The sequence below is a fragment of the Pseudoalteromonas fenneropenaei genome (assembly GCF_042643375.1).
Taxonomy (GTDB): Bacteria; Pseudomonadota; Gammaproteobacteria; order Enterobacterales; family Alteromonadaceae; genus Pseudoalteromonas; species Pseudoalteromonas fenneropenaei.
Map to the genome: position 1 here is coordinate 1 of NZ_JBHRSD010000011.1, position 57671 is coordinate 57671.

The 57671-nt window shown below is 45.2% G+C and carries 55 protein-coding genes (1 of these 55 running past the window's edge); 17 read left to right on the forward strand and 38 right to left on the reverse strand.

Translation table 11 applies throughout. The features are described 5' to 3' along the window. Positions 1 to 144: 144 nt before the first annotated feature. Positions 145 to 453 carry a hypothetical protein gene (locus ACFOEE_RS05845; RefSeq protein ID WP_377121880.1) on the reverse strand — a complete coding sequence of 103 codons (309 nt, stop codon included), beginning with the start codon at positions 451 to 453 and terminating at the stop codon, positions 145 to 147. Further along, positions 446 to 667 carry a hypothetical protein gene (locus tag ACFOEE_RS05850; RefSeq protein ID WP_377121882.1) on the reverse strand — a complete coding sequence of 74 codons (222 nt, stop codon included), beginning with the start codon at positions 665 to 667 and terminating at the stop codon, positions 446 to 448. Before ACFOEE_RS05850 ends, ACFOEE_RS05845 begins: the two co-directional genes overlap by 8 nt. A gap of 139 nt (positions 668 to 806) precedes the next feature. Between ACFOEE_RS05850 and tsaA the strand changes: the two genes are divergently transcribed. From tsaA to ACFOEE_RS05875, 5 genes are all read left to right on the forward strand, one after another. Beyond that, the gene (gene tsaA, locus ACFOEE_RS05855; protein ID WP_377121884.1) at positions 807 to 1514 is read left to right on the forward strand and encodes a tRNA (N6-threonylcarbamoyladenosine(37)-N6)-methyltransferase TrmO; all 708 of its coding nucleotides are present in this window, start codon (positions 807 to 809) and stop codon (positions 1512 to 1514) included. 236 nt (positions 1515 to 1750) lie between these two features. Then, positions 1751 to 3952, forward strand: coding sequence for a M4 family metallopeptidase (locus ACFOEE_RS05860; protein WP_377121886.1), 2202 nt, complete (start codon positions 1751 to 1753; stop codon positions 3950 to 3952). A 52-nt stretch (positions 3953 to 4004) separates the two neighbouring features. Continuing rightward, complete coding sequence (locus ACFOEE_RS05865) at positions 4005 to 5846, forward strand: M28 family metallopeptidase (protein WP_377122918.1); 1842 nt, start codon at positions 4005 to 4007, stop codon at positions 5844 to 5846. Positions 5847 to 6096: 250 nt separating this feature from the next. Next, positions 6097 to 7821, forward strand: a complete 1725-nt coding sequence (locus tag ACFOEE_RS05870) for a proline--tRNA ligase (protein WP_377122919.1) — start codon at positions 6097 to 6099, stop codon at positions 7819 to 7821. Between the two features lie 112 nt (positions 7822 to 7933). Beyond that, positions 7934 to 8737, forward strand: coding sequence for a UDP-2,3-diacylglucosamine diphosphatase (locus ACFOEE_RS05875; protein ID WP_377121888.1), 804 nt, complete (start codon positions 7934 to 7936; stop codon positions 8735 to 8737). A gap of 47 nt (positions 8738 to 8784) precedes the next feature. Here the strand turns inward: ACFOEE_RS05875 and ACFOEE_RS05880 are convergent, their stop codons facing one another. From ACFOEE_RS05880 to ACFOEE_RS05925, 10 genes are all read right to left on the reverse strand, one after another. Beyond that, positions 8785 to 10044, reverse strand: coding sequence for a sensor histidine kinase (locus tag ACFOEE_RS05880; RefSeq protein ID WP_377121890.1), 1260 nt, complete (start codon positions 10042 to 10044; stop codon positions 8785 to 8787). 28 nt (positions 10045 to 10072) lie between these two features. Further along, a complete protein-coding gene (locus tag ACFOEE_RS05885) occupies positions 10073 to 10771 on the reverse strand; it encodes a response regulator transcription factor (protein ID WP_377121892.1) in 699 nt (232 codons plus the stop codon). Then, positions 10772 to 11017, reverse strand: coding sequence for a hypothetical protein (locus ACFOEE_RS05890; protein WP_377121894.1), 246 nt, complete (start codon positions 11015 to 11017; stop codon positions 10772 to 10774). 39 nt (positions 11018 to 11056) lie between these two features. After that, the gene (locus ACFOEE_RS05895) at positions 11057 to 12208 is read right to left on the reverse strand and encodes a DJ-1/PfpI family protein (RefSeq protein ID WP_377121896.1); all 1152 of its coding nucleotides are present in this window, start codon (positions 12206 to 12208) and stop codon (positions 11057 to 11059) included. A 148-nt stretch (positions 12209 to 12356) separates the two neighbouring features. Continuing rightward, complete coding sequence (locus tag ACFOEE_RS05900; protein WP_377121898.1) at positions 12357 to 12722, reverse strand: VOC family protein; 366 nt, start codon at positions 12720 to 12722, stop codon at positions 12357 to 12359. A gap of 12 nt (positions 12723 to 12734) precedes the next feature. Continuing rightward, positions 12735 to 12896 carry a YqaE/Pmp3 family membrane protein gene (locus ACFOEE_RS05905; protein WP_377121900.1) on the reverse strand — a complete coding sequence of 54 codons (162 nt, stop codon included), beginning with the start codon at positions 12894 to 12896 and terminating at the stop codon, positions 12735 to 12737. Between the two features lie 86 nt (positions 12897 to 12982). Then, positions 12983 to 13414, reverse strand: a complete 432-nt coding sequence (locus ACFOEE_RS05910; RefSeq protein ID WP_377121902.1) for a lysozyme inhibitor LprI family protein — start codon at positions 13412 to 13414, stop codon at positions 12983 to 12985. Between the two features lie 54 nt (positions 13415 to 13468). Continuing rightward, positions 13469 to 14677: an ABC transporter permease gene (locus ACFOEE_RS05915; RefSeq protein ID WP_377121904.1), complete on the reverse strand. Its 1209-nt coding sequence runs from the start codon at positions 14675 to 14677 to the stop codon at positions 13469 to 13471. After that, a complete protein-coding gene (locus ACFOEE_RS05920; protein WP_377121906.1) occupies positions 14670 to 15467 on the reverse strand; it encodes an ABC transporter ATP-binding protein in 798 nt (265 codons plus the stop codon). The genes ACFOEE_RS05915 and ACFOEE_RS05920 overlap by 8 nt, the downstream gene beginning before the upstream one ends. 12 nt (positions 15468 to 15479) lie before the next feature. Then, a complete protein-coding gene (locus tag ACFOEE_RS05925; RefSeq protein WP_377121908.1) occupies positions 15480 to 16301 on the reverse strand; it encodes a DUF3025 domain-containing protein in 822 nt (273 codons plus the stop codon). A 182-nt stretch (positions 16302 to 16483) separates the two neighbouring features. On the opposite strand from ACFOEE_RS05925, the gene ACFOEE_RS05930 reads away from it, so the two are divergent. Then, positions 16484 to 18115 carry a M28 family metallopeptidase gene (locus ACFOEE_RS05930; RefSeq protein ID WP_377121910.1) on the forward strand — a complete coding sequence of 544 codons (1632 nt, stop codon included), beginning with the start codon at positions 16484 to 16486 and terminating at the stop codon, positions 18113 to 18115. 69 nt (positions 18116 to 18184) lie between these two features. Next, on the forward strand, positions 18185 to 19357 hold the full coding sequence (locus tag ACFOEE_RS05935) for a putative manganese transporter (RefSeq protein ID WP_377121912.1): 1173 nt from the start codon (positions 18185 to 18187) through the stop codon (positions 19355 to 19357). 543 nt (positions 19358 to 19900) lie between these two features. Here the strand turns inward: ACFOEE_RS05935 and ACFOEE_RS05940 are convergent. The 3 genes from ACFOEE_RS05940 to ACFOEE_RS05950 are packed head-to-tail and all read right to left on the reverse strand — an operon-like array spanning position 19901 to position 21407. Further along, positions 19901 to 20431 carry a DUF3833 domain-containing protein gene (locus ACFOEE_RS05940; protein ID WP_377121914.1) on the reverse strand — a complete coding sequence of 177 codons (531 nt, stop codon included), beginning with the start codon at positions 20429 to 20431 and terminating at the stop codon, positions 19901 to 19903. After that, complete coding sequence (locus tag ACFOEE_RS05945; protein ID WP_377121917.1) at positions 20428 to 20913, reverse strand: chalcone isomerase family protein; 486 nt, start codon at positions 20911 to 20913, stop codon at positions 20428 to 20430. Before ACFOEE_RS05945 ends, ACFOEE_RS05940 begins: the two co-directional genes overlap by 4 nt. Then, entirely contained in the window at positions 20913 to 21407 is a 495-nt protein-coding gene (locus tag ACFOEE_RS05950) for a DUF2878 domain-containing protein (protein WP_377121919.1), read from the reverse strand. Before ACFOEE_RS05950 ends, ACFOEE_RS05945 begins: the two co-directional genes overlap by 1 nt. A gap of 423 nt (positions 21408 to 21830) precedes the next feature. Between ACFOEE_RS05950 and ACFOEE_RS05955 the strand changes: the two genes are divergently transcribed. Next, a complete protein-coding gene (locus tag ACFOEE_RS05955) occupies positions 21831 to 23369 on the forward strand; it encodes a basic secretory protein-like protein (RefSeq protein ID WP_377121921.1) in 1539 nt (512 codons plus the stop codon). Positions 23370 to 23843: 474 nt separating this feature from the next. Here ACFOEE_RS05955 and ACFOEE_RS05960 read toward each other — a convergent pair whose 3' ends face one another. From ACFOEE_RS05960 to seqA, 7 genes are all read right to left on the reverse strand, one after another. Continuing rightward, entirely contained in the window at positions 23844 to 24389 is a 546-nt protein-coding gene (locus tag ACFOEE_RS05960; protein WP_377121924.1) for a GNAT family N-acetyltransferase, read from the reverse strand. Between the two features lie 423 nt (positions 24390 to 24812). Then, entirely contained in the window at positions 24813 to 26378 is a 1566-nt protein-coding gene (locus tag ACFOEE_RS05965) for a dihydrolipoyllysine-residue acetyltransferase (protein ID WP_377121927.1), read from the reverse strand. Positions 26379 to 26387: 9 nt separating this feature from the next. Beyond that, positions 26388 to 27365 (reverse strand): alpha-ketoacid dehydrogenase subunit beta, encoded by a 978-nt coding sequence (locus ACFOEE_RS05970; RefSeq protein WP_377121930.1) that lies wholly within the window; start codon positions 27363 to 27365, stop codon positions 26388 to 26390. Continuing rightward, a complete protein-coding gene (locus ACFOEE_RS05975) occupies positions 27365 to 28582 on the reverse strand; it encodes a thiamine pyrophosphate-dependent dehydrogenase E1 component subunit alpha (RefSeq protein WP_377121933.1) in 1218 nt (405 codons plus the stop codon). Before ACFOEE_RS05975 ends, ACFOEE_RS05970 begins: the two co-directional genes overlap by 1 nt. A gap of 365 nt (positions 28583 to 28947) precedes the next feature. After that, the gene (astE, locus tag ACFOEE_RS05980; protein ID WP_377121936.1) at positions 28948 to 29985 is read right to left on the reverse strand and encodes a succinylglutamate desuccinylase; all 1038 of its coding nucleotides are present in this window, start codon (positions 29983 to 29985) and stop codon (positions 28948 to 28950) included. 65 nt (positions 29986 to 30050) lie between these two features. Next, complete coding sequence (gene pgm, locus ACFOEE_RS05985; RefSeq protein WP_377121939.1) at positions 30051 to 31691, reverse strand: phosphoglucomutase (alpha-D-glucose-1,6-bisphosphate-dependent); 1641 nt, start codon at positions 31689 to 31691, stop codon at positions 30051 to 30053. Positions 31692 to 31711: 20 nt separating this feature from the next. Then, the gene (gene seqA, locus ACFOEE_RS05990) at positions 31712 to 32263 is read right to left on the reverse strand and encodes a replication initiation negative regulator SeqA (RefSeq protein WP_377121942.1); all 552 of its coding nucleotides are present in this window, start codon (positions 32261 to 32263) and stop codon (positions 31712 to 31714) included. Between the two features lie 129 nt (positions 32264 to 32392). On the opposite strand from seqA, the gene ACFOEE_RS05995 reads away from it, so the two are divergent. From ACFOEE_RS05995 to fur, 5 genes are all read left to right on the forward strand, one after another. Further along, a complete protein-coding gene (locus ACFOEE_RS05995; RefSeq protein WP_377122921.1) occupies positions 32393 to 33196 on the forward strand; it encodes an alpha/beta fold hydrolase in 804 nt (267 codons plus the stop codon). Between the two features lie 85 nt (positions 33197 to 33281). Beyond that, the gene (locus ACFOEE_RS06000; protein WP_377121945.1) at positions 33282 to 33503 is read left to right on the forward strand and encodes a DUF2788 domain-containing protein; all 222 of its coding nucleotides are present in this window, start codon (positions 33282 to 33284) and stop codon (positions 33501 to 33503) included. Between the two features lie 2 nt (positions 33504 to 33505). Beyond that, positions 33506 to 33784: a LexA regulated protein gene (gene ybfE / locus ACFOEE_RS06005; protein WP_377121948.1), complete on the forward strand. Its 279-nt coding sequence runs from the start codon at positions 33506 to 33508 to the stop codon at positions 33782 to 33784. A 15-nt stretch (positions 33785 to 33799) separates the two neighbouring features. Next, positions 33800 to 34327, forward strand: coding sequence for a flavodoxin FldA (gene fldA, locus ACFOEE_RS06010; protein WP_377121951.1), 528 nt, complete (start codon positions 33800 to 33802; stop codon positions 34325 to 34327). Positions 34328 to 34428: 101 nt separating this feature from the next. Further along, a complete protein-coding gene (gene fur, locus ACFOEE_RS06015; protein WP_377121954.1) occupies positions 34429 to 34875 on the forward strand; it encodes a ferric iron uptake transcriptional regulator in 447 nt (148 codons plus the stop codon). Positions 34876 to 35009: 134 nt separating this feature from the next. Here the strand turns inward: fur and glnS are convergent, their stop codons facing one another. Beyond that, positions 35010 to 36674, reverse strand: coding sequence for a glutamine--tRNA ligase (gene glnS, locus ACFOEE_RS06020; RefSeq protein WP_377121957.1), 1665 nt, complete (start codon positions 36672 to 36674; stop codon positions 35010 to 35012). A 240-nt stretch (positions 36675 to 36914) separates the two neighbouring features. Here glnS and ACFOEE_RS06025 point away from each other — a divergent pair, with 240 nt between their 5' ends. Continuing rightward, the gene (locus tag ACFOEE_RS06025) at positions 36915 to 37985 is read left to right on the forward strand and encodes a DUF3083 family protein (RefSeq protein WP_377121960.1); all 1071 of its coding nucleotides are present in this window, start codon (positions 36915 to 36917) and stop codon (positions 37983 to 37985) included. 40 nt (positions 37986 to 38025) lie between these two features. Here ACFOEE_RS06025 and ACFOEE_RS06030 read toward each other — a convergent pair whose 3' ends face one another. From ACFOEE_RS06030 to sdhC, 9 genes are all read right to left on the reverse strand, one after another. Continuing rightward, on the reverse strand, positions 38026 to 39846 hold the full coding sequence (locus ACFOEE_RS06030; RefSeq protein WP_377121963.1) for a GGDEF domain-containing protein: 1821 nt from the start codon (positions 39844 to 39846) through the stop codon (positions 38026 to 38028). A gap of 92 nt (positions 39847 to 39938) precedes the next feature. Beyond that, the gene (gene sucD, locus ACFOEE_RS06035; RefSeq protein ID WP_377121966.1) at positions 39939 to 40811 is read right to left on the reverse strand and encodes a succinate--CoA ligase subunit alpha; all 873 of its coding nucleotides are present in this window, start codon (positions 40809 to 40811) and stop codon (positions 39939 to 39941) included. Beyond that, a complete protein-coding gene (sucC, locus tag ACFOEE_RS06040; protein WP_377121969.1) occupies positions 40811 to 41977 on the reverse strand; it encodes an ADP-forming succinate--CoA ligase subunit beta in 1167 nt (388 codons plus the stop codon). Before sucC ends, sucD begins: the two co-directional genes overlap by 1 nt. A 176-nt stretch (positions 41978 to 42153) precedes the next feature. Then, entirely contained in the window at positions 42154 to 43641 is a 1488-nt protein-coding gene (gene odhB / locus ACFOEE_RS06045) for a 2-oxoglutarate dehydrogenase complex dihydrolipoyllysine-residue succinyltransferase (RefSeq protein WP_377121972.1), read from the reverse strand. 10 nt (positions 43642 to 43651) lie between these two features. Continuing rightward, positions 43652 to 46465 carry a 2-oxoglutarate dehydrogenase E1 component gene (locus ACFOEE_RS06050; protein ID WP_377121975.1) on the reverse strand — a complete coding sequence of 938 codons (2814 nt, stop codon included), beginning with the start codon at positions 46463 to 46465 and terminating at the stop codon, positions 43652 to 43654. Between the two features lie 87 nt (positions 46466 to 46552). Further along, the gene (locus tag ACFOEE_RS06055) at positions 46553 to 47269 is read right to left on the reverse strand and encodes a succinate dehydrogenase iron-sulfur subunit (protein WP_377121978.1); all 717 of its coding nucleotides are present in this window, start codon (positions 47267 to 47269) and stop codon (positions 46553 to 46555) included. 10 nt (positions 47270 to 47279) lie between these two features. Then, the gene (gene sdhA / locus ACFOEE_RS06060) at positions 47280 to 49052 is read right to left on the reverse strand and encodes a succinate dehydrogenase flavoprotein subunit (protein WP_377121981.1); all 1773 of its coding nucleotides are present in this window, start codon (positions 49050 to 49052) and stop codon (positions 47280 to 47282) included. Further along, positions 49053 to 49400 (reverse strand): succinate dehydrogenase, hydrophobic membrane anchor protein, encoded by a 348-nt coding sequence (sdhD, locus tag ACFOEE_RS06065; protein ID WP_377121984.1) that lies wholly within the window; start codon positions 49398 to 49400, stop codon positions 49053 to 49055. Beyond that, a complete protein-coding gene (sdhC, locus tag ACFOEE_RS06070; RefSeq protein WP_377121987.1) occupies positions 49391 to 49768 on the reverse strand; it encodes a succinate dehydrogenase, cytochrome b556 subunit in 378 nt (125 codons plus the stop codon). The genes sdhD and sdhC overlap by 10 nt, the downstream gene beginning before the upstream one ends. 397 nt (positions 49769 to 50165) lie before the next feature. Here sdhC and ACFOEE_RS06075 point away from each other — a divergent pair, with 397 nt between their 5' ends. From ACFOEE_RS06075 to ACFOEE_RS06085, 3 genes are all read left to right on the forward strand, one after another. Continuing rightward, a complete protein-coding gene (locus ACFOEE_RS06075; protein WP_377121990.1) occupies positions 50166 to 51452 on the forward strand; it encodes a citrate synthase in 1287 nt (428 codons plus the stop codon). Positions 51453 to 51542: 90 nt separating this feature from the next. Then, a complete protein-coding gene (locus ACFOEE_RS06080) occupies positions 51543 to 52760 on the forward strand; it encodes an aminotransferase class V-fold PLP-dependent enzyme (RefSeq protein ID WP_377121993.1) in 1218 nt (405 codons plus the stop codon). Between the two features lie 18 nt (positions 52761 to 52778). Beyond that, positions 52779 to 53186: a SufE family protein gene (locus tag ACFOEE_RS06085; protein ID WP_377121996.1), complete on the forward strand. Its 408-nt coding sequence runs from the start codon at positions 52779 to 52781 to the stop codon at positions 53184 to 53186. Between the two features lie 27 nt (positions 53187 to 53213). Here the strand turns inward: ACFOEE_RS06085 and tcdA are convergent, their stop codons facing one another. The 6 genes in view from tcdA to msbA are tightly spaced (at most 1 nt apart) and all read right to left on the reverse strand, a layout consistent with a single transcriptional unit that may run on beyond the window. After that, the gene (tcdA, locus tag ACFOEE_RS06090; protein WP_377121999.1) at positions 53214 to 54008 is read right to left on the reverse strand and encodes a tRNA cyclic N6-threonylcarbamoyladenosine(37) synthase TcdA; all 795 of its coding nucleotides are present in this window, start codon (positions 54006 to 54008) and stop codon (positions 53214 to 53216) included. 1 nt (position 54009) lies between these two features. Then, positions 54010 to 54669: a TIGR01621 family pseudouridine synthase gene (locus tag ACFOEE_RS06095; RefSeq protein WP_377122002.1), complete on the reverse strand. Its 660-nt coding sequence runs from the start codon at positions 54667 to 54669 to the stop codon at positions 54010 to 54012. After that, positions 54662 to 55423, reverse strand: coding sequence for a 3-deoxy-manno-octulosonate cytidylyltransferase (kdsB, locus tag ACFOEE_RS06100; RefSeq protein WP_377122005.1), 762 nt, complete (start codon positions 55421 to 55423; stop codon positions 54662 to 54664). Before kdsB ends, ACFOEE_RS06095 begins: the two co-directional genes overlap by 8 nt. Then, entirely contained in the window at positions 55411 to 55608 is a 198-nt protein-coding gene (locus tag ACFOEE_RS06105) for a Trm112 family protein (RefSeq protein ID WP_377122008.1), read from the reverse strand. Before ACFOEE_RS06105 ends, kdsB begins: the two co-directional genes overlap by 13 nt. Beyond that, on the reverse strand, positions 55598 to 56575 hold the full coding sequence (gene lpxK, locus ACFOEE_RS06110; RefSeq protein ID WP_377122011.1) for a tetraacyldisaccharide 4'-kinase: 978 nt from the start codon (positions 56573 to 56575) through the stop codon (positions 55598 to 55600). The genes ACFOEE_RS06105 and lpxK overlap by 11 nt, the downstream gene beginning before the upstream one ends. Further along, positions 56572 to 57671, reverse strand: the 3' portion of a protein-coding gene (gene msbA / locus ACFOEE_RS06115) for a lipid A export permease/ATP-binding protein MsbA (RefSeq protein ID WP_377122014.1). It continues 646 nt past the right edge of the window; the window shows 1100 of its 1746 coding nt (coding positions 647-1746); its start codon lies beyond the right edge, outside the window — the gene reads right to left on this strand; its stop codon occupies positions 56572 to 56574. Before msbA ends, lpxK begins: the two co-directional genes overlap by 4 nt.

A 57671-nucleotide genomic window follows, 5' to 3' on the forward strand; every position in this document is an offset into this window, starting at 1 on the left:
GTTTTGTCTTTAAGCATGGTGAACTCTCGATACTCACTGTGCTTATTAGATCAAAGGGCTAGATCTGTGTCTAGCCCTTTTTCAACAGTCTGTAAGGCCACTTCGGTGGCCTTTTTTTGTTGAAGCTGCGTCCCTGCAAACTTCTTAACAGGAGTAGGTGTGGAGCACACTTTTAGCGAGTTCAAACAAGGTTGTTTGCACTAAAATCTTCGAACGCTCCTGATTTATAGCAAGTTCATTAGAGAAATGGCTTAGCACTTGCTTGATATGATTTGCTAATTCAGCTTCAAACTGTTTCGGTGCTATGCTGCCTGTCGCAACCAAAGCCATAGTCTGCTGTAGCATGGCTTGCTCTGACAGCAACGCCCGTTTTAGTGCGGCACGGACAGCATCTGATTGCTGTGCTGCAGTCCGGCTGAGTATACTAGCGATGTGTTTTTCGAAATCAGACATAGGTAATTACGGCATAATCACTTTGCGGTTTCTGATCACTCATTTGCTCGCAATTACTCGCCAAAGCAGCGTTATAGTTTAATAATGGTGTTGCGCAGTGGCGGCTATCCAGCCAATGTTTAAAACTTTGCGCACGCGCACCAACAATCTCAGTATCCACTGCGGCGCGACGCCAACTAACATCTGGGGTCAGGTTAGTAGTCAATGTTTTCATGTCTTTGACCTAAGTGACAACAACGCCACCCAGCATAGCCAAGGTAATAATTTAAGGGAATTACAGGCCATTACACTTGGCTGTTATCAGGTGAGCGGTTAAAATCGGCGTTTCTTTCAAGGCAACGCAGAAACCTCCTATGGATGCTTATCAACTTCACCCAATTGGCTATATTCGCTCGCCCTACAAACAAAAGTTTGCAATACCCCGACAACCAAGGTTAGTGCCAGATGCCAAAGCGAGATTGGAGTTTTGCCAAGAGTTTTGCCGGCCCGATTTTGTCCGCGGCATAGAAGATTTTTCACATCTTTGGCTGCTATTCCGTTTTCATGAAACAGCTGATAAAGGGTATTCTGCGTTAGTTAGACCCCCGCGCTTAGGGGGTAATGAAAGAAAAGGCGTATTTGCTACCCGTGCCACATTTCGCCCCAATGGCATCGGCATGAGCGCAGTTAAGCTTGAAGGTGTAGAATATAAGCAAGGTAAATTAGCGCTCTTACTATCTGGTATAGACCTACTTGATGGCACCCCCATTCTAGATATCAAGCCTTATTTGCCCTACTCTGACTCGCTACCTGATGCCAGTGCCGGATTTGCAGACACCCGCCCAGAAACTGAAATGACAGTGAGCTTTTCTGAACAAGCTGAACAACAGCTACACGCACTACCTCAATACGAGCAAATGAAAAATTTTATCTCCCAAGTGTTAAAACAAGATCCTCGTCCTGCCTATAAAGCACAAAAGGAAGCAAGTCAAAGCTATGGGATGAGTTTAGATGACTTTAACATCAAATGGACGGTTGACGGTCTGCATAATCACGTAACGGAAATAAAACAGCAAAAATAATGTATTAATTTGCGCCAAAGCGTATTAATAACTTTACATTTACAATTTCAGTAGCGTATATTTTAATCAATAAGGTGATATATTTCAATATCTTGAAAATTTTGTTTATTAATTGTGAAATAAATGTTTGCTTTTTGATTTTTTGATCTAGGCTGAATGACGTACCCAGCGCGGTACGTCGAAGGCATTTCCCTCTAATTGAGCGATGCCAAGTCAATATCAAGGAGTCTATCTAGATGAAACTTTCAAAAATAACAATCGCAACACTGGCTGGTTTGGTTATCCAAGCTGGCGCTGTTCAAGCTGCAGAGAAGAAATATTTAAACATACAGCCTGAGCTACAAAACCTAACAGCGTCTGGTATGACAGTCGCGACGGCTAATACCAATAAGAAAAGTCTGATCGGTTTAAGTGCTAGTGATGACCTAGTAGAAGTAAAAGCCTACCCACAAGCGGATGGTAGTACAGCATACCGCTTCCAACAGCATTACAAAAATTTGCCCGTGATCGGTGACACTGTAAACCTAACAATAACCGCTAATGGCGCTTTAAAACGCGCGCACGGTGCTGCAGTATACAAAATCGAACATGACCTACCTAGCGTAAAACCTTTGCTCAAAGAGCACCAAGTGTTTGCCGCAGCACTAAAAGCAAAAAATCTAGCCTCTGCTAAAGCGGTTTCTGCAGAGCAAATACACAATAAGTCACAGCGTTTAGCGGTATGGTTGGATGACAACTCTAAAGCGCGCCTTGTTTATGAAGTTACTTTTGTTACCTACGGTGACGAGCCAAGCCGTCCATATATGATAATTGATGCAAATTCTGGCGAAGTGCTCTATGAGCTGGAAAACCTCCAACATGCGAATGCAACAGGTCCAGGTGGTAATACCAAAACGGGTCAATATCAGTATGGTACAGATTTCGGCTACCTTGACGTGGCTCAATCTGGTAACACTTGTACTATGGAAAATACCAATGTCCGTACCATTAACCTAAACCACGGCACCAGTGGCACAACGGCATTTAGTTTTACCTGTCCAGAAAATACAGTGAAGCAAATTAATGGCGCTTATTCGCCATTAAATGACGCGCATTACTTCGGTAATGTGGTGTTCAACATGTATAACGATTGGATTGGTACTGCACCATTATCATTCCAGCTGAAAATGCGCGTGCATTACAGCAACAACTATGAAAACGCCTTCTGGGACGGTAGCGCGATGACCTTTGGTGACGGTGCTAACACTTTCTATCCATTAGTCAGCCTAGATGTATCAGCACACGAAGTAAGCCATGGTTTCACTGAACAAAACTCTGGTTTAGTGTACAGCGGCAAATCAGGCGGCTTGAACGAAGCGTTTTCAGATATGGCAGGTGAAGCAGCTGAGTTCTATATGAAAGGTTCAAATGACTGGTTAGTCGGTCAAGAAATCTTCAAGAGCAATGGTGCGCTACGTTACATGGATGACCCAACGAAAGATGGCCGTTCGATTGGTCACCAATCGAACTACACCAGTGGTATGGACGTTCACTATAGCTCAGGTGTATTCAACAAAGCTTTTTATACGCTAGCAAATAAACCAGGTTGGGATACCAAAAAAGCGTTCCAAATTATGGCGCGTGCTAACCAGCTCTACTGGACAGCTAGCACTAACTGGGATTTAGCGGGTAACGGTGTGATGGACGCCGCGTGCGACCTGAACTTTAACGTAGATGACGTACAAGCAGCCTTGGCTGTAGTGGGTGTCACGTCAAACCTGTCATCAGGTTCAACGTGTGGTACTACACCACCACCACCGCCAGTTGATACACCATTAACGAATGGCGTGCCTTACACTGGTATCAGTGGTGCGGCGAAAGAGCAAAAATTCTTTACGCTTGATGTACCAAGCGGTGCGACTAACTTGAACTTTGCAACCTCAGGTGGTTCTGGTGATGCTGATCTTTACGTTAAATTTGGTAGCCGTCCAAGTTTAGATGTTTCTGATTGTAAGAGCACTAACTCGAGCAGCACTGAAAGCTGTGCTATCAGTAACGTTCAAACTGGTAAGTACTATGTCATGGTAGAAGCTTGGAACCAAATTTCAGGTGTAAGCCTCACTGGTAGCTACACAACTGGTGGCGATCCAGGTACTGATCCAATCAACCGCACTGAAAGCAATGTGAGCGTTGCACGCAACGGCTGGACTCGTTTCACTCAAGATTTAGCAGCAGGTTACTCTAACCTGACAGTGACAATCTCTGGCGGCACAGGTGATGCAGATTTGTATGTGAATTTTGGTTCACAATCAACCACCACAAGCTACCTATGTCGCCCTTACAAAAATGGTAACAGCGAAACTTGCACTTTCACTAACCCACAAGCAGGCACTTGGTATATTGACCTACGCGGTTACTCTGCAGCCAGCGGTGTAACACTCAATATCTCTGCCAACTAAGCAGCAATTTAAATCAGGGAGCCTAGTGCTCCCTTTTTTTTGGAAAGTCATGATGAAAATAAATTCAATACTTCTCGCCATCACGGCCTTTAGCAGTGCATCGGCTTTAGCAGATGCACCAAAAATCTGGATAACCACCGACGCCCAAGCAGCGCAACATTTTAAACTACAACAGAACATCAAAGGCCAAGCGTTTAAGTTATTGCCGGGCGGGCCTGCCAATATCGCGATTATGCATATGGATGCCGCTCAAGATACTGAACTGAGTGGTTTTATGCATGATAACTACCATCGCTGTGGGGGTTTTGTACGCCACGACTCACAGCTTGAGGCCGAAGCCTATCTTGCGCAGCTCAGTCATGCAGCCGCAAATCAACTTGTCGCAACCTACACTATTGATAATGCTGCAAAAGTCAATGCGATGATAGCGACTATCGACACTCAGTCGCTAGAAAATACCGTTAATTCATTAACCGCTTATCACAACCGCTATTACACGCAGCAAACCGGCATCGACGCGGCAAATTGGGTCAAATCAAGATGGTCGCAAATCGCGTCAAGCCGCACTGATATTAGTGTGACTGAATACGCTCACTCTTGGGGCCAACCATCCGTTATTGCCACTATTCAAGGTGCTGAAAAGGCATCCGAAATTGTCATCATTGGTGGCCACCTTGACTCAATTAATCAGTCCAGTCCAACGACCGGTCGCGCTCCAGGTGCTGACGATAACGCTTCGGGTATTTCGGTATTAACCGAAGCACTGCAAGCGATTGTTGACACCAATTATAAACCACAGCGCACCATTCAAATCATCGGCTATGCGGCAGAAGAAGTTGGTTTACGCGGCTCCAAAGCCATTGCGGAAGCGTATAAAGCAGCCGGTAAACAAGTGGTTGGCGTCACTCAATTTGATATGACTGGCCGCCATGGCACTGCCACACAAGATATTGTGATGATGACCGATTACACCAACGCGGCACAAAATCAATTTTTGCAGCAGTTAATTGAGACTTACCTGCCATCCGTTACCTACGGTTATGATCAATGTGGCTATGGTTGTTCTGATCATGCTTCTTGGTATCAGCAAGGTTACCCAGCCTCAATGCCGTTTGAATCTCGTATGGGTGATATTAACCGCAGCATTCACACCACCAATGATACAAGCTACGATTCCAGCCACGCCGCGAAATTCGCCAAACTCGCGGTTGCGTTTGTGGCGGAGATGGGCAAAAACGCTGGCGATGTTCCACCTCCTATCGATAATACACTGGAAAATGGCGTACCGGTAACAGGACTGACTGCCAACGCTAAAGAGCAGCTGGTTTATACTTTGGAGGTGCCAGCAGGTGTGACCAATTTGCAGTTTAACACCAACGGTGGCAGCGGCGATGCAGATCTCTACGTGAAGTTTGGTCAACCGCCGACACTTCAAAGCTATGACTGTAAGAGCACCAACTCAAACAGCACTGAGCAATGTGCTATCGGCTCTGTTCAAGCGGGCACTTATTATGTGATGGTCGAGGCATGGAACAGCATTCAAAATGTGACGTTAGTCGGCCAATATCAAGCGGGCAATCCAGATACGCCAACGCCAATCAACCAGACAGAAAATAACCTCAGCGTGGCAAAAAACAGCTGGCTAAAACGTCAAGTGCAACTGGGGGCTGGTTATCAAAGTCTGACTGTGACCATTTCTGGTGGGACTGGCGATGCTGATCTATACGTAAAACAAGGCAGTGACGTAACGACCAGCAATTACGATTGTCGTCCGTATAAAAACGGCAATGCAGAAACTTGTACCTTCACAGCACCTGCGGCTGGCACTTGGTACATAGGTTTACAGGGCTATCAAGCCGCAAGTGGTGTGACCTTGTCTATCCAAGCGCAATAGTCGTTCAAGTCAGAATAACTGCACGAAGCGGTTATTCTGACATTTCCCCCGAGAAAAGCCGTAAAATCCCCTTTTAAACGTAAACTAGCGCTTTTGCTCTGCACAACGCACTGCTAAACTACGGCTCTATTTATCCCTAACGTTAATACGGGTAATGAGGTGAATGAGTGGCTTTTATGGCGCTTCACTCACTATTTTCCCTAAAGCCGATTGGGATTACAGCTGCAATTCGAACAATAACGGAAATAACATGCGTACTAGTCAATATCTTCTTGCGACTTTAAAAGAAACGCCTTCAGATGCTGAGGTGATTAGCCATCAGTTGATGCTGCGCGCTGGGATGATCCGCAAACTGGCTTCTGGCCTTTACACTTGGCTGCCGTCAGGCTTAAAAACGCTACGTAAAGTAGAAGCGATCGTGCGTGACGAAATGAACAAAGCAGGTGCCATTGAGGTACTGATGCCCGTTATGCAGCCCGCGGATCTTTGGCAAGAATCTGGCCGTTGGGAACAATTCGGCCCAGAACTATTACGCATTGCTGACCGTCATGACCGCCCTTTCGCACTTGGTCCTACACATGAAGAAGTGATCACGGACTTAGTACGACGTGAAATTAGCAGTTATAAGCAACTGCCAATCAACCTTTACCAAGTACAAACCAAAGTGCGTGACGAAGTTCGTCCGCGTTTTGGTGTAATGCGTGCGCGTGAATTCCTGATGAAAGACGCCTATTCATTCCACTTAAGTGATGAATGTTTAAGTGCCACTTATCAACGTATGCACAAAGCCTATTGCAATATTTTTGACCGTTTAGGCTTAGACTATCGCCCAGTTATCGCTGATACCGGTTCAATTGGCGGAAGCGTATCGCACGAATTCCACGTGTTGGCTGAGTCAGGTGAAGATGCGATTGCTTTTAGTGATGCCAGCGACTACGCCGCCAATATCGAAAAAGCAGAGGCGTTAGCTCCGAATATTGAGCGCCCAGCGCCAACGCAAGCGTTGACGCGTTTTGCTACACCCAATGCAAAGACCATTGCCGAGCTTCACGAGCAACACCAAATTGCACCAACGCAAAGCGTAAAAACCTTAATTGTTTACGGTGCGGCAGACGAAGCAGGTAAACGTGGGTTAGTTGCATTGGTACTACGTGGCGACCATGAACTGAATGAGTTAAAAGCAGACAAACATCCGCTAGTATTTGCACCATTAGAAATGGCTAAAGAAGAAGACATTCTTGCTGTGGTTGGTGCTCGTGCAGGTTCAATTGGCCCAGTAGGCTTAACTATTCCAGTGCTAGTTGACCGCAGTGCGGCGGTGATGGCGGATTTCGTTGCGGGTGCCAATACTGATGGCGAGCACTACAGTGGGATCAACTGGGAGCGTGATGTCACTGGTTACCAAGTTGTTGACCTGCGTAATGTGGTTGAAGGCGACCCAAGCCCATGTGGCAAAGGCACGCTACAAATCAAACGCGGTATTGAAGTTGGTCATATTTTCCAACTTGGCACTAAGTATTCAGAAGCGATGAAAGCGGCTGTACTAGGTGAAAATGGCAAAAACCAAACTATGACCATGGGTTGTTACGGTGTTGGTGTGTCGCGTATCGTGGCTGCTGCGATTGAACAAAACAATGACAAGTTTGGCATCATTTGGCCTACTAGCATTGCGCCGTTTGAATTGGCTATCGTGCCGATGAACATGCACAAGTCTCACCGCATTCCAGAGGTTGCTGAGAAACTTTACAGCGATTTCCAAGCTGCGGGTATCGACGTGCTATTCGATGATCGTAAAGAGCGCCCAGGTGTGATGTTTAACGACATGGAATTGATAGGTATTCCTTACACCTTAGTAATTGGTGAGCGTAACCTAGATAACAATCAGGTTGAGCTGAAAAACCGTCGTACTGGCGAAGCCACTTTACTTTCCATTGACGAAGCTGTGGCAACTATCGTTGCCGCAATTAAAGGCTAAGTTACCTAGAAGGCGGCGTTAAGCCGCCTTGTCATGTTTTGTTCTTCATTTTGTCTAAGATTTGTCATTTGCTTTTTGTACGGTAGACACTATTACACCGGAGACAAAGGCAATGCCTGAAAAAACACGCTACTACCCAACAATCTGGTTATCTGATATTCATCTCGGTTACAAGGACTGCAAAGCCGACTTTCTGCTTAATTTTTTAGCCAGTACACGTTGTGACAATCTTTATCTGGTGGGTGATATCGTCGACTTATGGTCTTTAAAGCGCCAATTTTTTTGGCACAGCAGCCACTATCAGGTACTCGAAGCAATCCAACAAAAAGTCCGTGAAGGCACCAAAGTAGTATATATCCCTGGTAATCATGATGAAACCTTCCGTAACTATGCCGATCAGTGGTTAATGGGTGTTGCCGTAAAACGCAGCTATATCCACACCACGCAACAAGGTAAAAAGCTCTTGCTGGTACATGGTGATGACTTCGATTCCGTAACACGCTACAACCGCTTGATCAGTTGGGTTGGTGATGTCGGCTATGATTTCCTGTTGTTCCTCAATCGTTGGAGCAACCGTTTGCGTCGCCCTTTCGGTGGTCGTTACTGGTCTTTAGCCTCTTGGCTGAAAAACCGCGTTCATAAAGCCCAAGCCGCTATCGCTGCCTTTGAACACGCCGCGGTACGCGAGGCTAAACGCCAAGGTTTAGATGGTATTGTGTGTGGCCATATTCACCAACCAGCCATTAAAGTGATAGATAACATTTTATATTGCAATGATGGCGATTGGATTGAGAACTGCACTGCGCTGGTTGAACACAGCGGCGGCCAAATTGCATTATTACATTGGTCGGACGTTAAGAAGGTGCTACATATTGAAAAAGCACCAAGCGTTGCCAAAACACCTGAAGCGGCTTAGGCATAGATATAAATTGTACGACTTGAATGGCATGATTGCAGCGCCAATTAAGCGGTTACGGCGGTTATCGCAATGCGAAAACAAGTACCTGCCGAATGGGTGTCTAACGTGAGTGGCAAATTAAGCCTCTCACAAACCCGTTTTACAATCGCTAAACCAAGTCCTGAGCCATTGCTTTCTGGACCTTTTATGCCGGCACAAAACACGTCGGGCAAGAGTTCAGCGGCAATCCCTGACCCTTCATCATTCACCAGCAAACAGCCATGTTGATAGGCAACTGTCACAGTACCTTGCTTAGTATGAGTAAAGGCATTCTGAATGAGGTTGCTAAGTAATAAGGTCAATACAGCTTCACTAATTTTTAGCTGTAAATTCCTATCTATATTGATGTTTAACTCAATTGGCTTATTGCCGATAAGACTCACATATTGCAGCACCACACGTTCAACCACAGGCAACACGCGAGTGGCGCTTAAACTATGGTTTTCTTCCCGCGCCAGTACCATTAGCCCAGCAATACTTTGATTCATTTGCTGCGCAGCTAAACGCAGACGCGCGACATAGTCTGCTTGCACATCGCTTAACTTGGTTTGTTCAAGTAAACTCAGTGCGCCTTCACTCACCGCCAGCGGTGTACGCAGCTCATGAGAGACTTCACGGGTAAAAGCTTGCTCACGTTGCACAAATGCTTGGATGCGATTCAGCGCATCTTGCAAGGCGCTCGCAAACGAACCGATTTCATCTTGCTGGAATTGACTAGCAAAATTATTCGGCAACTGTTCGACCGGTGCCTCATTAATGATAGCCATGAGTTTATCGAGCGGCAGCAGTAGCCGTTTAGCCAGCGCCAATGACATCAAAGCCAGCACCAGCGCCACTAGGAGCATCACCGCCAGCATGACTACATAAGTGCCAAGCATAGCTCCTTTAAACTCTCGCACCACTAAATGCGTACTCACATCCGCCACCAAAAACCCTGTTTCTAGTTTGAGTAAGTGAAAATGCTCACCGTGATTACCTGAAAATTCAATTCGGTTTGGTTCTTCAGCCAATGTGGTGCGAATAACGTCAGGCAACGCCTGCTCGCTCGGGTAATAACGAATAAAATCAAGTTTAGGGTGCGGCTGTAGGCCTTTTTCCAATTGCGCAGAAATGTGTTGTCGCTCATCTCGTAGCAACAATTCAAACAAAGTGTCTTCTATTATATAGGCAAACAACAAGCTCATTGCTGCAAATAGCACACTGACCAATAAAGCAATACTGGCAAAATAGGCAATTACCTTATTACGGATCTGGCGAGTATTCACAAGCGTGTCCTTGGTTGTAGTTCTTGTATCACGCCCTTATCTCAAGCGCAAAGCCAATACCATGAATGGTTTTGATCACTGGGGTTGCAAAGGGTTTATCTATCACCTGACGCAATTGATAAATATGACTGCGGAGGGCATCAGAGTCCGTTTGCTCATCGCCCCATATGCGCTCCATTAATTCACTGCGCGTAATAGCACGGGGATGATTTTCCATTAAAATTTGCACAATTCTAAAGGCGATGGGCGTCAGCTCCAACATCACTTCTGCTCGCATCACCTGCTGGGTTTGGGTATTTAAGCTCAGCCGCCTTTCACCAGTGCCGATAACTAAGGTTTGTGCACGATGCAATAAATGGCGTTTAGCTAATGCTTGGCATCTGACATACAGCTCATCAAACGCAAAAGGTTTACACAAATAATCGTCGGCCCCACTGGCAAACCCTTGTAGCTTATCATCCAAGCCATCGCGAGCGGTTAACATAAGCACCGGAATATGGCGGTTAGCTTGCGCTCTGAGTTGCTGACAAACTGCCAGCCCATCCAGTTTTGGTAAGCCTAAATCTAACACCACGCAATCATAAAACTGTGTAAGTAGTAATTGCAGTGCCAGCTTACCGTCGCAGGCAAAATCCAGCGTCACGTTTTTATCAGCGAAATAACTTTCCAGATTGCGACATAAGGCTGGATTGTCTTCAACGATAAGCAGTTTTAGCGCGGCGCTCACTTACAACCACCCGAGCAAACGCTGATAATATCCTGCTGGCAAAATATGCTCTCCTTCGATTTCGATGTGCTGTTTGTCTTGTGTCGCAAGCTGATGATACAGAGCGAGGTTATCGTCTTTACTGACATATTCATCATTTGCGGCCGTAACTAACCAAACCGACGGCGTTTGAATATACTGCGCTGCGTTCCTGGGTGCAACCACTGCCGTTTTATCATCTAAGTGCGGTGGCGAAATTGCAAGCACACGCTCAACACGACTATCAACAATGGCTTACACCGATATTCATTTTGCTGCCACTTTAGCCTGTAATGCAGCGAGTTCAGTCGATTCAGGGAAACGCTTCACCGCACTTGCTAATACTTGTTGGGCACTTGCTTTATCGCCCAATCTTAATTGCGCCTCAGCTAATCCTTGGGTCAACATAGGGTGATTCACCTGTGCATCGGTTTCTTGCATAAGTGCAATTGCAACGCTGAGCTGATGCTCCGTTTTTGCATGTTGTGCTTGGTAAAAACCCAACATCGCCATCAACATAGTATCGTAAGCTTTGGGGTCATTGCGGTAAGTGCTAATCGCAAGGTTGATGTCTTTAAAAAATTGCTCGCTCAGTAAAATGGTTGCATCGTCTTGAAACACTGGCTCTGCCTGTACTTTTCCTGTTAGCTGCTTGACCACCGCTTTTGCGGCATCTGTGGTTGAAAACGGGTTTTGACCTGTGATGAGATTGCCATCTACCACGACCTGATTAAGCATCAAACCATCTTGCTCAAAACGGGCACCATTTTTTATCAATTGTGATTGCAGTTGAAATGGGAACTTGGCAGCCCATGTTTTACTAAATGCTTGCTCTTCTAGCTCAGTAAAACCCGTAACATGCTTACCTTTAATGAGGTAACTACCATCACTGAGTTTCACTTCAGTTAATGCTGCAGGGCCATGACAAACCGCAGCAACAACCTGATCGCGCTCATATACATCACGAATAATCGCCTGTAACTCAGTATTATCAGCAAGGTCAAACATTGGGCCTTTGCCACCGACCACAAATACCGCGTCATAGTCACTGGCTTGGATGGTTTTAAACGGCTTGGTATGTTTAAGTGCATACATGGCGTTTTCATCTTGCAATACTGCCGCGTTGTAAGACTTGTCGCGATTAAATTCGTCCGCGATTGGCTTACCGCCATGAGGGGAAGCAATTGTGACTTTTATGCCATTGTGTTTAAAAACCAAATAAGCCTTACTAAACTCATCAAATTCATAACCGGGCTGAATGAGCTTTTGTTCACTATCATGCTTGCCGTACCCGCTTAAAATCATGAGCACTTGGGCGCTTGCGGATTGTTGTCCTGTGTTTTTTTCAGCGGCGATAGTGAGGCTCGATACAGATATCGATGCCAATAAAACTGTGGCTGGTAATAAAATCGCTCTCATTTTGCTCTCCTGTTGCTTAGTAAGGAGAAAGTTAGCAAAGTGAATGTGAAAAAGTCGTGAAGGTGAACAGTGAGGCTAAAAAACAGCGCGACATACAACTTATGGATATCGCGCTGTGTTGACTCACTAGGATTCGTTTAGGGTGTGCCTAATTTTTTGCGGTACGATTTTCTGACCATACCGCAAATTCATTGCCACTCGGCTCAGTAAAATGAAAACGGCAACCACCGGGAAAATCAAACAAGGCTTTATTGATAAGACCACCATGCGCCGCCACTTTTGCCAAGGTTGCATTGATATCCGCACTGTAAAATACCAACAGCGCCCCGCCCTGTTCACTTTTACAGGCTAAATCCGCACGGTAAAAACCACCATCTAAACCTTGCTCGGCAAAGGCAGTATAGTCTGGGCCGTAATCAACAAATTGCCAGTTGAACACAGCGCTAAAAAAACTTTTTGTCGCTGCCAAATCGTATGCCGCAAACTCGACGTAATTTAATTTTTCGTGTTGCATTGTCCTTTCCAGTTATTTTGTTACCAGCCACACCGCATGGATGACTCCTGGGATCCACACAATAAAACACAGAATAATATTGATAATCAAATCTTTACCAACGCCATGCTTGAGCAACACCGCAATTGGGGGTAACAAAATTGCCAAAATAATCAAGATGAGTTTATTGTCCATTTTTTATACCTTCATGTCAGAGAAAAAATCAGCATTCGGTTATAACTGTAGACAATGACGCCGCGTTCAGCGAAAAACTTAACTGATTATTTCGCAGGTTCCGGCAATATTGGTGCTGTGCTATCCAAAAAGGTTAAATAGGCTTGCCACAGGGTGGATGTACGCTGTTGAGTCAACGCTGTTTTGCAGCTCAGCGCCATTAAGCCGCGAATTGTGCCATCGCGCCACTGGGTATACACCGCATCGCAGTGCACCTCACGATAACTCAACCAAGCGGTTTGACTATCGCTAATGGCGGCGACCAGCTCCTTATCCACATGATGATGCTTAATGGCTGCAGCCAAATAATCGGCCATTTGCGCCTCAGCTTGCTGTAATTGTTGTGCTGCACATTGATTAATCGCAAAAGTGGTCGAAGCTTTATCGCAATCTAAATCATCGCCACCAGCCAAAACAATTTGCGAAACCAACATAGCGCCGCTTAACAAACATAATCTTACCGCTGTTTTTATCATCATATCCCCTACTTACGGCGCTTAAGCCGAAACATGATCCTGAACCTAGACATGTGTCTAACGAAACAACACGGTTTCTTTGCTAAACCAGCGAATACATGCCAGCAATAACGCGCCTGCCATAAGCAGCATTGATGCAAAAATCAGCCACACAAAATAGTGGTCTATAGTGCCTTTGATAATTTCTTTAATCGCCAATGCTACATTAGTAATCGGTACCATAGCTGTCGTGGCATTAAGCGTCATATTTGGCATGACTGAAGCCATTATTGGAAAAATCACCAGCATAGATAAAGGCGCCATGTAGTTTTGTGCTTCTTTAAAGCTGCGCGCATAAATGGAAATCGCCAAAACTAAAGACGATAAAATAGCCGCCACCGGCAGCAATAGCATAAAAATCAGCGCGAATTCTTGTATACCAACCCCAGCAAAAGCGGTTTTTATTACCGAAATGTCGGCAAACGAAATCGCCACTGCCACCCACAAACTCATGCTTGCAACTGTAATCACCGCCGTCATCACTGAGGTGGTTAACAGGGTCAAAAACTTGCCCAGCACCAATTGGCTACGCGCCACTGGCGTGAGCAGCAAGGTTTCCAACGTGCCACGCTCTTTTTCGCCCGCCCCCATATCTATGGCGGGGTAGCTTGCCCCCATTAATACCAAAGGGATCAGTAAATACGGAATAATAATACCGAGCTTTTCACCTAAGTTTTCTCGCTTATCGGCGGTATCCACTTTTGCTAATACGATAGGCTTGAGTAATGCGGTTTGTTTGTCTTCCGTAACGCCTTTATTCAGCAGCGCGGTTTTAGTCAGGGAAGCGCCATATTCTTGGGCTAAATCCTCAATCCGTGAATAAATAAAGCTGATTGATTTGGCATCATTAAATACCACCGACCATTTTGCTTGTTGGCCTTGCTCTATGCCACTTTGCGGCGCGATATCAAGATAGATCCCAACATCTATCACGCCATCTTGCACTGCGGTTTTAAGCGACTCGATGGAGTCAAAGTCGTTACTGTTTTTAACCTGCTTAAAACTGCGATGATAAAACAACCGCTCTGCAAACTCAGGGGCAAATTCAGCATGGACAATGGCATAGTTATGAACTTTTTGTTCCGCTTCAAACGTGGCTTTAGAAGTCAGAAAAATAGCCAGCCCCATTAATACCGGAAACACCAACATAGGGAGCGCAATGACAAAAAACAAGGTTTTACGGTCGCGCAGCAGTTCTAGCATTTCCTTTTTAAATATTTCAAACATTTGGTTGCTCCGTATCGCGCTTGAGTAACTGCATAAATGCCGCGTTGAGCTCTTGGTGTTGCCCGGCTTGTTGCAACTCGGCAACCGTGCCATCAAAACAGCTAAATCCTTGGTCGATAATATGAATGCGGTCGCACAGCATGCTTACTTCATCCATATGATGAGTAGAAAATATCACGGGAGTGCCTTGTACTTTTAACTGCTGAATAAAATTCAGCACAGTTTGTTTGGTCATAATATCTAACCCTGTGGTTGGCTCATCCAGCACCACTACTGAAGGGCTATGCACAACAGCTCGGGCGATATTGGTTTTTTGTTTCATCCCAGTGGAAAGATGTTCCGCGCGTTTATCTAAAAAGCTGTGCATGTCGAGCAAAGTAAACAGCTCATCTAGTCGCGCACTCAGTTGTTTGCCTTTGATACCATGCAACTTGGCAAAATAACTGACATTTTCTTTGGCGGTTAAGCGCCCATATAGCCCAGTACTGCCCGACAAAAAGCCGATTTTGCGCCTTCCTAAAATAGGATTACGGACAATACTTTGCCCATCAATGAGGATATCTCCCGCATCGGGCGTCAGTGCGGTTGACAGCATTCTTAAAGTGGTGGTTTTGCCTGCACCGTTCGGCCCAAGCAAGCCTAATACTTCGCCTTGCTGACAATGAAAACCAACGTGTTCCACCGAGTGAAAATAACCATCGCGCTCGCGGGGGTCGCGCTGTTGCTGTTTACTGCTGTGCTTATGTTGCAATTTAAAGCGTTTTTGCAGTCCACTTAATTCAATGCTCATATTATTTGCCCTTTATTGCGCTGCTGCGGACTTAGTACGCTTAGGTCGAAAATATTCCGTGTTCTCATAAAATGCGGCGTCTATATTGTCCTCCCACCAACCCGGCACCCCAAGCAAAGGTAAAGGTGACATAGCGCGGTTATCTGCAAGTAACTCAGAGTCACTAATTGCCTGATATAAATAACTATCTAGATATTGATATTGGGCCATTAAATCGAGATTAAAATAATCGTCAGTGACTATCACAGGTAACAGCTTAGCGGTTAAACCAATAAATGGCGCAGTGAGCATTTCATAGTTAGCGTGGCCGAAGATCACCGCTTGGCAATGTACGCCCCACGCTGGACGCGATGTAGCAAAAGCGTCAAGCCAATGGTGCTGTTGTAGCTTTGCTATCATTGTAGGGTCGGTAGTTACCACCAATACACCACATTCATCAAATAAGGTAATGGCATTGCGATGTTGAGTACGAGATTGCAGCCCGTGTTTGGCAATATCGGCCATATGACAGGCATTCAGTAAGGCTTTGGTCTTTGGGAACAAACACCAAATTAAGGCACCAAATAAGTCATGCCAATTCTCTTCCCGAGTTGGGATCTGCCCAGTTTCATAAATAATCGCTTCGTAATACCGGGTTTCATCAGAAAGCTCGCCATTGGCGACAAACTTCGCGGTTTGACCTGAATGTACAGCAGCTGTCAAAAACTGATTCAACCACGCCGGGCTTGGCCAAGCTTGCTCATGGCTTAACTGAAACAACTGATTTAAATGGGCGAAAGCCCCACTTTGCAACACGTTTGGTTGCCAATCGGCTGGTGGAGTAAAACGTTTCATAACTATCCGATTGAATTTTTATTTGGAATTTCAGCCAGATTGTACCCTAACTTACCAGTTGCGCGGAATGCTGCGATGTCCTTTAGGTGTCACTTTTCCCCCTGCGATTCACAGCATGTTCCTCGAAATCTAGCTATAAATGTGCTTAGATCAAACTCCCTTCACTCATAACAAGTGGAACTATGAAAATAAAAATGACCTTAAGTGCGCTGAGCCTTGCCATTTTGGCTGGCTGTGCGAGCACCTCTGGCAGCAACAGCAGCCAAGATGTCGCCAGTGCCTACAACAGTTTGAACGCCACCCAATTGGCCGAGCACGTTAAAGTTTTAGCGTCGGACGAGTTTGGTGGTCGTGCTCCATCATCACCGGGTGAGAAGCTGACGCTTGATTACTTAACCAAACATTTTAAAGCGCTAGGCTTACAACCAGGCAATGGCAACAGCTTTTTACAAGAAGTGCCGCTGGTCTCGATTGAAGCAGATCCAAACATGACCTTGTCTATTGGCGGTAAAGATTACCAATACAAAAAAGACATGGTGATGGGTACAGCCAGAGCCAGTGAACTACAAAAACTTGAAAATTCACCGCTGGTATTCGTGGGTTATGGTGTAAATGCACCGGAATATAACTGGAACGATTACCAAGGGTTAGATGTTAAAGGCAAAACTGTGGTGATTTTGGTTAATGACCCAGGTTATGCAACCAAAGATCCGGCACTATTCACTGGCGATGCCATGACTTATTACGGCCGTTGGACCTACAAATTTGAAGAAGCCAGCCGTCAAGGTGCCAGTGGCGCGATTATCGTTCACGAAACAGCGCCAGCTTCATACCCGTGGAGCGTGGTAGAAAACTCATGGAGCGGCGCACAATTTAGCTTCCAAAAAGCCAACAACAATATGGACCGTGTGGCCGCTGAAGGCTGGGTAACCGTTGATGTGGCAAAAAAGTTATTTGCTAAAGCAGGCCTTGATTTTGAACAAGAAAAAACCAAGGCAGCGAAAGGTGCTTACCATGTGGCAATGGGTGATTTAACCGCGTCTGTAACCATCAAAAGCACCATTAAGAAATCGACTTCTTATAACTTTATTGCCACTTTACCGGGCAGTAAAAAACCGGATGAGCATGTGATTTACAGTGCTCACTGGGATCATTTAGGCACAGATCCTAAGCGCTCGGGCGACCAAATTTACAACGGTGCGCACGACAATGCGACAGGCACTGCGGGTATGATTGAAGTTGCAGAAGCATTTGCTAGCCTGCCTACTCGTCCAGACCGCTCCATTACCTTTTTAGCAGTAACTGCTGAAGAGCAAGGTTTACTGGGTTCTAAGTTTTATGCGGCAAACCCCGTTATTCCAGCAAGTAAGTCGGTTGCCAACATCAATATGGACAGCCTCAATTTACTTGGCCGAGTCAAAGACATCAGCGTGGTTGGTTTAGGTAAGTCTGAGCTTGATGACATGCTTGCCGTTGCAGCCAAAGCGCAAAACCGCGTGGTTTCTGGTGATCCACATCCGGCTTCTGGCGGCTACTATCGCTCAGACCACTTTGCCTTTGCCAACATGGGTATTCCCGCTATGTACGCGGGCGGCGGCAATGAAGCAGCAGATGAAGCCACTGAAAGCTACCGCAAACGTATGAGTTTAGTGCTGCGTGGTTGTTACCACCAGCCATGCGATCGCTACCGCGATGAATGGGATTTAAGCGGTGCAATTGAGGATTTACAGTTGTTCTTCCAAGTCGGATATGACGTTTCACAACAAAGCGAATGGCCGAAATGGAAAGCAACATCGGAATTCCAACGAAAATAGCTAAATGATATTGATTATCATTTATATTTAAATTATAGTGCAATTGTGTCCAACAATTGCACTATTTTTATGCGTACACTGCTAACTCATTTATCATCAAATCGCTTAGTTTTAGGCACTTTATTGCCTCGCTACGCCAATAAGCGGCTCGTCCTGCCAGCCTTACTTTTAGTGGCGCTCGCTTCCCCGAGCTTATCGCAATTGACGGTCAACACCTTGTCAGATGCCTTTTTTCAAGTCACGGTGTTTGTTGCGGCTACTTTATACTTGTATCACTTTTTTGCCGCACGCTTACCTGAATTAGAGTTAAGTCATTTACAAGCACGCAGCCCCGCGCTAGGCGTTTTTGCAGCTGCCATACTCGGTGCCCTACCGGGCTGTGGTGGTGCAATCATAGTTGTAACCCAATACACTAAGGGCCGAGCCAGTTTCGCAACTATCGTTGCCGTACTCACCGCCACTATGGGCGATGCGGCTTTTTTACTGCTCGCGACTAAACCACTCGAAGGCCTTGCGATATTGTTGTTAAGCGTCGTCGTCGGCACTTTATCAGGCCTTGCCGTACAAGCGCTTAAACACGATCATTACCATCAAGTAAAACCTGAAACGCAAGCTGTAAAAGTAGTAGAGGACGTAGATCACACTTTACTGCAAAAATGGAGCGGCTATTTTTGGCACTGGTTAATGCTACCGTTGAGCGCTATCTCTTTGTTAATCGCATTTAACGTAGACTTAAGTTACTTTGAACCCTACTTGAATTATTTTGGTGCAGCAGGTGCGTTTATGGCAGTGACCCTGTGGGCAATGAGTTCACTGGGTAATAATTATCAGCAAATTACCAGCGAAGAACCGGTGAGCAGCAGTCGTGTTCAGAGCATAGTTCAAGACACCCATTTTGTGACGGCTTGGGTAGTGGCGAGTTTTATGTGTTACGAGCTTGCGGTGCTAGGCTTGGGGCTAGATCTCAAAGTGTGGTTTAGTACTCATGCGGTTTATGCGCCGCTGATTGCGCTATTGATTGGTATGTTGCCAGGCTGTGGTCCTCAAATCGTCGTCACTAGCTTGTATTTGCAAGGTATTGTGCCCTTTAGTGCGCTTGCCGCCAATGCCATTAGTAACGATGGTGACGCACTCTTCCCTGCTATTGCGATGGCACCTAAAGCGGCGTTACAAGCGACCATTTATTCCACTATTCCGGCAGCAATTGTAGGCTACGGCTTATATTTTGGCTTGGCACTTTAATAGTTCAAGTGCCAAGTAAGTAACGGCACTGCCGCTGCCGCGAACGTTGAATAACCTTTTGTGGCGGTAGATTAAATGGCCACCTAAACTCACGACTCAACTGCCAACGAACTGGTTCGTTTAAATAGTATTTTGGGCAACCACCATTCGTATCATCTACATTTTGAGTGCCCCATGTTCCCCTTTAAAGATATAAGCTTACATGGGGATATTTAACCTTCAAGACCTCAGCGAACAAGCTGATCACGAACATTTTAGCAACGCCGCTTTCATTTAAATCAAGTTGCCAAAACCATTACATCCAACGCTTTTAAGGGCGCTAAGGGTTGCGTCGTTTTATAAACTCCATTATCAGTGACTTGATCCTGCGAGAGATGATAATCTAATAGCATGTTGGTTTTACCTTCCTAAGCATCGAAGTCTCAGCCACCTTCATCGGATGTAACACCCTTATGCTACAAGTATGAAGAGGCTGATTCAATGTAGCCACCGCCAAAAGCCAACCAATGATTAAAGTACATCGCTGCGCTTAAGTTAGTTGAACTATAAATCGTCTATTTTTTCAATAAACAGCACTAATTCACCCACTTTTATGCCAAACTTTAAGATGTCGGATTTGTTCATTAAGCGCTTGTTATCCAACAAATACAGCCAATCATCTAAGGTAACCTCGAGCGGCTCACCATCAACAGTGATCATTAATTGATAGCGCCAATGCATTACGGAACCTGATGTTTGCCCTTCTGCTATGCCAACCACATCATTGGCACTGCCTTGATAACGACCATCAGCTTGTTTTTTAATGGTCCAGATACGTTGTTGCTGCTCACCATCATCAAACACAAAGTTTTCATCTAAAATACCCTGCCCATCCTGCCAATTGGCATCTATTGTGGCACTAAAACGACGCTTCAAAGCACCTTGGCGGTTGAGAACTAGGCCGTATGCCATAAGTTTACCGTTAAAAAACTGCTCAAGTTCAAGCTTGGGCAAGGTTGCTTGGTAGTCGGTGGGTTTAACGCTACTGCAAGATAGCAAAAAACACAGGGCGAAGGACAATAACAGGGATCTCATTTCACACCTCCAAGTAACTGAGAGCGCAAACCAGGTTCGCTAGTTTGCTCACCGAGCCAAATCGCTAAAAACTCTTCACCAAATTCACTGTCAGCCATATCGCCAAGTTGCTGTTGGTTAAAGTAAAAGTGGCTTGCACCGCTTGCTTCGACGTATAGGAGCAGAGAATCGCCTTCCTTTACATCAGGCCAAAGCGTCGCTAATTGCTTTAACCACTTTTGATGTTGAGCTGATTTACGCCCTTGTTTTTGCCATTCATCACGCGTTGCTTCAACCAACTGAGCGCTGCTAATCTCCCGCAAGTAGGTGAGCTCAAGCGCCATTGGCGGCGTTAAGACATTTTGCTCGGAGTAAAATTTAGCGTGGTAAAGATCCCAAAATAAATACTGCATGGTTGCCTCACCACGCAAAGTGAGTTTGTCCAGTGGGTTGGCCCAAACCACACTGCTAAATATAATCAAAAGCCAACTGAGCGATTTCATTATGATGTACCTTGTCTGTTAAGCCAGTAACTGATCCCTGTAAACAGTACGGCCCACCACACTGCCCAGATCAACACAAATTCGCTCAAGGCTAGCGGGCTGCTCATCACCCCGAACTGCAGCGCACCGTAATAACTGAGCACACCCCCTGCTGCCCCCAACAACCCGACCATTAAACGCGGCATATTAAGTACAAACGCAAGGCTATGATTGCAACTTAAAACAAAGTGGCACCATAGCAACAACAGCCACCAGCGACTTTCGGTGTTCACCACCAACCAGCCAAATTCAATTAGCAAGTTATCAAGCGTAAAGCCCACCAATGCAAGCGGCAATAGCTTTGCATCGGCGATTCGTTGCGGCGAAAGCAAAAAATGTAACAACAACAAGGCGGCAAGTATGGAAAACGCATACTCTGGAATGAGCGCTGCGCTAAACCAAGCAAGTTGAAATATCAGCACGTTAGCAACGATAAAAGTAGATGGATTAAGCATATTGCAAAGCTTTTAATTGTTTATACACATTGATACGTAGCAACTCGTACTACAGCCCAAAACACGGAGCAATTAAGCTCATTTCGTTGCTCGGACCTTCAATATAGCAATCTAACTAGGAGTTATAGCAATTCGATATAATATCCCTAATAAATTGAATTAAATGGATTTAATTTGGTTTCGCAGCTTTTATGGTTAAGTTTATGTAAATTTATCGTTGACACAAGCAATCATTGCAACAATGATTAAATCGTTCCAAATTTTTTCCTGTTTATTTGTTTTAAGCATTAAACCTAAACTATAAAGCATACATTGCGTTTCCCACAAAAACGTAACCGCCATAAAGCACTGGATTAAAAATAAGCTTTAATACGAATAGATACCAAAAAATTGGAACGTTACTTACAAAAACTGGAGCACAACATGTATAAAACACACCTTAACCCTGCTGCTTGGCGGCGTAAATTATTACTGCCCGCTTTGCTTACTTTGGCAACCAGCCCAGCGTTTGCCGCGATTGATTTAACCCAACCCAATGGCAAGATCAGTGCCTCCGGCGAAAATGCCTCGCACGAGTCTATTGCAAAGCTCATTGATAACAGTGAGCACAGTAAATGGCTAACCTTTTCCCCTTCCGCTTGGGTAAACTATCAATTCAATGTGCCGGTGTTAGCTAAAGGCTACAGCCTAACCTCTGCCAATGATGAACCTAACCGTGACCCACAAGATTGGGTATTGCAAGGCAGCCATAACGGACAACTGTGGTTCGAGCTAGACAGGCAGACCAATCAACAATTTAGCGCACGAAAACAAAAGAAAACTTATCAATTTAGTAATACCCAGTCGTATCAATACCTGCGTTTAAACATTTTGGCCAACCACGGTGCGAGCTTGCTGCAAATTGCCGAACTTGAACTGTTTGGCAATGATGGCAGTAGTTCGAGTAAACTCCCAGTGTCTGACTCAGTCTCACTTGGTCAAGGACAATGGAAACACTACGGACCATTTAACGTCAATGGCGACCTGATTGCCACCACCAGCGGCACCGGCGATGCTGATCTCTACCTAAACAGAGGCAGTGCTGCAACCACCAGTAACCATATTTGTGCTAGCACCTCACCAAGCGCGACCGAAACTTGCCAAGCCAATGGTCAAGACCTCTATGTATCTGTATATGGTTATAGCGCTACAAACTACAACATCAATATTAAAGACAGCATAGGTTCTGGGGATGGTGATTGGAAAAAACCTGTGGTCGAATTTATCGACGTAAATCCAGAAACCCAAGGTTCACAACTGGTGCGCCGTATACTAGGCGATCCAGCATCGCATATGGCAAATCGCTGCGTCGATGTGGCGCAAATCCTTTATCGTGACGCGACTGAGTCCAATCGCTTTCAAAAACTGCGTTTTGAACTACGTGCCAAAGATCATTGGGGTAATGAGTTCGTTGCATACAAAATGGGTGCTGATGGCTCGGGTGAAATGACCATAGTGGTAAGTACCACGCATCTAGAAAACATTTACCGTCAAGGCGGCAATTCTGATAGCACGATTAGTAATGAAATCGACGGTATTTTGTTTCATGAAGTGACTCATGGCTATAACAACACGCCGCTCACTCATGATAAATACGGCGATGGTCAAGCCAATTGGGCATACACCGAGGGTCTTGCCGATGCAGTACGGATTTTAGCTGGCTACCATAAAACCCGCAGTCCTGATGTCAACAACCCCAAAAAATGGCTTTCTGGCTACACCACCACTGGGTTTTTCCTCCACTATGTACAATCACGCATCGACAACCAATTTGTGTTTAAATTTAATAAAGCCGCACGTGATTTAGGCAATTACACTTGGTCATTTGATGCCGCATTTCGCCAAACCATTGGCCGAGGTGTAGACGAAGTCTGGACTGAGTATGAAAACTTTATTAAGTCAGGTGGTAAGTTAGAGTATTGATCTTGGCACAACTCTTAATAAAAGACGTTAAGTAAGCTAACTTTCGCGAACATCGAAAATAGTGGCGACGAGCAATGCTTTGCGCCACTTCTCTTATAAATACGAATTGACTTCATCAGCCAGATAGAATGGTAAGGATCAACCAAACTGGGCAGTGTTTTTGTCCTAAAAACAGGCAGTAACAAAGTGCCAATTTAGGCCTATTTTTGGCTTAATCTGGCGTAATAAAGCGCTTGGGCACCCAGCCTAATTCATTGATAGGCTACCGATATTGCCAGTACCTCCAGTGACTAAAACAGATTTTACTATTCCCATCATTTTTTATTCCATTAAACAATGTAATTATCCACAGAGCGAACAACCTATACTCTGGGTCGTGTGGCATGCGTCAACCTTATTACCCCACCTTAGTGAAGGCAACCAGTACAATAGCAGAGATATGACTAGCTCATAGACTCGCTCATTTCCCACAAGTTATACACTTTGCAACGGCTCAGCAAGTAAGCCATAGAGCGCGGAATCTGATACCACCCCATTAACTTCCCAGCGTTGCCTTAGATGTCCCTCTTTTTCAAAACCGAGTCGTTCTAACGCTTTACCTGAAGAAATATTGTCTGGGTCTATCTCAGCTTCGATTCGACGTAACTTCAGGGTATTAAATGCGTATTCAATTAGCGCATTTCCAGCTTCAAATACAATACCTTGTCCCCAGAAGTTACGGCCGACGCCAAAACCAATTTCCGCGCGCCTTGACTCTTTTTCGTAGTTAAATAGCATTATTTTACCTAGAAGTTGCCCGGTATTTTTTAGGTAAATACCTAAAATCACTTCAGTATTGCTATGTGTTGCTTCTAAGCTTTTGGCAATAAATGATTTTGCCTCATCAATAGCTGTCCAAGGTTTGGTATTCCAATATTTCATGACTTCATGGTCTGAAAATATCGCAAACAGCTCTTTTGCATCTTCTTCAACCAAAGTTTTTAGTATTAAGCGTTCTGTTTCAATTTTTGTATCTAACATGCGGAAATAAACCTTTTTAATTTATGCGCATAGCACCAATGCTAGAGAGCGGGTTTGCAGCCCCATGATTACATCAACTGATATCAGCGAAATCTGCTGCCCTTAACGGTACAAGATGTTCTGTTAGCTCGTTTAAGGACCTAATTAGATTTTGCGCTCCTTGCATATTGATTGAGGTTATTTAGTTCCCTCTTCAGGAAAATAGTACCTAAAATCAATTATGAAGGCACATAAGTCAAGCATTTTGCGGCTAAAGCGCTAAAGGCTTACGACACATCACATTACAAATACCATCCCCAATCTGTATCGCCTCATGCTGAACATCCCCGACAAACACGCACTAAACTGTCAGCAATAAAAAACCGCATTCGGCTGCCCTCATGCGGTTTTATTTATGTAATTAAACCCAGTCTAACGTTCGACTTAGCTCATTGCCATCATCATCTTAGCTGGCTCTTCTAAGTAAGCTTTCCAGAGATTATTAAAGCGTGCAATAGTACCGCCATCAATCACGCGGTGGTCGCCAGACCAACTGACTTGCATAATGGCGCGGGCTTCAACTTCGCCTTTGTCATTAAAGCGTGGTAAATGTTGTAATTTACCGAGTGCAACAATGGCAACTTCTGGTTTGTTGATGATTGGCGTGGCAGTAGTACCACCAATCGCACCGATATTAGAGATGGAAATCGTGCCACCTTTAAGGTCGTCTGGTGCAACACGCCCATCGCGCGCTGCGTCAGTTAAACGCGATACTTCATTGGCAACTTCTACAATCGACTTAGTTTGGCAAGCTTTAATATTTGGCACTAATAGACCAATTTTAGAATCTACCGCCATACCAATATTATGATCATCAAAATAAGTCAGCTCAGTACAATCGCTGTTTACTTGTGAATTAAGCACTGGGTAGGCTTTAATGGCTAACGATAATGCTTTGATAAAAAACGGCATCATAGTGAGCTTAACACCTTGCTTGGCGTACTCATCTTTTAAACTTGTACGCAACGCAATTAAATTGGTTAAGTCGATTTCATCGCTATAAGTGAAGTGTGGGATGGTGCTAACCGAGGCCACCATTTGCTTCGCCATTGCGGCTTTAATGCCTTTAATTGGCTCAACACGTTTGCCACCTGTTGCAGTATTCGCAGTAGCGCTTGATTGCGCGGTACTGCAAGCCGCAGTAGCTTGTGATTTAGCAGAAGCGGCGCAAGTGTTGCCACCTTTGACAAAACGCTCGATGTCTTCTTTATACACTCGACCATTTTTGCCACTGCCTGCAACGGCACGAATATCAATACCTAATTCACGTGCTTTACGGCGTACCGCAGGCGAAGCCACCGCTTTTTCGTTAACAATAGGCGCATCTACAGGCACGGCTGACTTTTCGCTACTAGTCGCTGCTACAGCTGTACTACTTACTGGTGCAGCGCTGACAGTACTGTTACCCACATGCCCCGCTTGCGTTACACGCATTTGGAATAGTGGACTGTGGACTTTAGCAATATCGCCTTTTTGATAGTAAAGCTTTTCAACCACGCCATCGTATTTCGCGGGGATCTGAACCAAGGCTTTGTCTGTCATTACATCACAAACCGCTTGGTCTTCTTTGATTTCATCACCAACGGCAACTAACCATTCAACGATCTCACACTCAACAATGCCTTCACCTATGTCTGGCAAAATAAAGTCTTCAATCGCGGCATCCGCAACCGGTGCAGCGACTGCATTGTTCGTCGGCGTTGCTGGTGCACCTGCCACTGTCATTTCAAATAGCGGTGCATGCACTTTGGCGATCGCGCCTTTTTCGTAATACAGCTTAGTGATCACACCATCATGCACTGCGGGGATCTGCACCAGCGCTTTGTCCGTCATGACATCACAAATTGGCTGATCTTCTTTAACCTCATCACCTACTGCAACTAGCCATTCGACGATTTCGCACTCAACAATGCCTTCGCCAATATCAGGTAGAATAAAATCTTGTGCCATGGGAACTCCTTAAAACTCTACCGATTTTTTCACTGCGGCTAAAATCTTCAGCGCATCTGGAACGTATTCTTTTTCAAGCGCCAGTGGATACGGCGTATCTAAACCACATACGCGAAGAATTGGCGACTCTAAATGTAAGAAGCATTCTTGTTGAATAGTGGCTGCTATCTCGGCACCAAAACCGTTGGTAATGGGTGCTTCATGGCTCACCACTAATCGCCCAGTTTTCAATACAGATTTTGCTACTGTCTCTACATCCCAAGGTAAAATGGTCCGTAGGTCAATTACTTCGCAAGAAATACCCGCTTCGCTTGCCAAATTGGCTGCTTGCTCGACGATTTCCATTTGTGCGCCCCAGGCAAGGAGCGTAACGTCTTTGCCTTCACGTACAATCTCCGCTTGACCTAGCGGAATGCTGTAATCTTCTTCTGGCACTTCACCTACTGAAGCACGATATAGGCGTTTTGGTTCAAAGAAGATCACTGGGTTATCGTCTTTAATTGCTGAGCGCAGCAAACCTTTAGCTTGATATGGGTTACGCGGAACAACCAATTTTAAACCTGGCGTATGCGCAAAGTAAGCTTCTGGTGATTGTGAGTGGTACAAACCACCGGCAATACCACCACCGTAGGGCGTACGAATGGTCAGGTTACCGACGTTAAACTCATTACCACTACGATAACGGAATTTCGCCGATTCGTTCACAATTTGGTCAAACGCAGGGAAAATATAATCCGCGAACTGAATTTCCGCTAATGCTGGAGCACCAAACGCTGCTAAACCATTGGCAAAACCCAAAATACCTTGCTCTGTCAGTGGCGTGTTAAACACCCTATGCTTACCGTATTTTTCTTGTAGGCCTGAAGTTGCGCGGAAAACCCCACCAAAATAGCCAACATCTTCACCGAAAATACAAGCCTGCGGATGTTCAGCCATAGTGATATCCAACGCCGAGTTAATGGCGTGGAGCATATTCATTTTAGCCATTATTTGATTCTCCCTGCGGTAGTTGGATACGCCTCTGGATTAGCCAGAATATGTGCTTTCAATTCGTCATATTGTTTTTGTAGTGACGGGATTGGCGTGTCGTAAACATCGGTGATCAAATCTTCTAGTGGTGGTTTAGCGACCTTTTCAGCCACTTTTAGCGCCGCTAAGATCTCTTCACGGATCTGTTCTTTTTCCGCTTCGTCTTGTTGTAAGTCAAGCCAACCTTGCTTCACTAACCACTTTTTAAACCGTTCAATTGGGCAATTAGCACGAAACTGTGCTTCTTCTTCTTTGCTGCGATAGCCAGACGGATCATCAGACGTTGAATGTGCGCCTAAACGATAAGCGATTGATTCAATCAGTACCGGCTCACCTTGCTTACTGGCGATATCACGGGCCAATTTAGTGGCCGCATACACAGCCAACGCATCACCGCCATCAACGCGGATGGTTTTAATGCCATAGCCAACACCGCGCGCAGCGATACCGTCGCCTTTGAACTGCTCATCCGCAGGGGTTGAAATCGCATAGCCATTGTTACGCGCAAAGAAAATCACCGGCGCACCATGCACTGCCGCCATGTTTAAACCAGCGTGGAAGTCACCTTCAGAGGCTGCACCTTCACCGAAATAACAAATGGTCACGGCTTCAATTTGCGAGCTAAGCTCGCCTGTTTTAGCATCAATATGCTTGAGCTTTTGGCCATAGGCATAGCCAGTGGCTTGCGGAATTTGTGTACCAAGAGGCGATGAAATGGTCAAGTAATTAAGCGCGTTCGAACCATAATGGATAGGCATTTGGCGACCTTTGCCTAAGTCTTTCTCGTTTGAGAACATTTGGTTCATAAACTGCTCAAGCGTAAAACCACGGTAACGCAGCGCCGCTTGTTCACGGTATTGCGCCATGATCATGTCTTGATCACTCAGTGCCGCGGCGCTGGCTGTCACAGCCGCTTCTTCACCTAGGCATTGCATGTAGAAGCTGATCCGACCTTGACGCTGAGCCGCTTGCATACGCTCGTCCAACAAACGGATAAAACGCATGGTGTCATAAATACGTAGCGCTGTGGTTTGGTCAATGTCAGGCGCTTGAACGCCCGCGTGTAACTCGCCATTCTCGCCTAGTAAGGTAATTGTGGGGATGTTCAGCGCATGACCATCGATAAATTCAAGCGCATGACTTAGATTTAACGAAACGTTATTGGGGTTAGTCATAACCTACCTTCTTTTGTTGTCATGATAATTTACAACTGAGGGCTGTGTTACGCCTTCATCCGCTTTTACGCCACGAAATGCACCATGCCGATACGTTCTTGTGCTTTATTGTCTCTGAGCATCACATTGTGGCTACTCGAGCACCGCAAATTGAACGTTGTTACAGCACGACAGCATCCGAGGTTTCTGTTATGGATAATCTGTGCGGCAAATGCAAATTTATTAAATTAAAGCTTTCGCCACTTTACGTTAACGTAAAGGGTTATTCAACTAATCCTAGTCGAATAACCCTTAAATTGCCTTACAGGCATGGAAAGATTTTAATACAGCGTTGTTTTTAAATGACTTTCACGTGGTTAGACCAGTTATTGAAAACGCTCATCAACCTGCATTGGCAGTACTGTTAGAATCGCCCGTTGACCAATTGCAACTTTCGCATTTGGGAAGATCACGGCTTCACCGTCGACTTCTGCAACGATTTGCTGCTCACCGTCAATGGCAAGCAGCTCACCTTGTTTAAAGGCAGTGAAGTTTTCGACATCATCAGCGAACGCTAACGTAAACTGCTGCTGGGTACGATTGATGGTGCGATGAACATTAAACAACTCATAATCAACCGCATTAAAATCCCCATAAACCAACTCACCTTGGCTAATTAATGCAGATAATGTTTGTTTTGCTTCTGCAAAACGCGACATATCGTTACAACCAAATGCTTTTACCTGACCTAGCTCAACCGTAAAAGCATCCGCCGCAAATTGCGATGACGAAAAATAACTGAATGTGGTTGCGGGGCTTTGCATCATCAACACAGTGTTAACGCCGCATGCGAGTAAAAATTGCAATTGAGACTTTTTCCAAGGCTTGCCATGCAAGAACGGATAAACGGCAAATTTTTCATTTTTCGAGCCGCGAATAGCGGTATGTAAATCATAGTGGCAGCGATAACGTCCCGCTTCTACTTGATTAAAAAAGTCACTGACATAGCTTTCAAGTTGCTTAGCGCGAACCCGCTCTTTATTACATAGACCCTCGCCTTTACTATGGGCGCCACTAAACAAGCGATTGAGGTTTTCTTCAACGAAGCGCTCTGCCAAGTTCATTGAGGCCGGATTACCAAAAATGAACAACACGCGATGAGCTAAATTGAGTTTTTCAAGTATAACGGCTTGAATTAACTCATGGCAGATCTCGATTGGGGCGGTTTCATTGCCGTGAATACCAGACGACAGCACTATATCTTTGTTGCCGTATTGGGCAGGCGTAAATTGAATTACACCGGTGTCGAGCACCTGCACCTGAGTGCCATTATTTAAAGTAAATTCACCGCTAGGCAAAGACCATTCATGTTCGCGAGAAATGCTCAGAAAGTCGCCTGTGGTTTTTAATCGTTCTAGGTACATACAGTCACCTTTGTGAGAGATATAAAAAAAGCCATACTGAGTATGGCTTAGGGATTCAAATTAACTTAGCGGATCACGCTATCAACCAATTGTTTGGCTGCTTGTTCCAACTCTTCAAGGTGCGCTTTACCTTTGAAGGACTCTAAGTAAATTTTGTAAATGTCTTCAGTGCCAGAGGGCCGTGCCGCAAACCAACCTGACTCAGTGACCACTTTTAAGCCACCAATCGCCGCACCATTGCCCGGCGCATGGGTTAAGATTTGGGTGATTTTATCCCCAGCAAGTTCATTGGCAGTTACGGCACTGGCATTCAATGCTTTTAATTTGGCTTTTTGTGCACCGCTTGCTGGCGCATCAATGCGTTTGTAGCAAGGTGAACCAAATTCTGCCTCTAGTTCTTTATAACGCGCTGAAGGTGTTTTACCTGTTACAGCAAGAATTTCCGCTGCGAGTAAGCCAAGAATAAAACCGTCTTTGTCGGTATTCCATACCGCACCATTACGGCGTAAAAATGATGCCCCCGCACTTTCTTCGCCACCAAAAGCCAATGTGCCTTCAGCTAAGCCATCGACAAACCATTTAAAGCCAACTGGTACTTCATGTACTTGGCGACCGTGACTGGCAACGACTTTGTCTATCATTGCACTCGACACTAAAGTCTTACCGATTTTCAATGTTTTAGACCAAAATGGGCGATGGGTGAGTAGATAATCAATGGCAACCGCCAAGAAATGGTTTGGATTCATCAAACCATCTGGAGTCACAATACCGTGGCGATCGTAATCTGGGTCGTTACCAATACCTATGTCATAATCATCTTTTAACGCAATCAGGTTTGCCATGGCATAGGGTGACGAACAATCCATGCGAATCTTGCCGTCTTTATCCAATGGCATAAATGCAAAACGCGGGTCAACATCATCGTTTACCACAGTAATATTTAAGCCATAATGCGCTGCAATCACAGGCCAGAAATTAATTCCAGAGCCACCTAGCGGGTCAACGCCAATACGTACGCCAGCTTTTGCGATGGCTTGTAAATCAATGATATTAGCTAAATCCGCAACATAAGGCGTGATTAAGTCTTGATATTTGATAAAACCAGAACGTTTGGCTTTAGCGTAAGGAAACAATTCAACTTCGACTAAATCTTCCAATAACAATTGGTTGGCACGGTCTTGGATCCAGTTCGTGACTTCAGTATCCGCAGGTCCACCATTTGGCGGGTTATATTTAAAACCACCATCTTCAGGCGGATTATGCGACGGAGTAACCACAATGCCGTCAGCCAATTCATGTGGATAAGCAAGGTTGTGCGTGACTATGGCATGGCTAATAACAGGCGTCGGCGTAAAATCGTCGTTTTCCTGCGTTATCACTTGAACTTCATTGGCAACCAGCACTTCAATTGCAGAATTAAATGCGGCTTCTGATAGCGCGTGGGTGTCTTTACCTAAAAATAAAGGGCCAAAAATATTGTTAGCCTTTCGGTAGTCGCAAATCGCCTGAGTAATCGCCAAAATATGTGATTCGTTAAATTTTACATAGTACGAACAGCCGCGATGGCCTGACGTACCAAACTCAACACTTTGCTCAGGAAATTGTTCCAAATCTGGCTCATTAAGATAATAAGCAGAGACAAGTTTGGGAATATTTACCAATTCTGATTTAGGGGCCTGTTTACCTGCGCCAGGATGAATTGCCATAGTCGTTCCTTTAGTGATCCTTAAAGATAGTCTCGGATGTTTTCGGCTTGAGTTTCACTATAGCCCAACGCGCGAGCCACTTCGTGCAACATCATTTTCTTTCTGGTGGTGTTTGAATTGGTCATGACCCAAAACTCACTGCCTTCAATTTGTTTTGGATTCATACTGCTGCCACTTTCAAGCAACGCTTTTTTGCTCGTCGCAAAATAGATACGATCGCGTCCTTTAATATCAAGGATGCAGTTAAATTCTTTTTTATGAGTCCGGTATAACGCCGAGAGAATAAACAAGAACCGGCCAACCACGCCTTTTTGCATAGCCAGTTCTTCTTTATTTAAGATATTAAATACGCTAGCAGCAGGTTTTGACACCGGTGTGACAACCACAGCAGGTTTTGCAGCTACTTCAACAGCGGGCTGTTCTTGTGGCTGTGTGCTGGCAACAGGTGTGTTCGCGTTAGTCGCGGCGAGATTTAATAAACGACGCAGGATCTGAGAGGCGCTTTCACCAATACTTTGAGTGTTACTGGCAATGTACTGATATAGCTCATCATCTATTTCTATGTTTTTCATGTCGTTCCTATACTGACTTAGTTCTCAGTTTTGCCTGATTATATCCTGATTTACAACTTTACTCTACGGCTTTGAAAAACCGCATAACACTGGCAAAATAGGCTTATTGCAAAATCAATGACAGCCGCCATGCAACTGAATTACAAACTATTCCCTGAACTACCTTCGGTTACTGCTGACCAAGCGACATTCAACATTGAAAAGCCTTGCGTTGTGTTACTACATGGCCTATTCGGCTCGTTAGAAAACCTCAACATTATTGCTAAAGCGTTGGCAGAGCAGTTCCAAGTCATCAATTTTGATTTACGTAACCATGGCCAATCGCCGCACCACAGCGAGCACGACTATCCACTGATGGCCAACGATGTGATTGAAACGCTCCACACAATTGGCGTGAGTAATGCCCATTTTGTTGGCCATTCCATGGGGGGCAAAGTTGCCATGCAAGTAGCGATGCAGGCCCCTACTCTAGTGAATAAACTGGTTGTGCTAGATATCGCCCCTGTTGCGTATCACAGCCGTCATAATAGCATTATTGAGGCCCTTAGTGAGGTTTCACTAAACAAGGTGAGTAGCCGCAGTGACGCCGATGCACTTATGAGTAAGCATATTGCAGAAGCTGGCGTTAGGCAGTTTTTATTGAAAAGCTTAGCCAAAGACGATTCGGGCAATTTGACCTGGCGTTTTAATCTCACAGCGTTAAAACAACATTATGGAAAAATTATCGGCAATATAGATGCAAATGATTCTTGTTTGTGCGAAACTTTATTTATCAAAGGCAGTAACTCAGACTATATTCTGGCCGAACACAGAGAAATCATCGCCAAATTGTTTCCAAATTCTAAAGGAAAAATCATTCACGGCGCGGGGCATTGGCTACACGCAGAAAAACCGGTTGCGGTGAACAAGTCAATTGTTGATTTTCTTCAATAACTGCATGGATTTTCACATCCAAAGTTAAATTTCTCTAAATGAGTGTGTTATAGTACGCCCCGTTTTAGTTATGAGTTTTACTAGCATGGTTAATGTATTTATCAACGAAATCGAAACCATTGGCCTATACTTTGGCCTAGCTGGGATATTTTTCTTTATCGGAATGGCTATCCAAGACGTTTTAAAGAAAGGTAATGTTCCTAAATCGGGTCGTTTTGTCGTATGGTTAGTGTTATTTTTAGGCTGTGCTGGGTTCATCGCTAAAGGATTGATCCAGGTATTCTGGCAAGGTGCAGGTGTTGGGTGATCATGGCCAAGTCAGACGCAGATAGAACAACTATAGATTTATTTGAAAACGAAAAGCGACCTGGTAGACCAAAAACCAATCCCCTTCCTCGGGATATTCAGCTTAAGGTCAACAAGCGCAATCAAATCAAGCGTGACCGTGCGCGAGGATTAAAACGGATCGAATTTAAAGTTTCATCCGAGTTATATCAGGCATTAAGTGATATGGCAGAAGCACAAAACATCAGTCGGAGTGTTTTGATTGAAACCATATTGCAAGAAAAATTAGCGATTAATAGATAGAAGGTAAGCACGTAAATGGCAAGTGTAGGTATTTTTTTCGGCAGCGACACAGGCAACACAGAACACGTTGCTAAGATGATCCAAAAAGAGCTTGGCAAAAAGTTAGTAGATGTCAAAGACATCGCCAAAAGCTCGAAGGAAGAAATTGCTGAGTTCGACCTGCTTCTGTTTGGTATTCCAACATGGTATTACGGCGAAGCCCAATGTGATTGGGATGACTTTTTCCCGGAATTAGAGGAAGTTGATTTCGAAGGCAAACTGGTTGCAATCTTTGGTTGCGGCGACCAAGAAGATTATGCCGAATACTTCCTTGATGCTATGGGTATGATCAATGACATCGTTACCAAGCGCGGTGCCATTGTGGTTGGTCACTGGCCAACTGAAGGTTATAACTTCGAGGCATCAAAAGGCATGGCTGATGAAAGCCACTTTGTTGGCCTTGGCATTGACGAAGACCGTCAGCCAGAATTGACTGAACAACGTGTTAAAGCTTGGTGTAAGCAAGTTTATGAAGAAATGTGTTTAAGCGAGCTTGAAGACTAAGCAATTTTTGCACTTCAAGCCGAGCCGCGTTATTATAAGTTAGTCGAGTCGTGCTGACTAACTTCTAATAGCAATAACAAATACAAATTGAGACAGATGTAATGACTGATCATAATTTAGAGCTTAAAAAAGCGGGATTGAAAGTAACGCTACCTAGGATCAAGATTCTGGAAATTCTCCAGTCTCCTGATAATCAACATATCAGTGCTGAAGATGTTTACAAAATCTTGTTAGACAAGGGCGAAGAAATCGGTCTAGCCACCGTTTATCGAGTTCTAAACCAGTTTGATGACGCAGGCATTGTAACCCGTCACCACTTTGAAGGTGGAAAGTCTGTATTTGAGCTGTCTGGTGCTTCACACCATGACCACTTAGTATGTTTGAAATGTGGCCGTGTTGTCGAGTTTGAAGATGACATGATTGAATCACGTCAAGATCAAATCGCTCAAGAAAACGGCATTCGTTTGACCAACCATTCTCTTTATCTATATGGCGAGTGCTCAGACGTTGAAGCGTGTAAGAAATACGCTGCAGAAAACGGCAACTAAGCTTTTGCGCTTTGCTAAAAACCGGCTGATGCCGGTTTTTTGTTTTTAGCGCGAGAACGTCACAAATTCAAGTACTATAGTCAAACAAAAAACGGCCCAAAGAGGACCGTTTTAATCTTCAAAGGCAAACCAAATTATTCTTGGTCTACTTTTGCAAATGAGTCACGTAAACCAACAGTTTGGTTAAACACTAAACCAGCCGCTTTGTTGTCACGACAGTAATAACCCATACGTTCAAATTGGTAACCTTTTTCAGGCACCGCGTTGGCTAGTGAAGGCTCAAGCTTCGCACCTTGAATAATCACCAATGAGTCTGGGTTTAATGTGGTGGTAAAGTCGTCTGACGCAGCTGGGTTAGGCACAGTACAAAGTCTGTCGTATTGACGAATTTCTGCATCAATCGCATGTGATGCACTTACCCAGTGAATAACACCTTTAACCTTACGACCATCGCTTGGGTTCTTACCCAAAGTTTCAGGGTCGTAGCTACAATACACTGTGGTGATATTGCCATTTTCATCCGCATCATAGCGCTCAGCCTTAATAACGTAGGCATTACGCAGACGTACTTCTTTGCCTAACACCAAACGCTTATAGTGCTTGTTTGCTTCAACGCGGAAATCTTCACGCTCAATGTAAAGTTCACGTGAGAAAGGCAGGATACGTGTGCCCATCGCTTCGTTATTTGGATGATTTGCAGCACTTAATTCTTCCACTGTACCTTCAGCAAAGTTTTCAATTACAACTTTGATGGGTTCCATTACCGCCATAGCACGCGGCGCGTTATCGTTTAAGTCTTCACGGATACAAGCTTCAAGCATGCCCATTTCAACCATGTTGTCTTGTTTTGTAATACCAATACGCTTACAAAACTCACGAATTGACGCAGGTGTGTAACCGCGACGACGTAGACCAGCAATGGTTGGCATACGCGGATCATCCCAACCATCAACATGGCCGTTCACCACTAAGTCGTTTAATTTACGCTTCGACATCACAGTGTATTCAAGATTCAAACGTGAAAATTCGATTTGCTGTGGATGACACTCAATACTAATGTTATCCAACACCCAATCGTATAAACGACGGTTGTCTTGGAACTCCAATGTACACAATGAATGGGTAATGCCTTCCAATGCGTCAGAAATACAGTGCGTAAAATCGTACATTGGGTAAATGCACCACTTGTCACCCGTTTGGTGGTGATGAGCAAACCGAATGCGATAGATGATAGGATCGCGTAATACGATAAATGAACTGGCCATATCGATTTTTGCGCGCAGCACACACTCGCCCTCTTTAAACTCACCATTGCGCATTTTTGCGAACAAGGCTAAGTTTTCTGCAACTGGCGTGTCGCGATATGGGCTGTTTTTACCCGGCTCAGTTAAAGTGCCACGATATTCACGGGCTTCGTCTGGGCTTAGGAAGCACACATAAGCCAAGCCTTTTTGGATCAATTCCACCGCATAGTCGTGTAATTGATCAAAGTAGTTAGATGAGTAGCAAACTTCACCATCCCACTGGAAGCCAAGCCATTTTACGTCTTCTTGGATAGAATTTACGTAGTTGATGTCTTCTTTTTCTGGGTTTGTATCATCAAAACGTAGGTTACATTTACCTTGGTAATCGACCGCGATACCAAAATTCAGGCAGATTGATTTTGCGTGTCCGATGTGCAGGAAACCGTTTGGCTCTGGTGGGAAGCGCGTGTGAGTACTGCTGTGCTTACCACTTTTAAGATCTTCATCAATAATATTACGAATAAAGTTCGTTGGGCGATGTTCAATGTCCGCCATAGAAATAGCATCCTCTATGCAATGCAAATATAAATACGTCGACATTATTACAAAATATGACGCTAACATACAGTAGTTAACTGCGCAATTTAACCAGAAATACTCGCCCTTTTTGCCGCCGAAAACCCAACAAGTCAGCCAAGTTGCAAAAGTATGACGAAAATTGTTCTAGCGCAATAAAACGGTCATGCTTTACGACTATAGTGGCGACAATTTGTGAAGTATCAAGAGGGATTCAACATGGCTTCAATGAACTTACACCGCGTCTACATTCCAACCAGCGCACGTAACAACCACTATATTTTGGCAGAATTTAAACCAGAAGACAGTTTCTATCACTGTTTTGATGATATCGAAAGCTGCTATGAGCGTATTGCGCGCCAACTCTTTGCCTTGTGTGATGAATACGAATTACACAACGTTCATCTTATTGCTAACGACAAATTACCTGTGGTCCGTTTTCATGAAGAAGCGTACACATTACAAACTGAAAAACAAATGTTGTTTTTCTATAACCCTAGATATCACGAGGCACACAAGACCTATTTTGACGCCACTTGGAAAGCTCGTAAGATCCGCATTCTGTTCTTGGCAACAGGTGAAGAATTGCGCGCTCAGGCCGCTAACTTCCACACTCGCGTACGCAAAGTGCTAGCCGAGTTAAAAGCCCGCTTACCTGAACCTGAATTTCAATACCGAGTGCGTGATCATCAGCATCTCACCTACGATTTGTTCGCCAAACAAAAAGGCAATAAAGAGTCTTATGGTTATAAGTTGCGGGCCTTGTATCCAAGGTATCAAGCACGTAATTGCGTGTTACCAGCGGAACATTCTGAGATGACTTATGCCACCTTTAGTATTCCAGTAACTCGCGCTATTAAGACAGCCTATCAAACCATTACTTTGGACGGGCACTATAGCGGCTTTTACAATTTAATTGCTGATAAATTCCAATCAGCTTGTGCACAGCGTCAACTAACACATTGTGCCATGGTGGCAGATGGCCGCTTACCTATCGTACGCAGCAGTAAATTTGATAACTCAGATATGAACCGTGAACTGCAAAAATTGAGTTTTGACCAAAATAGCGATACGCCGCAAATCAATATTATTTTTAACGAGCAAAAATTGGTTGAAATGATGCATTTTGTGGTGGTCGCTAAACGCTCTGATAAACATGACATGGGCTACGGCAAATTTATGAATCAAGTGGAAGCTATGATCCGCGACTTTGCTGCGGTATTCCCAATTAGTGCAGAAAAGCAAGACTTAAATGTGCGTTTCTTCCAGCACATCAGTTACGATTACTAATCAAAAATTGCTTAATGCGTTACGCCAATGACGTAGCGCATTAGCCTCGTAACGCATTATCGATTTGCACCAATAATGTCGCAAGTCCTTGTTGGTTATACTCGAGCACTTGTGAATCGAACTGTACTTCAACATCGACTAAACGCGTAATTCTCTCATTAAGTCGTTGTTTAACTGCTTCAAGACGACTGGGTAAATTATTATGTGACTCAGTACAGTACAAAATTACAAACTCCTCGCCGCCGCTACGCACAATAATGTCTCTGTCCTCGCGAAAGCTCTCTTTTAAGGCCTTGGCAAACTCGCGAATGATCTCGTCCCCAACTTGATAGCCAAATCTGTCATTGATGGCTTTAAACCGCGTAAGATCTAATGTCACTATGCTGAAATGGGCATGACTGTATATCAGCTTTTCTAACTGATCATGCAAATACAAACGGTTAAACAAACCAGTGAGTGGATCTTTGGAATAATACTTAAGCTTATTTGCCTTAAACTGGCCTTGAAAATACCAAAACAACAAACCACAGAATACTGTTGCTAGAAACACTAGAACGTACGCTATCATCAACGACTTTTGTTGCTGTAGCTCTTTTACATGAGCTGCCTGTGCCTCCAATTTTTGGTCCGCTAAAGCCAGCTGCAGTCGATGTTGCTCTGCGCCATAGAAACTTTTCGCTTCCTGTTCTAAAATCGCCTTAGTTTCGCGCTCAGACTCTTCAATCAACGCGATATAATCACTAAGCACCTTAACCGCACTTTGGTAATTTTTTCCCCCCACCAAAATCTCCGCTTGTAGTTTTAGGGTTTGGCGCAAATAACGGTTATTTAGAGGGCTATGGTAATCCTTGATGATTGCCAGAGACTCTTTAATTTTACCAAGTGCTGCAGCCTGATTGTTGATTGCCATTAGCGCGCGCGCTTGATTATTACGTAATACAATTAAGTGGGCAGGATTGATGATTGCAGAAAACTCGTTTTCCTGTGCTTGTGCAAAATAGTCAAGCGCCTCATGCCATTGCTCACGCGCTAAAGCCACTTTACCAAGCCCCGATGGAGCCCAAAATTGGTAACGAGGTAAACTAAATTGCTGAGCGACTTCGGCCATTTCCAAATAGCACTGTTCGGTTTCATTCAACTTCTCAGAGCGCAAGTAAACCAAGCAAAGATTATATTTTGCCGGTAGACCATCCAAAATATTACTATTTTGCTTAGCGAAATTGGCCGCCAGTAGCGCAAACTCAAGCCCCTTGTCGAAATACTTCATGGTTGCGTAGTAGGCGGTGAGCGCATCATAAAGCGTTAGTTGAGTGGTCTCGCTGACTTGATTACGCATAATAAAAGCATGCGCATCTTGCAGCACTTTTAACGCCTCTGGATATTCCTCGCGCCAGATTAGAACTACCCCTTCAAGGGCTGCAACACGAATGAGTTGCTCTGAGTCTTTAAGTGCCACGAAAGTGCTACGCGCTTGCTTGATAAACTGCCGCGCGCTATCTAAGCTGCCCTCTTCAATCGCAAAATAACTGCGATACATGAAGAAATAGCCATGACTCCAGCTTAGAGCAAAGGATTTTTGTAACGCATCGGCCTTAGCGAACGATGATTTAGCGGCACTCATTTCACCTTTAAAGAACTCAATGCGCGCTTGTAAAGTGAGTAGAAATAATTGTTGCTCAGGGTCTAACGTTTGGTTTTTAAGTTTAAGCTGAATTTCTTGAAGACTTGCACTTGGTGACACCAACACCTGTTGTTCTAAATCAAGGCGTGCTTTAGACCAATTCTGATCGAATTGTGCGACAACATTCTGACCACTACCAAGGAGCAAAACGCAGATCAGGATCTGGACAAATGACTTCACATCTTCACCACTGTGGCTATTTTAGCCAAGTATAGAAGAAATCAGGGAAAATAAAAAAGGCCCTTACGGGCCTTTTTTACAGAAGGGGGTGATTACCAGCCCGCTTTCTCTTTAAGTGCAAGACCGATGTCTGCTAGAGAACGTACTGTTTTCACGCCTGCCGCTTCAAGAGCTGCAAACTTCTCATCAGCTGTACCTTTACCGCCAGCGATGATAGCGCCTGCGTGACCCATACGCTTACCTGCAGGTGCAGTTACACCAGCAATGTAAGAAACCACTGGCTTAGTCACGTTGTGCTTGATGAACTCAGCCGCTTCTTCTTCAGCAGTACCGCCGATCTCACCGATCATCACGATAGCTTCAGTTTGCGGATCTTCTTGGAACATCTTCAATACGTCAATGAAGTTAGTACCAGGAATTGGGTCGCCACCGATACCAACACACGTTGATTGACCGAAGCCTGCGTCTGTTGTTTGCTTAACCGCTTCGTAAGTCAAAGTACCAGAACGAGATACGATACCTACTTTACCTGGTAAGTGGATGTGGCCTGGCATGATACCAATTTTACATTGACCTGGAGTGATAACACCTGGGCAGTTTGGACCAATCATACGAACGCCAGTTTGCTCAAGCTTAACTTTCACGTCAACCATATCAAGCGTTGGGATACCTTCAGTGATACAAACGATCAACTGGATACCAGCGTCGATTGCTTCAAGGATAGCATCTTTACAGAACGCAGCTGGTACGTAGATAACAGACGCAGTTGCGCCAGTTGCTTCTACTGCTTCACGCACTGTGTTGAATACTGGTAGACCTAGGTGAGTTGTGCCGCCTTTACCTGGAGAAACACCACCAACCATTTGCGTACCGTACTGTAGCGCTTGCTCAGAGTGGAAAGTACCTTGACCACCAGTGAAACCTTGACAGATTACCTTAGTGTCTTTGTTAATTAAAACCGACATTATTTACCCTCCGCTGCTGCAACTACTTTCAGAGCTGCATCTGTCAACGATTCTGCTGCGATGATGTCAAGACCTGAGTTTGCAAGTACTTCACGACCTAGTTCAGCGTTTGTACCTTCTAAACGCACTACTACTGGCACGTTTACACCAACTTCTTTAACTGCGCCAATGATACCTTCTGCGATCATGTCACAACGTACGATACCACCGAAGATGTTCACAAGAACCGCTTTTACGTTAGTGTCAGAAAGGATGATTTTGAACGCTTCAGCAACACGTGCTTTAGTCGCGCCACCACCTACGTCAAGGAAGTTAGCTGGTTTGCCACCGTGTAGGTTTACGATATCCATAGTACCCATTGCTAGGCCTGCACCGTTAACCATACAACCTACATTACCATCTAGTGCAACATAGTTAAGCTCAAAGCTTGCTGCGTGTGCTTCACGCGCATCTTCTTGTGATGGGTCGTGGAATTCACGGATTTTCTTTTGACGGAACATAGCATTGCCGTCAACGTTAATTTTACCGTCAAGACAATGAAGGTTGCCTTGCTCAGTGATAACTAACGGGTTGATTTCAAGTAGAGCGAAATCGTAAGCGATGAACATGTTCGCAAGACCTAGGAAGATCTTAGTGAACTGTTTAACTTGCTCGGCATCTAAGCCAAGTTTAAATGCTAATTCACGACCTTGGTAAGCTTGTGGACCTACTAATGGATCGATTGCTACTTTGTGGATGAGTTCTGGCGTTTCTTCTGCCACTTTCTCGATCTCAACACCACCTTCAGTAGACGCCATGAACACGATACGACGAGTCGTACGGTCAACAACAGCACCTAGGTATAATTCGTTTGCAATGTCAGTGCAGCTTTCAACTAGAATTTTTGCAACTGGCTGACCTTTCTCATCAGTTTGATAAGTAACAAGGTTTTTGCCAAGCCATTTTTCAGCAAATGCTCTGATTTCGTCTTTGCTGTCTGCAAGTTTAACACCGCCCGCTTTACCACGGCCACCTGCGTGCACTTGACACTTAACAACCCACTTGTCACCACCGATTTTTCCGGCAGCTTCTACCGCTTCTTGAGGGGTATCACATGCAAAACCCTCAGATACTGGTAAACCATATTCGGCAAACAGTTGTTTTGCCTGGTACTCATGCAAATTCATGATGCTTTATCCAATTTTTTTTACTAAAAAAGCTGAATATTTATGCAAATAATCAGCTATCCCAAATTGCGCACCTAGTATAGATCTCAAGGGCTTCCAAGAAAACCCCAGTTAGACCAAAGGCGCAAAAAAAAAGCTGCATGTCGGAACACACAGCTTCAAAAATTAACTTACGATTAAACGTCTAGTAGCAAACGCGCTGGATCTTCAAGCAACTCTTTAATTGTCACTAAGAAGCCTACAGACTCTTTACCATCGATTTGACGGTGATCGTAGCTTAGCGCTAGATACATCATAGGTAGAATTTCAACTTTGCCATCTACCGCCATTGGACGGTCTTGAATTTTGTGCATACCAAGAATTGAAGACTGTGGCAGATTGATGATTGGCGTTGATAGCAATGAGCCGAATACACCACCGTTAGTGATAGTGAAGTTACCGCCCATCATGTCATCCACTGTCAGCTTGCCATCACGGCCTTTGATTGCTAAGTCTTTGATAGCTTTTTCAATCTCAGCTAATGATAGCTTGTCACAGTCACGTAATACTGGAGTTACCAAGCCACGTGGTGTAGAAACTGCAATGCTTACGTCGAAGTAGTTGTGGTAAACGATATCATCACCATCGATAGATGCGTTGACTTCTGGGAAGCGTTTTAGCGCTTCAACTACTGCTTTTACGTAGAAAGACATAAAGCCTAAACGAATACCGTGACGCTTCTCGAACACGTCTTGATACTGCTTACGTAGGTCCATAATTGGCTTCATGTTGACTTCGTTGAACGTAGTTAACATCGCCGTTGAGTTCTTCGCTTCTAATAAACGGTTAGCGATAGTCTTACGAAGACGCGTCATCGGAACACGCTTCTGAGTACGCTCACCTAACGCAACCACAGGTGCAGCTGCTGGCTTGGCAGCTGGTGCCGCTGCAGGCGCTGCTGGTGCATTTAAGAAGGCTTCAACGTCTTCTTTGGTGATACGACCACCTTTGCCAGAGCCTTTGATCTTTGACGCATCTAAGCCTTTCTCTGCAATTAGACGACGTACTGACGGTGTCAACACGTCATTGTTGTCGTCGCCTGCAGCAGGTGCAGCTGTAGCTTGCGCGGTTGCTGGATCCGCAGCACCAACAACAAGCTTGCCGATGATTTGTTCTGCTAGAACGGTTTCACCTTCAGCGTGAATGTGCTCGCCCATTACACCGTCTGCTGGTGCAACAACTTCTAGCACAACTTTGTCTGTTTCAATGTCAACTAGGTTCTGGTCACGTTTTACTGCTTCACCTGGTTGCACGTGCCAAGTTGCAATCGTAGCGTCTGCTACTGATTCTGGAAGTACAGGTACTTTAATGTCCACTTCTTTACCTTCTGATGCTGTTGCCGCTGCAGGCTGTTCTGACTTTTGAGCAGGTGCTGCTGGCTGCTCGCCCGCTGCACCAACCAACGCAATGACTTGTTGACCAAGTACAGTTGCGCCTTCTGGATGTAAGATTTCAGTGATCACGCCAGCTTCTGGCGCAACAACTTCTAAAACTACTTTATCAGTTTCAATGTCAACCAAGTTTTGGTCGCGCTGAACTGTATCGCCAACGCTAACATGCCAAGTTGCTACTGTGGCATCAGCAACGGATTCCGGCAGCACAGGAACTTTAATTTCAATTGCCATTGTCTCGTCCTTATTTATTGATAGTTAGTGCGTCAGCGACCAACGCAGTTTGTTCTTTGTTGTGCGTTGATAAATAACCACACGCTGGCGCTGCTGCTGCTTTACGACCCGCGTAACTAAGCGTAGCACCCTTTGGAATTGCTTCCCAGAAATGGTGTTGTGAGCAGTACCAAGCGCCTTGGTTTTGTGGCTCTTCCTGACACCATACGAAGTCACGCACGTGTTGATAGCGCGCCATGATCTCGTCCATTTCTTTGTGCGGGAACGGATAAAGTTGTTCCACACGCACGATTGCAATGTTGTTCAGTTCTTGCTTACGACGCTCTTGTAATAAGTCGTAGTAAACTTTACCGCTACAGAACACCACACGTTCAACATTAGCTGGATTGATTTCATCAATCTCGTCGATCATGTTTTGGAATACGCCATTTGATAGCTCTTCTAATGACGAAATTGCCAATGGATGACGCAGTAATGACTTAGGTGTCATCACGATAAGTGGACGACGTAGTGGACGTACTGATTGACGACGTAACATTGCATACACTTGAGCTGGTGTCGTTGGCACACACACTTGCATGTTGTGATCAGCACACAGTTGCAAGAAACGCTCTAAACGTGCAGAACTATGCTCTGGACCTTGACCTTCGTAACCGTGCGGAAGAAGAATCGTCAAACCACATAGACGGCCCCATTTCTGCTCACCAGAACTTAAGAACTGGTCAAACACCACTTGTGCACCGTTTGCGAAGTCACCGAACTGAGCTTCCCACAGTACTAACGAGGTTGGCTCGGCAGTCGCGTAACCGTATTCGAATGCCAGTACGGCTTCTTCAGACAAAACTGAGTCATATACTTCGAATGCGCCTTGGCCTTCACGAATGTGTTGCAATGGAATATAAGTAGCCGCATCTTTTTGGTTATGTACCACAGCGTGACGGTGGAAGAATGTACCACGGCCAGAATCCTGACCCGTCATACGAATATCCACACCTTCATCCACCAAAGTTGCATAGGCTAATGATTCAGCCATACCCCAATCTAGCGGCTTTTCGCCTGATGCCATGGCTTTACGGTCTTCGTAAATTTTCGCCACGCGTGAGTGTGCTTCATGGTTAGCTGGATAATTTGCTAGGCATTCACCTAACATTTTCAGTTTTTCGATTGATACCGTTGGGTTATAAGGCGTATCCCAATCGTGACCAATAAACTTCGACCAATCTGATGAATGCTTGGTGTCTTTTTGGATCTCTGCTACCACACATTCGCCTTTATCTAGGCCAACACGATAGTCTTCAGCCATTTGCGCAACGGCTTCAAGCGAAATTACGCCTTCAGCAGCGAGCTTTTGCGCGTAAATTTCACGTGGCACTGGGTGCTTTTTGATCTTCTGGTACATTAACGGCTGAGTTGCGTTCGGCTCATCGGCTTCGTTATGACCATGACGGCGGTAACACACTAAATCAATGACCACGTCGCGACGGAACTGGTTACGGAAATCAAGTGCAACTTGAGTTACAAACGCAACAGCTTCTGGGTCGTCAGAGTTAACGTGGAAAATCGGTGCCTGAACCATCTTAGCGATGTCAGTACAATATTCTGTTGAACGAACGTCTTCTTTACGTGACGTGGTGAAACCAAGTTGGTTGTTAACCACGATACGAATTGAGCCACCTACACCAAACGCACGAGTTTGTGACAAGTTGAAGGTTTCTTGTACTACACCTTGACCAGCAATTGCTGAGTCACCGTGAATAGTCACTGGTAGTGCTTTAGAACCTGATTTGCAGTTCAAGCGATCTAAACGCGCACGTACTGAACCCATAACAACTGGGTTAACGATTTCAAGGTGCGACGGGTTAAACGCCAACGCCATGTGAACGTTGCCACCTTTAGTGGCGAAATCTGATGAGAAGCCCATGTGGTACTTCACGTCACCAGAACCTGCCAGTTCACCGTACTTACCTGCGAATTCGTCAAACAATACTTGTGGGTTTTTACCCAATACGTTGATGAGGACGTTCAAACGACCACGGTGCGCCATACCGATAACAACTTCCTGCTGACCACTTTCACCAGCTCGGTGGATCAGTTCTTTCATCATTGGTACTAAAGCGTCACCGCCTTCCAATGAGAAGCGCTTCGCGCCTGGGAATTTTGCACCTAGGTATTTTTCTAAACCATCTGCAGCAATAAGGCCTTGAAGGATACGAAGTTTAGCGTCTGTGCTGAATTGCGGCTGGGCAAATGAAGACTCTAGACGTTGTTGTAACCAACGCTTTTCTTCTGTAGAAGTGATGTGCATGTACTCCGCACCAATTGAACCACAGTAAGTGGTTTTTAGCGCTGCGTACAAGTCTTTTAATTTCATAGTTTCTTTGCCACAGGCGAAAGAACCTACGTTGAATTCTTTGTCTAGATCTGCATCAGTTAATTCATGATAATCCAGTTCAAGATCTCTGACCCGCTCACGTTTCCAAAGCCCTAATGGGTCAAGGTTAGCGTTTTGGTGTCCTCTGAATCTAAAGGCGTTAATTAACTGCAGAACTCTTACTTGTTTCGCGTCAGCGGCACCTTCCGATGCAACAATCACTTGTTTGTGTTTGTTTTTCGCTAATTCCGCGAATTGTGCTTTCACTTCTGAGTGTTTAACTTCTACGTCAACTCCGTCTACTCTTGGAAGTTGGTCAAACACTTCTCGCCATTCTTCTGGCACAGAAGTCGCATCATCAAGATACGCCTCATACAAACCTTCTACATAAGCAACGTTACCGCCGTATAAGTGAGAAGATTCTAGCCATGCCTTCATCACACCTTCGTGCATCTATTAGCCCTTTCTCTAGCGCAGATATTAAACAGACAAAACAAGATGGCAAGCAGAGGCTTGCCATCTTGTGGTGCTAAATATGCGTTAAACCGCGCGATTTAACAACATAGATTTAATGTGACCGATGGCCTTAGTTGGATTTAGGCCTTTTGGACACACGTTAACACAGTTCATGATACCGTGACAGCGGAATACGCTGAACGCGTCGTCTAGATCTGCTAGACGTTGTTCAGTGGCCGTATCACGGCTATCCACTAAGAAACGATATGCATGTAGTAGGCCTGCTGGACCGATGAACTTATCTGGATTCCACCAGAATGACGGACATGAAGTCGAACAACAGGCACACAAAATACACTCATACAAACCATCGAGCTTGTCACGTTCTTCAATAGACTGTAAACGCTCACCGGCTGCTGGTGTATCATTAATTAAATATGGCTTCACTTTTTCGTATTGTTTGTAGAACTGAGTCATATCAATAACTAAGTCACGAACAACCGGTAAGCCTGGTAATGGACGGATCACAATCTTGCCTTTACCACCTTTCTGTAACGCAGAAACTGGGGTAATACAGGCTAGACCGTTTTTACCGTTCATGTTGATACCGTCGGAACCACAGACACCTTCACGGCATGAACGACGGAATGACAGCGTTGGATCTTGCTCTTTTAATTTTAAAAGTGCATCCAACACCATCATGTCACGCCCTTCTTCCACCTCAAGCGTGTATTCCTGCATACGTGGCACATTGTCCACATCTGGATTGTAACGATAAACAGAAAATTCTAACTTTGCCATCGTTTAGCTCCTAATAAGTACGCGCTTTAGGTGGGAATGCTTCACGAGTCGTCGGTGCGAAGTTCACTTCACGCTTGCCCATTGACTCAGAGGTCGGGTTGTAGACTGTGTGACATAACCAGTTGTCGTCATCACGATCTGGGAAGTCAAAACGACAGTGTGCGCCACGACTTTCAGTACGGAAGTTAGCAGCAACCGCAGTTGCGAACGCTGTTTCCATTAAGTTGTCTAGTTCTAAACACTCGATACGTTGGGTGTTGAACTCAGACGACTTATCATCAAGACGAGCATATTGTAGACGGTCACGAATCACTCTTAATTGCTCAAGACCTTCGTTCATCGCTTGACCTTCACGGAATACCGAGAAGTTCAGCTGCATACACTGTTGTAGGTCTTTCTTGATTTGTACTGGGTCTTCACCTTGGCCAGGTTTCGAACTTTCCCAACGATTGAAACGTGCAAACGCCGTATCAATGTCAGACTTAGATGCATCTTTCGTCGCTTGCGCTTCGTTTAGATACACACCTAAGAAGTTGCCGGCAGCACGGCCAAATACAACCAAGTCAAGTAGTGAGTTACCGCCTAGACGGTTAGCACCATGTACAGATACACAGGCAATCTCACCTACTGCGAACAAACCTTCAACTACTTTAGTTTCGCCATTTGCACCAACATTGATAACTTGACCGTTAACGTTAGTTGGTACACCACCCATCATGTAGTGGCAAGTTGGGATAACTGGAATTGGCTCTTTTGCTGGGTCAACGTGCGCGAATGTCTTAGACAAGTCACAAACGCCAGGTAAACGTAGGTTAAGTGTTTCTTCACCTAAGTGATCAAGTTTTAACTTGATATGTGGACCCCACGGACCATCACAGCCACGGCCTTCACGGATCTCTGTCATCATTGAACGTGCTACAACGTCGCGAGATGCAAGATCTTTAGCGTTTGGTGCATAACGCTCCATGAAACGCTCGCCGTCTTTGTTTAGTAGGTAACCACCTTCACCACGACAACCTTCAGTCACAAGTACACCGGCGCCCGCAATACCCGTTGGGTGGAACTGCCACATTTCCATGTCTTGTAACGCAATACCTGCGCGAGTCGCCATACCAACACCGTCACCAGTGTTGATGTGTGCGTTCGTAGTAGAGGCGTAAATACGGCCTGCACCACCAGTCGCAAGTACTACAGCGCGTGATTTGAAATAAACGATACGGCCAGTTTCGATTTCGATTGCAGTACAACCTACTACATCGCCGTTATCGTTTTTAACTAAATCTAATGCGTACCATTCAGAGAAAACGTTAGTTTTGTTTTTAACGTTTTGTTGGTACAAACAGTGTAACAACGCATGACCAGTACGGTCAGCAGCTGCAGCTGTACGAGCCGCTTGCTCGCCACCAAAGTTTTTCGACTGACCGCCGAAAGGACGTTGGTAAACACGACCATTTTCAAAACGTGAGAAAGGTAAGCCCATATTCTCAAGTTCTGTAATAGCTTCTGGGCCCGTTTTACACATATATTCGATAGCGTCTTGGTCACCGATAAAATCAGAGCCTTTGACCGTATCGTACATGTGCCATTCCCAGTTATCCTCGTGCGAATTACCAAGCGCTACCGTGATACCGCCTTGAGCAGATACAGTGTGTGAACGCGTTGGGAAAACTTTGGAAATAAGTGCACAAGTCTTGCCAGACTCAGAGATTGCTAGTGCGGCACGCATACCAGCGCCACCCGCACCGATGACGACTGCGTCGAAATCAAGAACAGAATAATTCACTTAAACACCCCACAGAACGAATAGACCAATAGCTACGTAAGCAACCGCCATAAGGTTCAACACGAAGCTTAGGATAGAACGCATTGTGGAACATTTAACATAGTCGGTAAGTACCTGCCAAAGACCAATGCGCGCGTGCACCATAATACAAGTCAATGTAATTAGCGTCGCAGCTTTCATCGCAAGGTTTGAGAACAACCCTTTCCAAGCTTCATAAGTGAGGGTCGGAGTCAGTAAGAAGTATCCAACAATGAAAATCGCATAAGCTGCGATTACCAATGCAGTAGTACGTAACGACACATAGTCTTGAACGCCATCACGCTTGAGAGTTGCTTGATTTAACACCATATCCACACTCCTGCTAGGATTGCTAAGATTACCCACAACGCTAATGCAGCTTTTGCACTGTTGTTGCCTGAAGCTAAATCTTCCCAGTAGCCCATGTCTTGGATCATATGGCGGAAACCACCAACGATATGATACGCCAACACAGTCACTGTGCCCCAAGCGATGAATTTTGCAATAAAGCCAGTCATTAGCTCTTTTACAAACTCAAAGCCTTCCGCAGAAGATAAAGACTCAGACCATGCCCAAATCACAAACGTCAAAGCGAAGAACATTGCAACACCCGTAACACGGTGCAAAATTGACGCTTTGGCTGTTGCCGGCATTGATATGGTCGTTAGATCTAGATTTACAGGTCTTTGCTTTTTCACAGTTACTTGCCCATCTTGCTCACGAGGAGCTCATCTACTTGTTTTTATAAAACCCACTTGCACAAAATGCACAAATGGCACACCTTAAATAAACCAAGGCAAAGCACCTTTCGGAACTCCACTTTTCATTCAGGTTTACCCACAGACGATACGGTATAAAACCTCTGATAGTATATAAGCGTACGCAGGCTTTTACAATTCTTGTTTAGTTTGAGATGCTTGCGAATTAGCCAATGGTATAATATTTAATCCAGACAGAATATTTATTATACATTCATGCATAATTCCTAGAAAAATTGACTTTCCCCCCGGTTTCTACGTTACAATGATCGGAATTTGCTTAACATTAGTATCACAACATAACAATCAGAATTGTTATTTCATAGGAGACACATAAATGGCAGATAAGAAGGCCGTACTCCAGATTGAAGGTCATGACCCAATTGAGTTACCAATCTACTCAGGCACTGCGGGTCAGGATGTCATCGATGTTCGTACGTTAGGTGGTCATGGGTATTTCACTTTCGACCCAGGTTTCATGTCGACCGGTTCTTGCGAATCTTCAATTACTTACATCGATGGTACAAAAGGTGTGTTATTACACCGCGGTTTCCCAATTGAACAGCTTGCGGAAAAATCGAACTACATTGAGCTGTGCTACTTGCTGCTTAACGGTGAATTGCCTAACGATGTTCAACTTGCTGAATTTACTTCGGAAGTAACTCATAACACCATGCTACACGAGAAAATCGCGGCTTTCTTCCAAGGCTTCCGCGTTGATTCTCACCCAATGGCAATGTTGTGTGCAATCGTTGGTGCACTGTCTTCGTTCTACCACGACGACTTAGACATTTCTGATGCTGACCAACGTATGCGCTGCGCTATCAAACTAGTTGCTAAGCTGCCGACAATCGCAGCTATGTGCTACAAGTACAACGTCGGTCAACCGTTCGTGTATCCACGTAACGATTTGACTTACGCTGAAAACTTCCTGCACATGATGTTCTCTGTACCTGCGGAAGAATACAAAGTCAGTCCTGTGCTTGCCAAAGCAATGGACCGTATTTTCATGCTACACGCAGACCATGAGCAAAACGCATCAACTTCAACTGTACGTTTAGCTGGCTCTTCTGGCGCGAACCCTTATGCATGTATCGCAGCCGGTATCGCATCATTATGGGGTCCTGCGCACGGTGGTGCGAACGAAGCTTGTCTACGTATGCTTGAGCAAATCGGCTCGGTTGACCGTATCGACGAATACGTTGCAAAAGCTAAAGACAAGAACGATCCGTTCCGTCTAATGGGCTTTGGTCACCGCGTTTACAAAAACTTCGACCCACGTGCGACGGTAATGCGTCAAACTTGTCATGAAGTATTGAAAGAGCTAAATATTCAAGATCCATTGCTTGACGTTGCGATGCGTCTTGAGCAAATCGCGCTTGAAGACCCATACTTCATCGAGAAGAAATTATACCCGAACGTAGATTTCTATTCAGGTATCATTCTTAAAGCGATTGGTATTCCAACTAGCATGTTTACTGTGATTTTCGCCATGTCTCGTACAGTTGGCTGGGTTTCACATTGGAACGAAATGTTATCGCAAGCAGGTCACAAAATCGGTCGTCCACGTCAGCTATACACTGGCTACACGGCTCGCGATTTTGTTCCTAGCGACAAACGCTAGACGTAAAAAAGGCCGCAATGCGGCCTTTTTTATTGCAACTTAATACTGTTGCATTAAAATGCCGAGTCCCATTTGGTGATGGAATTTCGGATGCTCGACTTAACAGCCCTTCGCTCACACTTCCCTATGCTTAGCGCAACCGCACATGGCGAGCCGCTGGTGTATTTCGATAATGGCGCAACCAGCCAAAAGCCAGTCTGTGTAATCGACACTGAAGCGCTGTTTTATCGCGAATGTAATGCCAATGTCCATCGTGGCGTGCATTACTTTAGTGCTGAAGCCACCCGTCGTTACGAACAAAGCCGTGAAGTGCTCGCTGATTTCCTAGCAGTAGAGAGTAGAGAAATTGTATGGACCAAAGGCGCCACGGAAGCACTTAATTTATTAGCCCATGGCCTAACTCACACGCTCTGCAAAGGCGACATCATCCTTATTTCTGAATTGGAGCACCACGCCAATATTGTGCCTTGGCAACTTGCTGCCGCGCGTACTGGTGCAGAGCTAAAAGCCATTCTCGTTAATAGCCAAGGTATCTTAGAGTTAGATACCGCATTGGCGCTTATCGCGCGCTATAAACCAAAAGTTCTCGCGCTTTGTCATGCCTCGAATGGCCTAGGTAATATTCATGATATCAGCACACTCATTGCCGCTGCAAAACGCCACGGTGCCATTTGTGTGGTTGATGGCGCCCAAGCGCTGTTGCATTTACAACCTAAACCCAAAGCACTAGGCTGTGATTTCTACGTGGCTTCAGCGCATAAGGCCTTGGGGCCTACCGGTGTTGGCTTTCTTTATGGTCGCTATGAATTGCTAAATGCACTACCACCTTACCAAGGTGGTGGCGAAATGATAGAGACGGTCACTATCGCAGCCAGCACTTATCGCGAGGCGCCGGGTAAATTTGAGGCTGGAACACCGAATATTGCAGGTGTTATTGCGTTTGCCGAAGCCTTGAAATTTATTCAAGCACAAAATGCTGAAGCACTAAGAACCCACGAGCAAGCGCTCTATCGCTATTTAGTCACGCATTTAACGCAAATAGATGGCATCACACTTTATGGTGATTTATCGCAAAACATAGGAACTGTAAGCTTTAATTTCCGCGATGAACATCCGTTTGATATCGCCACTTTGCTCGACCATCAAGGTATTGCGGTCAGAACTGGTCATCACTGCAACCAACCGTTAATGCAAGCGCTTAATATCAGTGGTACCATTCGGGTTAGTTTGGCTTTTTATAACACTTTTGCGGAAGTAGACTGCTTTATTAACGCTCTCAACGCCGCTTTAGCCTTATTAGCAGAGTAGTTTTAGTAGAATAGTTTTATGAATTTTAACGACATTCGTCAGCAGTTAGAGCAATCTTCTGGTTGGCAAGCTAAGTATCGCACTATCATGTTATTGGGTAAGCAATTACCTGAACTGCCTGAGCCATTGAAAACACCTGCAGCCTTAGTGAAAGGCTGTGAAAGCAAAGTGTGGTTGCATGTGGCCCAAAATGAGCAAGATGGCAAATTAGCTGTCGTTGCTGACTCAGATACGCGTATAGTTAAGGGTTTGCTCGCGATTATTCTGGCATTTTACAATGGTAAAACTCCCTTAGAGGTAAGTAAAACCAGCGCTGTGATGGTGTTTAATGAATTGCAGCTGTTGCAACACTTGAGCCCATCACGTGGTAATGGCGTGCATGCCATTGACGCCGCCATTCAAACATTTGCCAGCCAGGTTGCTTAACCTTTCTGGCAAATGAGTTGGTATTTATTAGCAAGCTTGCCTTGCTTTACGGTCTAAATACTTGCGCACTGCTTTCGCTGCGGCATAAAAGCCAAAGGTGCCCGTGACCATAGTGGCAGAACCAAATCCCGTGGCGCAGTCCATATTTTTACTGCCATCTGCATTTTGCTTCATTTGGCAAACTGCACCGTCCGCGGTTGGATACACCAACTGCTCGGTAGAATAGACACAATCAACATCAAACTTACGCTTGGGGTTGGTAGTAAAGTTGTACTCTTTACGCAAAATATAACGTACTTTGGCTAGTAATGGGTCGTGCGTGGTTTTCGCCACATCGCCGTATTGGATCAAGCTTGGATCGGTCTGACCACCAGCCCCACCGGTGGTGATAACGGGGATCTTGCGGCGTTTACAATGGGCAATAAGCGCCGCTTTCTCTTTTACCGCATCAATACAATCAATGACATAATCAAAGCCTTGCAATAGTTCTCGGTAGTTATCTAAGGTAATAAAATCATCCACGGTGAGCACATTGATCGCTGGGTTAATGGCTTCGCAGCGCACTTTCATCGCCTCAACTTTCGCGGCGCCAATGGTTTCACGCGTAGCGTGGATCTGGCGATTGGTATTCGTGACACAAATATCATCAAGGTCTATGAGTGTCAGCGTACCAACACCGGTTCTTGCCAGAGCCTCAGCAACCCAGCTGCCGACACCGCCAATGCCAATCACACAAAAATGCGCCTCTGCCAACCAAGCTAACTGCTGTTGACCATATAAACGGCCAATGCCGCCAAAGCGTAAATTTCTTTCTTCCGTCATACTACCACTCTAACAACCAAGGTTGTTGCCACTGCTTGGCTTGTTGATGTTGCAAATAAACCCGATACCATTGCCCCTCCACAGGAGGAGCCTGCAATTGTATTTGTTCACCCTGCCATACCAAAGATAAGGCATAAGCATGTAAATACACCCGATCTGACTGTGTACCACCGTATAGCTCATCGCCTAAGATAGGTGCGGCTAAGCTTTTAAGTGCGACCCGGAGCTGATGGGTTTTGCCACTGAAAGGCTTTAATACGACCGCCCGCAACCCTTCGGCAATTGATTGACTATAAAATCGGGTAATTGCGGGATTGTCTGAAGTTTTCAGTAATTTGTACGCACCGCGGCGAGCTTTCGCCATATCGCCTTTTACCCAGCCTTGTTTTTTCTTCGGCTTAGCATCAATCAAAGCTAAATAAAATTTATCGATGACGCGATTGCTGAACATGTCTGTGAGCATTGACGCCGCACCGCTATGGGTAGCTAAAATGATAAGTCCGGAGGTCACTTTATCTAAGCGGTGTACAGCATAGAGCTTGATACCCAGCTGCGCTTCAAGCAACACCACAAAACCCGCTTCGGTTTCACTATGAAAACTAACCCCAGCAGGCTTATAAGCCACCACGAAGTCGTGGTGGTGCAAAACGATTTCAAACATGGTGCTGTAAATGTGTGATCACGCGGGCAAGATCTTCTGGCGTATCGACTCCAGCATGGACAGCTACATCCGCTTTGGCGACTTTGATCTGATAACCGTGATAGAGCACGCGTAGCTGTTCAAGGGATTCTTGTACTTCAAGTGGCGATACCGGTAATGCTAAATAGTCGCGAATAAAACCCGCACGATAGGCATAGATCCCAACATGGCGCTGAAAGTGATGAACAGGGACTTTGTCTTTATCCAAACGCAACATGCTATCACGCTGAAACGGGATAGACGCTCGGGAAAAATACAAGGCGTTGTGGTTGACGTCAGCAACGACTTTCACCGCGTTTGGATTCAACACTTCTTCAACATCATGAATATCAAAACTGAGCGTTGCCATCGGCGCATCTGAACTATGTAATAACTTTGCGACCTGAACCACGTTTTCCGGCGCCAGCAAAGGTTCATCACCTTGCACGTTCACCACAATGGTATTGGCATCAAGACCGAGTTGCTCAACCACTTCGGCTAAACGCTCGGTACCTGACTGGTGATCTTCACGCGTCATTAAAACGTGTTCCGTAAACCCTTGAGCAGCATCAAACACACTTTGATGATCGGTCGCAATATATACAGCTTTGGCGCCAGATTTAGCCGCGGCTTCATAGACATGCTGGATCATCGGCTTGCCGTTAATGTCAGCTAAAGGTTTACCCGGTAAACGGGTTGATGCGAAACGTGCCGGGATGACGACTACGAATTCCACTTTTCTACCTCTTCCAACGTCAATTCACGCGCTTCATTCTCTAACAGCACAGGAATATCATCACGAACCGGATACGCCAAACGCGCTGCGGTGCTGATCAGTTCTTGATTTTCTTTATCAAAACGTAACTTGCCTTTACACACCGGACACGCAATGATTTCAAGCAATTTAGTATCAAATGCCATGAAGAATTCCTTTATTTATCAGAATATTATTTAGCGCAGTACGAAGTTCGTCGCTCGGCTGCGCAGAGACTCTTAAATAGTACCAATTTGCTTTGGCAAATGCGCGACATTTTACCGCGTCTTTTTCTGTCATCACCACCGCGTCTGCACCGCAACTTACAAAATCATCAAAGCAAAATTGATGGTGATCGCGAAAATGCTGCTGTGACAACACTTCAACACCCACTGCGGCTAAGCTATCGATAAAACGTTGTGGATTACCAATGGCACTGACCGCGTGCGCCTTGTTTATGTCAGTGACTAAGGTGTTGTCGAGGACGCGATAGAAACCGTCTTGCTGTAATTGATAACTAAGTGGTGCGTGGCCGCCGTTTTCTATTACTAAGTCCACTGACTTAGTGCGGCTTACCGGCTCGCGTAGTGGTCCTGCGGGCATCAATAAGCGATTACCAAATTGGCGCTGACTATCAACGATACACAACTCAACGTCACGCGCCATAGCGTAATGCTGTAACCCATCGTCACTTAACACCACATCAACATCAAAGTCGCGACTGATGAGCGCCAGCGCCGCATTTCTATCTGGGCTGATGACCAAAGGACAGCCTAAACGACTTTGGAGTAGTTTAGGCTCATCGCCGACGACTTCAGCAGGATGAGCCTCAGTTACCGAGTATGGATAATAGGGTGCTTTTGACCCATAACCACGGCTAACAATCGCGACCTTTTTTCCCTGCTGGCTTAAGTATTCCGCTAACCACAAAGCAAATGGGGTTTTGCCATTCCCGCCGACACTGATGTTGCCAATCACGATAACGGGTAAGGTTTTCGTTGCCGGTTTCATTATACCAAGTTGATAGACGCCACGCCGCAAAGTCGCAATAAGATAAAACAACCCACTCAGTGGTAACAATAAATAGGTGAACCAACGTTTCTTACCATACCAACTGGCTTCTAGCTGACTCACTGCGCGTGACTCCCAGCTTGCATCTGGCACAAGGCTGCATAGACACCCCCTTGCGCTAGTAAGCTCGCATGGTTGCCTTGCTCGATGATTTGGCCTTTATCTAAGACGCAAATCATATCCGCATGCTCAATGGTCGACAGTCGGTGCGCAATAACAATCGAAGTTTTACCCACCATCAACTCTTCTAATGCAGTTTGGATCAAACGCTCAGATTCGGTATCTAATGCAGAGGTCGCCTCGTCTAAAATTAAAATCGGTGCATCTTTAACGATGGCTCGGGCAATAGCGATACGTTGGCGTTGGCCGCCAGAAAGCATCACACCATTTTCACCCACCATGGTATTTAGCCCCTGAGGTAAATCTTGCACAAACTCCCAAACGTGCGCTTTCTTCGCTACTTCAATAAGTTCGGCTTCACTCAATGGTTGCTTTAAACCATACATAATGTTGTTGGCTATGGTGTCGTTAAACAACACCACTTGCTGTGAAACCAGGGCAAACTGGGCACGTAAAGAGGCGAGCTGATAGTCACTTAATAGCACCCCATCTAAACGAATAGCGCCACTGTCATAATTATAAAAGCGCGGTAAAAGATTGGATAAGGTAGATTTTCCAGAGCCTGAACGCCCTACTAATGCAACGGTTTGGCCGGCTTTGATGGTTAAATCAACCCCTTTAAGAACCGGCGTTTCTTTGCCAGGATAAGTAAAGGTGAGCTGTTCAAGCACTATGTCGCCTTTTGCTCTTTGCGCCACTACGGTGCCGTTGTCTTGTTCTGTTGGTAAATCAAGGATGTTAAAAATACTTTCTGCGGCGGAGATCCCGCGCTGCATATCGCTGTTAACGTTAGCAAGCTGTTTGAGCGGACGTAACATCAACATCATAGAGGAAATAAGGGTGATAAAAGTCCCTGAAGTGATGGTGTTGATCATCGACGGTAGCGCAATAATCGCCAGAATAACCGCCATTGAGCCAGCTGCGAGAATTTGGATCACAGATACGCTGAGCGCCTTTGTCGCATCCATTTTGACCTGTTGCTGACGATTGCGGTTGTTCACTTGGTCAAAACGCGTAATTTCCTGCGCTTGTCCGCCAA

Excerpts from the sequence above, each read along its gene's own strand:
- ACFOEE_RS05845 (WP_377121880.1), bottom strand. The coding sequence starts at position 453 with ATGTCTGATTTCGAAAAACACATCGCTAGTATACTCAGCCGGACTGCA.
- ACFOEE_RS05850 (WP_377121882.1), bottom strand. The coding sequence starts at position 667 with ATGAAAACATTGACTACTAACCTGACCCCAGATGTTAGTTGGCGTCGC.
- tsaA (WP_377121884.1), top strand. The coding sequence starts at position 807 with ATGGATGCTTATCAACTTCACCCAATTGGCTATATTCGCTCGCCCTAC.
- ACFOEE_RS05860 (WP_377121886.1), top strand. The coding sequence starts at position 1,751 with ATGAAACTTTCAAAAATAACAATCGCAACACTGGCTGGTTTGGTTATC.
- ACFOEE_RS05865 (WP_377122918.1), top strand. The coding sequence starts at position 4,005 with ATGAAAATAAATTCAATACTTCTCGCCATCACGGCCTTTAGCAGTGCA.
- ACFOEE_RS05870 (WP_377122919.1), top strand. The coding sequence starts at position 6,097 with ATGCGTACTAGTCAATATCTTCTTGCGACTTTAAAAGAAACGCCTTCA.
- ACFOEE_RS05875 (WP_377121888.1), top strand. The coding sequence starts at position 7,934 with ATGCCTGAAAAAACACGCTACTACCCAACAATCTGGTTATCTGATATT.
- ACFOEE_RS05895 (WP_377121896.1), bottom strand. The coding sequence starts at position 12,208 with ATGAGAGCGATTTTATTACCAGCCACAGTTTTATTGGCATCGATATCT.
- ACFOEE_RS05900 (WP_377121898.1), bottom strand. The coding sequence starts at position 12,722 with ATGCAACACGAAAAATTAAATTACGTCGAGTTTGCGGCATACGATTTG.
- ACFOEE_RS05905 (WP_377121900.1), bottom strand. The coding sequence starts at position 12,896 with ATGGACAATAAACTCATCTTGATTATTTTGGCAATTTTGTTACCCCCA.
- ACFOEE_RS05910 (WP_377121902.1), bottom strand. The coding sequence starts at position 13,414 with ATGATGATAAAAACAGCGGTAAGATTATGTTTGTTAAGCGGCGCTATG.
- ACFOEE_RS05915 (WP_377121904.1), bottom strand. The coding sequence starts at position 14,677 with ATGTTTGAAATATTTAAAAAGGAAATGCTAGAACTGCTGCGCGACCGT.
- ACFOEE_RS05920 (WP_377121906.1), bottom strand. The coding sequence starts at position 15,467 with ATGAGCATTGAATTAAGTGGACTGCAAAAACGCTTTAAATTGCAACAT.
- ACFOEE_RS05925 (WP_377121908.1), bottom strand. The coding sequence starts at position 16,301 with ATGAAACGTTTTACTCCACCAGCCGATTGGCAACCAAACGTGTTGCAA.
- ACFOEE_RS05930 (WP_377121910.1), top strand. The coding sequence starts at position 16,484 with ATGAAAATAAAAATGACCTTAAGTGCGCTGAGCCTTGCCATTTTGGCT.
- ACFOEE_RS05935 (WP_377121912.1), top strand. The coding sequence starts at position 18,185 with ATGCGTACACTGCTAACTCATTTATCATCAAATCGCTTAGTTTTAGGC.
- ACFOEE_RS05940 (WP_377121914.1), bottom strand. The coding sequence starts at position 20,431 with ATGAGATCCCTGTTATTGTCCTTCGCCCTGTGTTTTTTGCTATCTTGC.
- ACFOEE_RS05945 (WP_377121917.1), bottom strand. The coding sequence starts at position 20,913 with ATGAAATCGCTCAGTTGGCTTTTGATTATATTTAGCAGTGTGGTTTGG.
- ACFOEE_RS05950 (WP_377121919.1), bottom strand. The coding sequence starts at position 21,407 with ATGCTTAATCCATCTACTTTTATCGTTGCTAACGTGCTGATATTTCAA.
- ACFOEE_RS05955 (WP_377121921.1), top strand. The coding sequence starts at position 21,831 with ATGTATAAAACACACCTTAACCCTGCTGCTTGGCGGCGTAAATTATTA.
- ACFOEE_RS05960 (WP_377121924.1), bottom strand. The coding sequence starts at position 24,389 with ATGTTAGATACAAAAATTGAAACAGAACGCTTAATACTAAAAACTTTG.
- ACFOEE_RS05965 (WP_377121927.1), bottom strand. The coding sequence starts at position 26,378 with ATGGCACAAGATTTTATTCTACCTGATATTGGCGAAGGCATTGTTGAG.
- ACFOEE_RS05970 (WP_377121930.1), bottom strand. The coding sequence starts at position 27,365 with ATGGCTAAAATGAATATGCTCCACGCCATTAACTCGGCGTTGGATATC.
- ACFOEE_RS05975 (WP_377121933.1), bottom strand. The coding sequence starts at position 28,582 with ATGACTAACCCCAATAACGTTTCGTTAAATCTAAGTCATGCGCTTGAA.
- astE (WP_377121936.1), bottom strand. The coding sequence starts at position 29,985 with ATGTACCTAGAACGATTAAAAACCACAGGCGACTTTCTGAGCATTTCT.
- pgm (WP_377121939.1), bottom strand. The coding sequence starts at position 31,691 with ATGGCAATTCATCCTGGCGCAGGTAAACAGGCCCCTAAATCAGAATTG.
- seqA (WP_377121942.1), bottom strand. The coding sequence starts at position 32,263 with ATGAAAAACATAGAAATAGATGATGAGCTATATCAGTACATTGCCAGT.
- ACFOEE_RS05995 (WP_377122921.1), top strand. The coding sequence starts at position 32,393 with ATGCAACTGAATTACAAACTATTCCCTGAACTACCTTCGGTTACTGCT.
- ACFOEE_RS06000 (WP_377121945.1), top strand. The coding sequence starts at position 33,282 with ATGGTTAATGTATTTATCAACGAAATCGAAACCATTGGCCTATACTTT.
- ybfE (WP_377121948.1), top strand. The coding sequence starts at position 33,506 with ATGGCCAAGTCAGACGCAGATAGAACAACTATAGATTTATTTGAAAAC.
- fldA (WP_377121951.1), top strand. The coding sequence starts at position 33,800 with ATGGCAAGTGTAGGTATTTTTTTCGGCAGCGACACAGGCAACACAGAA.
- fur (WP_377121954.1), top strand. The coding sequence starts at position 34,429 with ATGACTGATCATAATTTAGAGCTTAAAAAAGCGGGATTGAAAGTAACG.
- glnS (WP_377121957.1), bottom strand. The coding sequence starts at position 36,674 with ATGGCGGACATTGAACATCGCCCAACGAACTTTATTCGTAATATTATT.
- ACFOEE_RS06025 (WP_377121960.1), top strand. The coding sequence starts at position 36,915 with ATGGCTTCAATGAACTTACACCGCGTCTACATTCCAACCAGCGCACGT.
- sucD (WP_377121966.1), bottom strand. The coding sequence starts at position 40,811 with ATGTCGGTTTTAATTAACAAAGACACTAAGGTAATCTGTCAAGGTTTC.
- sucC (WP_377121969.1), bottom strand. The coding sequence starts at position 41,977 with ATGAATTTGCATGAGTACCAGGCAAAACAACTGTTTGCCGAATATGGT.
- odhB (WP_377121972.1), bottom strand. The coding sequence starts at position 43,641 with ATGGCAATTGAAATTAAAGTTCCTGTGCTGCCGGAATCCGTTGCTGAT.
- ACFOEE_RS06050 (WP_377121975.1), bottom strand. The coding sequence starts at position 46,465 with ATGCACGAAGGTGTGATGAAGGCATGGCTAGAATCTTCTCACTTATAC.
- ACFOEE_RS06055 (WP_377121978.1), bottom strand. The coding sequence starts at position 47,269 with ATGGCAAAGTTAGAATTTTCTGTTTATCGTTACAATCCAGATGTGGAC.
- sdhD (WP_377121984.1), bottom strand. The coding sequence starts at position 49,400 with ATGGTGTTAAATCAAGCAACTCTCAAGCGTGATGGCGTTCAAGACTAT.
- ACFOEE_RS06075 (WP_377121990.1), top strand. The coding sequence starts at position 50,166 with ATGGCAGATAAGAAGGCCGTACTCCAGATTGAAGGTCATGACCCAATT.
- ACFOEE_RS06080 (WP_377121993.1), top strand. The coding sequence starts at position 51,543 with ATGCTCGACTTAACAGCCCTTCGCTCACACTTCCCTATGCTTAGCGCA.
- ACFOEE_RS06085 (WP_377121996.1), top strand. The coding sequence starts at position 52,779 with ATGAATTTTAACGACATTCGTCAGCAGTTAGAGCAATCTTCTGGTTGG.
- tcdA (WP_377121999.1), bottom strand. The coding sequence starts at position 54,008 with ATGACGGAAGAAAGAAATTTACGCTTTGGCGGCATTGGCCGTTTATAT.
- ACFOEE_RS06095 (WP_377122002.1), bottom strand. The coding sequence starts at position 54,669 with ATGTTTGAAATCGTTTTGCACCACCACGACTTCGTGGTGGCTTATAAG.
- ACFOEE_RS06105 (WP_377122008.1), bottom strand. The coding sequence starts at position 55,608 with ATGGCATTTGATACTAAATTGCTTGAAATCATTGCGTGTCCGGTGTGT.